The sequence below is a fragment of the Thioalkalivibrio sp. AKL19 genome (genome assembly GCF_000420165.1).
Taxonomy (GTDB): domain Bacteria; phylum Pseudomonadota; class Gammaproteobacteria; order Ectothiorhodospirales; family Ectothiorhodospiraceae; genus Thioalkalivibrio.
Window position 1 is genome coordinate 224,794 of record NZ_ATUK01000011.1, and the last position, 56,361, is coordinate 281,154.

51 protein-coding genes and 2 pseudogenes (2 of these 53 cut by a window edge) are annotated in these 56,361 nt (G+C 67.5%); 11 read left to right on the forward strand and 42 right to left on the reverse strand.

The window, feature by feature from the left end; translation table 11 throughout:
* From F817_RS0106045 to F817_RS0106075, 7 genes are all read left to right on the forward strand, one after another.
* Positions 1–1,649, forward strand: partial view of a VanZ family protein gene (locus F817_RS0106045; protein ID WP_024326804.1) — the 3' portion only. The gene continues 1,681 nt to the left of window position 1, outside the view; only the last 1,649 of its 3,330 coding nucleotides appear in the window; its start codon lies beyond the left edge, outside the window; its stop codon occupies positions 1,647–1,649.
* A 132-nt stretch (positions 1,650–1,781) separates the two neighbouring features.
* Entirely contained in the window at positions 1,782–2,504 is a 723-nt protein-coding gene (locus tag F817_RS0106050) for a GAF domain-containing protein (RefSeq protein ID WP_024326805.1), read from the forward strand.
* A gap of 40 nt (positions 2,505–2,544) precedes the next feature.
* On the forward strand, positions 2,545–3,279 hold the full coding sequence (locus F817_RS0106055; RefSeq protein ID WP_024326806.1) for a class I SAM-dependent methyltransferase: 735 nt from the start codon (positions 2,545–2,547) through the stop codon (positions 3,277–3,279).
* A 256-nt stretch (positions 3,280–3,535) separates the two neighbouring features.
* A complete protein-coding gene (locus F817_RS0106060) occupies positions 3,536–4,306 on the forward strand; it encodes a hypothetical protein (protein ID WP_024326807.1) in 771 nt (256 codons plus the stop codon).
* Between the two features lie 56 nt (positions 4,307–4,362).
* A complete protein-coding gene (locus F817_RS0106065; RefSeq protein ID WP_024326808.1) occupies positions 4,363–4,665 on the forward strand; it encodes an HPr-rel-A system PqqD family peptide chaperone in 303 nt (100 codons plus the stop codon).
* Positions 4,662–5,567, forward strand: coding sequence for an HprK-related kinase A (locus tag F817_RS0106070; protein ID WP_024326809.1), 906 nt, complete (start codon positions 4,662–4,664; stop codon positions 5,565–5,567). The genes F817_RS0106065 and F817_RS0106070 overlap by 4 nt, the downstream gene beginning before the upstream one ends.
* Positions 5,564–6,670 (forward strand): nucleotidyltransferase family protein, encoded by a 1,107-nt coding sequence (locus F817_RS0106075; RefSeq protein WP_024326810.1) that lies wholly within the window; start codon positions 5,564–5,566, stop codon positions 6,668–6,670. Before F817_RS0106070 ends, F817_RS0106075 begins: the two co-directional genes overlap by 4 nt.
* Positions 6,671–6,747: 77 nt before the next feature.
* On the opposite strand, the gene F817_RS0106080 is transcribed toward F817_RS0106075, so the two are convergent.
* The 25 genes and pseudogenes from F817_RS0106080 to F817_RS0106195 all read right to left on the reverse strand — a co-directional run bounded on the left by F817_RS0106080 (position 6,748) and on the right by F817_RS0106195 (position 33,567).
* Positions 6,748–7,695, reverse strand: coding sequence for a hypothetical protein (locus tag F817_RS0106080; protein WP_024326811.1), 948 nt, complete (start codon positions 7,693–7,695; stop codon positions 6,748–6,750).
* A gap of 55 nt (positions 7,696–7,750) precedes the next feature.
* The gene (locus F817_RS0106085; protein ID WP_024326812.1) at positions 7,751–8,605 is read right to left on the reverse strand and encodes a S1C family serine protease; all 855 of its coding nucleotides are present in this window, start codon (positions 8,603–8,605) and stop codon (positions 7,751–7,753) included.
* 118 nt (positions 8,606–8,723) lie between these two features.
* Positions 8,724–9,578 carry a formyltetrahydrofolate deformylase gene (purU, locus tag F817_RS0106090; protein WP_024326813.1) on the reverse strand — a complete coding sequence of 285 codons (855 nt, stop codon included), beginning with the start codon at positions 9,576–9,578 and terminating at the stop codon, positions 8,724–8,726.
* A gap of 180 nt (positions 9,579–9,758) precedes the next feature.
* The gene (ispH, locus tag F817_RS0106095; protein ID WP_024326814.1) at positions 9,759–10,709 is read right to left on the reverse strand and encodes a 4-hydroxy-3-methylbut-2-enyl diphosphate reductase; all 951 of its coding nucleotides are present in this window, start codon (positions 10,707–10,709) and stop codon (positions 9,759–9,761) included.
* Positions 10,710–10,735: 26 nt separating this feature from the next.
* Positions 10,736–11,170, reverse strand: a complete 435-nt coding sequence (locus tag F817_RS0106100) for a peptidylprolyl isomerase (RefSeq protein WP_024326815.1) — start codon at positions 11,168–11,170, stop codon at positions 10,736–10,738.
* Positions 11,171–11,184: 14 nt separating this feature from the next.
* Positions 11,185–11,688 carry a signal peptidase II gene (gene lspA / locus F817_RS0106105; protein WP_024326816.1) on the reverse strand — a complete coding sequence of 168 codons (504 nt, stop codon included), beginning with the start codon at positions 11,686–11,688 and terminating at the stop codon, positions 11,185–11,187.
* Complete coding sequence (gene ileS, locus F817_RS0106110) at positions 11,688–14,534, reverse strand: isoleucine--tRNA ligase (protein ID WP_024326817.1); 2,847 nt, start codon at positions 14,532–14,534, stop codon at positions 11,688–11,690. Before ileS ends, lspA begins: the two co-directional genes overlap by 1 nt.
* A 33-nt stretch (positions 14,535–14,567) precedes the next feature.
* Positions 14,568–15,530 (reverse strand): bifunctional riboflavin kinase/FAD synthetase, encoded by a 963-nt coding sequence (ribF, locus tag F817_RS0106115; RefSeq protein WP_024326818.1) that lies wholly within the window; start codon positions 15,528–15,530, stop codon positions 14,568–14,570.
* Between the two features lie 54 nt (positions 15,531–15,584).
* Entirely contained in the window at positions 15,585–17,165 is a 1,581-nt protein-coding gene (murJ, locus tag F817_RS0106120) for a murein biosynthesis integral membrane protein MurJ (RefSeq protein WP_017941996.1), read from the reverse strand.
* Between the two features lie 357 nt (positions 17,166–17,522).
* Complete coding sequence (locus F817_RS0106125) at positions 17,523–17,726, reverse strand: cold-shock protein (protein ID WP_018873518.1); 204 nt, start codon at positions 17,724–17,726, stop codon at positions 17,523–17,525.
* 426 nt (positions 17,727–18,152) lie between these two features.
* Entirely contained in the window at positions 18,153–18,872 is a 720-nt protein-coding gene (locus tag F817_RS0106130) for an SDR family NAD(P)-dependent oxidoreductase (RefSeq protein ID WP_024326819.1), read from the reverse strand.
* Positions 18,873–19,145: 273 nt separating this feature from the next.
* Entirely contained in the window at positions 19,146–21,305 is a 2,160-nt protein-coding gene (locus F817_RS0106135) for a bifunctional diguanylate cyclase/phosphodiesterase (protein WP_024326820.1), read from the reverse strand.
* Complete coding sequence (locus F817_RS0106140) at positions 21,302–23,086, reverse strand: SpoIIE family protein phosphatase (RefSeq protein ID WP_024326821.1); 1,785 nt, start codon at positions 23,084–23,086, stop codon at positions 21,302–21,304. Before F817_RS0106140 ends, F817_RS0106135 begins: the two co-directional genes overlap by 4 nt.
* A 9-nt stretch (positions 23,087–23,095) precedes the next feature.
* Positions 23,096–23,401 (reverse strand): STAS domain-containing protein, encoded by a 306-nt coding sequence (locus tag F817_RS0106145; protein ID WP_024326822.1) that lies wholly within the window; start codon positions 23,399–23,401, stop codon positions 23,096–23,098.
* Positions 23,402–23,498: 97 nt separating this feature from the next.
* Complete coding sequence (locus F817_RS0106150; protein WP_024326823.1) at positions 23,499–24,698, reverse strand: methyl-accepting chemotaxis protein; 1,200 nt, start codon at positions 24,696–24,698, stop codon at positions 23,499–23,501.
* An 11-nt stretch (positions 24,699–24,709) separates the two neighbouring features.
* The gene (locus tag F817_RS0106155) at positions 24,710–25,786 is read right to left on the reverse strand and encodes a chemotaxis response regulator protein-glutamate methylesterase (RefSeq protein ID WP_024326824.1); all 1,077 of its coding nucleotides are present in this window, start codon (positions 25,784–25,786) and stop codon (positions 24,710–24,712) included.
* Entirely contained in the window at positions 25,787–26,410 is a 624-nt protein-coding gene (gene cheD, locus F817_RS0106160) for a chemoreceptor glutamine deamidase CheD (protein ID WP_024326825.1), read from the reverse strand.
* Positions 26,410–27,231, reverse strand: a complete 822-nt coding sequence (locus F817_RS0106165) for a protein-glutamate O-methyltransferase CheR (RefSeq protein WP_024326826.1) — start codon at positions 27,229–27,231, stop codon at positions 26,410–26,412. Before F817_RS0106165 ends, cheD begins: the two co-directional genes overlap by 1 nt.
* Positions 27,232–27,251: 20 nt before the next feature.
* A complete protein-coding gene (locus F817_RS0106170) occupies positions 27,252–29,489 on the reverse strand; it encodes a methyl-accepting chemotaxis protein (RefSeq protein ID WP_024326827.1) in 2,238 nt (745 codons plus the stop codon).
* 24 nt (positions 29,490–29,513) lie between these two features.
* Positions 29,514–30,293 (reverse strand): ParA family protein, encoded by a 780-nt coding sequence (locus F817_RS0106175; protein WP_024326828.1) that lies wholly within the window; start codon positions 30,291–30,293, stop codon positions 29,514–29,516.
* Between the two features lie 20 nt (positions 30,294–30,313).
* Entirely contained in the window at positions 30,314–30,835 is a 522-nt protein-coding gene (locus tag F817_RS0106180; RefSeq protein ID WP_024326829.1) for a chemotaxis protein CheW, read from the reverse strand.
* Between the two features lie 26 nt (positions 30,836–30,861).
* Positions 30,862–32,448, reverse strand: a pseudogene (locus F817_RS0106185) (chemotaxis protein CheA); the annotation flags it as partial.
* Positions 32,449–32,522: 74 nt separating this feature from the next.
* A pseudogene (locus tag F817_RS14830) lies at positions 32,523–32,904 on the reverse strand (Hpt domain-containing protein); the annotation flags it as partial.
* A 2-nt stretch (positions 32,905–32,906) separates the two neighbouring features.
* Complete coding sequence (locus F817_RS0106190; protein WP_024326831.1) at positions 32,907–33,269, reverse strand: response regulator; 363 nt, start codon at positions 33,267–33,269, stop codon at positions 32,907–32,909.
* Positions 33,262–33,567 carry an STAS domain-containing protein gene (locus F817_RS0106195; protein ID WP_024326832.1) on the reverse strand — a complete coding sequence of 102 codons (306 nt, stop codon included), beginning with the start codon at positions 33,565–33,567 and terminating at the stop codon, positions 33,262–33,264. The genes F817_RS0106190 and F817_RS0106195 overlap by 8 nt, the downstream gene beginning before the upstream one ends.
* Before the next feature lie 229 nt (positions 33,568–33,796).
* Here F817_RS0106195 and F817_RS0106200 point away from each other — a divergent pair, with 229 nt between their 5' ends.
* Entirely contained in the window at positions 33,797–35,743 is a 1,947-nt protein-coding gene (locus F817_RS0106200; RefSeq protein ID WP_024326833.1) for a GNAT family N-acetyltransferase, read from the forward strand.
* A gap of 9 nt (positions 35,744–35,752) precedes the next feature.
* Here the strand turns inward: F817_RS0106200 and F817_RS0106205 are convergent, their stop codons facing one another.
* From F817_RS0106205 to F817_RS0106255, 11 genes are all read right to left on the reverse strand, one after another.
* A complete protein-coding gene (locus tag F817_RS0106205; RefSeq protein WP_024326834.1) occupies positions 35,753–37,768 on the reverse strand; it encodes a methyl-accepting chemotaxis protein in 2,016 nt (671 codons plus the stop codon).
* Positions 37,769–38,120: 352 nt separating this feature from the next.
* Entirely contained in the window at positions 38,121–40,025 is a 1,905-nt protein-coding gene (locus F817_RS0106210; protein WP_024326835.1) for an ATP-binding cassette domain-containing protein, read from the reverse strand.
* A 395-nt stretch (positions 40,026–40,420) separates the two neighbouring features.
* The gene (locus F817_RS0106215; protein WP_024326836.1) at positions 40,421–41,761 is read right to left on the reverse strand and encodes an MFS transporter; all 1,341 of its coding nucleotides are present in this window, start codon (positions 41,759–41,761) and stop codon (positions 40,421–40,423) included.
* Positions 41,762–41,919: 158 nt separating this feature from the next.
* Positions 41,920–42,990, reverse strand: a complete 1,071-nt coding sequence (locus F817_RS0106220) for a homoserine O-succinyltransferase (RefSeq protein ID WP_024326837.1) — start codon at positions 42,988–42,990, stop codon at positions 41,920–41,922.
* A complete protein-coding gene (locus F817_RS0106225; RefSeq protein ID WP_024326838.1) occupies positions 42,990–43,841 on the reverse strand; it encodes an ATPase in 852 nt (283 codons plus the stop codon). The genes F817_RS0106220 and F817_RS0106225 overlap by 1 nt, the downstream gene beginning before the upstream one ends.
* 10 nt (positions 43,842–43,851) lie before the next feature.
* Positions 43,852–43,998, reverse strand: coding sequence for a hypothetical protein (locus tag F817_RS14600; protein WP_012983821.1), 147 nt, complete (start codon positions 43,996–43,998; stop codon positions 43,852–43,854).
* 18 nt (positions 43,999–44,016) lie between these two features.
* Positions 44,017–44,592, reverse strand: coding sequence for an isochorismatase family protein (locus tag F817_RS0106235; RefSeq protein ID WP_024326839.1), 576 nt, complete (start codon positions 44,590–44,592; stop codon positions 44,017–44,019).
* On the reverse strand, positions 44,592–45,920 hold the full coding sequence (locus tag F817_RS0106240) for a TolC family outer membrane protein (RefSeq protein WP_024326840.1): 1,329 nt from the start codon (positions 45,918–45,920) through the stop codon (positions 44,592–44,594). The genes F817_RS0106235 and F817_RS0106240 overlap by 1 nt, the downstream gene beginning before the upstream one ends.
* 194 nt (positions 45,921–46,114) lie before the next feature.
* A complete protein-coding gene (locus F817_RS0106245) occupies positions 46,115–46,771 on the reverse strand; it encodes a protein-L-isoaspartate O-methyltransferase (protein ID WP_024326841.1) in 657 nt (218 codons plus the stop codon).
* 203 nt (positions 46,772–46,974) lie between these two features.
* On the reverse strand, positions 46,975–48,207 hold the full coding sequence (locus tag F817_RS0106250) for a multifunctional CCA addition/repair protein (RefSeq protein ID WP_024326842.1): 1,233 nt from the start codon (positions 48,205–48,207) through the stop codon (positions 46,975–46,977).
* Positions 48,208–48,232: 25 nt separating this feature from the next.
* Complete coding sequence (locus F817_RS0106255; protein ID WP_024326843.1) at positions 48,233–49,204, reverse strand: complex I NDUFA9 subunit family protein; 972 nt, start codon at positions 49,202–49,204, stop codon at positions 48,233–48,235.
* A 129-nt stretch (positions 49,205–49,333) separates the two neighbouring features.
* Here F817_RS0106255 and F817_RS0106260 point away from each other — a divergent pair, with 129 nt between their 5' ends.
* The 3 genes from F817_RS0106260 to F817_RS14130 all read left to right on the forward strand — a co-directional run bounded on the left by F817_RS0106260 (position 49,334) and on the right by F817_RS14130 (position 51,887).
* Positions 49,334–50,701, forward strand: coding sequence for an NAD-dependent succinate-semialdehyde dehydrogenase (locus tag F817_RS0106260; RefSeq protein ID WP_024326844.1), 1,368 nt, complete (start codon positions 49,334–49,336; stop codon positions 50,699–50,701).
* 167 nt (positions 50,702–50,868) lie between these two features.
* Entirely contained in the window at positions 50,869–51,321 is a 453-nt protein-coding gene (locus F817_RS0106265; RefSeq protein WP_024326845.1) for a helix-turn-helix domain-containing protein, read from the forward strand.
* Between the two features lie 71 nt (positions 51,322–51,392).
* Complete coding sequence (locus F817_RS14130) at positions 51,393–51,887, forward strand: PIN domain-containing protein (protein ID WP_231369395.1); 495 nt, start codon at positions 51,393–51,395, stop codon at positions 51,885–51,887.
* A 315-nt stretch (positions 51,888–52,202) separates the two neighbouring features.
* On the opposite strand, the gene F817_RS14700 is transcribed toward F817_RS14130, so the two are convergent.
* The 6 genes from F817_RS14700 to F817_RS0106305 all read right to left on the reverse strand — a co-directional run.
* A complete protein-coding gene (locus F817_RS14700; RefSeq protein ID WP_024326847.1) occupies positions 52,203–52,418 on the reverse strand; it encodes a hypothetical protein in 216 nt (71 codons plus the stop codon).
* Between the two features lie 305 nt (positions 52,419–52,723).
* Positions 52,724–53,140 carry an HIRAN domain-containing protein gene (locus F817_RS0106285; RefSeq protein WP_024326848.1) on the reverse strand — a complete coding sequence of 139 codons (417 nt, stop codon included), beginning with the start codon at positions 53,138–53,140 and terminating at the stop codon, positions 52,724–52,726.
* Positions 53,141–53,225: 85 nt separating this feature from the next.
* Positions 53,226–54,194, reverse strand: coding sequence for a YafY family protein (locus F817_RS0106290; RefSeq protein WP_024326849.1), 969 nt, complete (start codon positions 54,192–54,194; stop codon positions 53,226–53,228).
* A 93-nt stretch (positions 54,195–54,287) separates the two neighbouring features.
* Positions 54,288–55,064, reverse strand: a complete 777-nt coding sequence (locus F817_RS0106295; RefSeq protein ID WP_024326850.1) for a metal ABC transporter permease — start codon at positions 55,062–55,064, stop codon at positions 54,288–54,290.
* The gene (locus F817_RS0106300; protein ID WP_024326851.1) at positions 55,054–55,662 is read right to left on the reverse strand and encodes an ATP-binding cassette domain-containing protein; all 609 of its coding nucleotides are present in this window, start codon (positions 55,660–55,662) and stop codon (positions 55,054–55,056) included. The genes F817_RS0106295 and F817_RS0106300 overlap by 11 nt, the downstream gene beginning before the upstream one ends.
* Before the next feature lie 91 nt (positions 55,663–55,753).
* On the reverse strand, positions 55,754–56,361 hold the 3' portion of the coding sequence (locus F817_RS0106305) for a metal ABC transporter substrate-binding protein (protein ID WP_024326852.1). It continues 319 nt past the right edge of the window; the window shows 608 of its 927 coding nt (coding positions 320–927); the start codon falls outside the window, past its right edge — the gene reads right to left on this strand; the stop codon is at positions 55,754–55,756.

The following is a 56,361-nucleotide window of genomic DNA, read 5'->3' on the forward strand; positions in this document are numbered from 1 at the left end:
CCATGGCCCTCTGGCTCGGGCCGCATGCGCTGCATGCGGGGGCATCGTTGTTGCCGCGCGGCATTCGTTGGGCGCTGGGTCTCCTGGTGGCCTCGACGCTGATCAGCCTGGCGGTTGCCCTGTTCCCGCCCGGCACCTGGAACCCCGGCGAGGCGGTGCATTTTGCCCACCAGTGGAATGCCCTGCGGGTGGCCAAGGGCCTGCTGTGGGCGGTTGTCCTGCTGGCGATGCTGAGGGTTGCGCCTGTCCCGGTGCCGGAGCAGGTGACGCGCTGGTTTCTCCCCGGGGTGGCGCTGGCCCTGCTGGCGCAACTGGCGTTCGTGGTGCGCGAGCGGGTTACCTATCCCGGGCTGCTGAACTTCGATAGTGGCTATCGGCTGTCAGGGCTGTTTTCGGAGATGCAGGCGGGAGGGCCCAGCATCGAGACCTTTCTGGTGCTGGCCTTTCCCCTGGCCCTGATCTGGTGCTGGCGCCAGCGCCTCGGCCTGATGCTCGCCGGCTCGGCCCTGCTGGCGGTCGGGACGGCATACGCCGTGGCGATGACCTATTCGCGCGGCGGGTATCTGGGGTTGGCGGTGGCTGTGGTCGTGCTCGCGGTCGGGGTGCTGCTGGCGGCGTTGCATGGGCGCATGCAGGCTCGGCAGGGGGCACTGGTCGGTGTGCTGTTGCCCGTGGTGGCGATTGCCCTGGTTGCGGGCACCACGTTGGGCGGGTTTGCCGAGCAGCGGATGAGCCACATCGAACGTGACTTCGGAGTCCGCATGGATCACTGGCAGGCCGCCCTCGAACTGCCGGGCGGCGGGCCGCTTTCACCTCTGTTTGGGCGGGGTGTCGGCAGTTTTCCGGAGCACTACCGGACCGGAAACCGGGACGGGCGCCTGCCCGGCAATCTGGCCTTCACCCGCGCGGAGGGTGAGCCGCGCCTGCAAATCGGCGGTGGCGATTCGTTGTTCGTGAATCAGCGGGTGAGCCTGCCCCGCGACGGTCTCTATACCTTGACCGTGGAGGCCGCCAGTGCCCAGCCCACGGGATTTCGAGTCTTCATCTGCGAGAAGCCCATCCGCCATTCCTTCGTTTGTCGCAGCGAAGGCATGCGTCTGGAAGACGGCGGACGTCAGACCTTCCAGTGGACCTTCGATCTGGATCCGATGGAGACACGCCCCTGGCCCATTCAGCGCGGCCTGGTGTTGTCGCTGGGGGTCGATGCGCGCCAGCGGTCTGTCACCGAATTTTACAGCGTGCAGATCCGGGATGCGGCCGGTCGCGAGTACGTGGCCAACGGCGACTTCGCGCATCTGGGCCGTTACTGGTATTTCACCACGGACCATCTGTCGCCCTGGCGCGTCGAGAATCAATGGCTGGAGCTCTATTTCGATCAGGGCTGGCTGGGCGTGGTCGCCTTTGTCTGGCTGACGCTGGTCGCGCTCATCGTCCTGTTGCGGCAGGGGCTGAGGGGTGACGTGGTGGCGCTGGCCTCGGCGGCCGCTTTGGCCGGGGCATTGTCGATCGGCCTGTTCAGCACGTTGTTTTTCTCGCCGCGGAGCGCCCTGTTGTTCTATCTCGTCCTGTTGCTGGGCGCGGCGGCGACCACGGCGCCAACGAGCCGTGTCGCCCGACGAACCGACGGCCCCGGAAGTCTTTCCTCGTGATTGGCGCCGGCCGGGCGGTCGGCGGCGTTAGGGGCCGTTCGGGCCGGCCGGGCGCATGGCTAACGCTGCTCCCATCCCGGCGCGGGCCGGGCTGCTAATCTCGCGGGAAGAAACCGCCGTGGGGCCGGGGAGATGGGCGAGGCCTTTGATGCATTCGACGAGCGGCTGATGGAGCTGGCTCATTTTGTGGAGGAGGCCGAATCCCTGGAAAAGGGTTTGCTCGGGCTGGCCACGCTGGTGAGTTACGCCATGGAGTGCGAGCGCTGTTCGATCATGCTGCTGAAGCCGGACCCGGATGGGGGTGAGGCGCGCCTGCGTGTCCAGGCGCATTACGGGTATCTGCCCGATCAGGCCTATGACGTGAGCCAACCCCTCGGTGCGGGGATTTCGGGGCGGGTGGCGAGTGCGCGCAAGGGGCTTCTGATTCGCGACCTGCATGCCTCCGATCTTGCTGCCGAGGCCCGGCGCGCCGCCGGCGCGGACCCGGTCGACGTGATTGCGGTGCCGGTCATTCTGGAGGGCGACTTGCTGGGCGTGATCAACATCGACAGCCCCCGGGGACGCGACCGGCTCACAGGGGAAGACCTGCGCCGCGCGTTGATCCTGGCCCTGGTAGTGGCCAAGTCGGTCCTCATCCATCGCCTAAAGGGACTGTTGCGCACCAGCTTCATGCAGCTGGCGCTGGCGCGTCAGCCGGGGGCGGCCACGGGCCCCATTACCCACGCCCCGGAGCGCGTGGCGCGGTTGCTGGCGCGCACGCTCTACGACGAGATGAGCCGTGCCGGGTTTTCTCGCGATCATGTATTAATTGCCGCGACCGAGCTCATTGGTCAGGTGAGCGAGGACCGGGAATGACGGCGCGCGCGCGCGGGACGCTGACGTTTGGGGTGGCGCCATGAAAGATGCCGGCTTCGAGCGCCGCTGGCGCCAGCGCTTCCTCCAGCGCGGTGCAAGCCTGGAGGACGATGCCGACATCGCGGGGTGGACGCGTAGCGGCCTGAGCAGCCGTGTGCGGCAGTTCGACGACCTTTGGCGACGTGCCGGAATGGCGCCCGGGCGCTGGCTGGATATCGGCTGTGGCGCGGGTACCTACACGCGGATGCTGCAGGCACAGGGTCACACGGTCTGGGGGCTCGACTATTCAACCCCTTCCCTGCAGAAGGCGCGGGATCGAAGTGACCCGGCGATTCCCTGGCTGGCGGCGGATATCAATTACCTCCCGCTGGCGGACGCCGCGTTCGACGGGGTGCTCTGCTTCGGCGTCATGCAGGCCTTGTCGGACCCCAAGCCGGCACTGGCCGAGATTCGGCGCGTACTGCGCCCCGGGGGCGAGGCCTGGATCGATGCGCTGAATCTGCGTTGCCTCCCCACGGCGGTTCGCGAATGGCGCCGGTGCCGGCGAGGGCGCCCGCTGCATCTGCGCTACGACGACCCTCAAGGTTTTCGCGCGGCAGCGGAGGCCGTCGGTCTGCGGCCCGAGGCGTTGTACTGGCTCCCTTTGGCCCCCGGCCGCCTGGCGCGCCTGCAGCCGCTCCTGGAGAACCGGGGCACCCGGGGGGTCCTGCAGGCGGTGCCGGTCGCCGGGGCGTGGCTGAGTCATTCGTTCATTCTGCGGGCGCGGCGGGTGTGAAAGGCGGGCCGAGCGGGGCTGTCGGAAAACTTTCCACTCGGCCCCCCGGGGTGCGCTGCGGGCTTTGTTCCGTCGCGCGAGGAAGTCTTGATATCAGTGAGTTACCCGTTATTCAGAAGGATGGCACTTCGCTTGCTACGTACCAAGAGAAAGCGTCTGATTGCAGTGTACCCCCCGGATCGAAGCCCATTGCGGCGTGGCCGGGTGCCCTTGCCCGGACGGCGAAATGGCGAGGATTGACCTGGAGCAGGCACGAATGAGTGATGAACACGAGCACAACGGAAATCATGGCGCCGAAGACGTAGGCGACGGCAAGCCCGGCACCCCCGTCGACCGCGGCTTGGGTTCTTCCGCCCCCCGCAGCCGGAGCCGGCGCCGCCTGACCGCGGCCGGCCTGGGTGGGGTGATGCTGGTGTCGCTCCCGGCCAAGTCGGTCTGGGGCGCTCAGGGGCAGTGCTCGCTGTCGGGCAATATCTTCTCCGCCAACGTCTCCAATATTGACCACGAGTGCACCGCGGGCGATGGCTGTACCTCGGCGTTCTGGAAGGACAACTGGGGTGCCTGGGACTGCACCGGGTATTCCCCGGGTTCCTGCATTCAGACCAGCGGGACCGACACCAATTGCCAGCGTTTTGACGCCACGGTGAGTACAGGCGGCGCGACCTCCTTCGAGGAGGTATTCGGTTACAGGCCGGAATGCCTGACCGGCACACCCTCGCTGATGGAGGTGCTCCAGGCCTGGGGCGTATGCAGGGGGTCGCTCGACTGGCATGCAGTGGGCGCCGTTCTGAACGCAGCGTGTACCTCGATCGACTTCGGCGCCTCGGTCGACGACGTGATCAAGGCCTATTCGATGGCCCGCGAGGATGTAAGCAAGCACTCGGCGGTGTCGAACGTCTTCGCCTATATGAACGAGCGCTTCTGCCCGGTCAACGGCCTCGGTGACTGTGGCGACGGTTATACGCGCAACGAGGCGGGCGAGTGCGTGGAGGTGCGGACCAACTCGACCGGCACTCTCAATCGTTGATATCCCGGGGCGCTGCCCACCAGCGCTCCCGGACCGGTCGGTACACGAGGCCCCCCTTGTCCGTTTCTGAAGAATCCTTTGCGCTGATCCCGCTGCCCGCCGCTCACGTGCGGGCATGGGACGAATCCGTGGTTGTCTATGACCAGCGCTGTGGCGAGACGCACGTGCTGCAGCCGCCTCTGATCGACATCTTCCAGGCCCTGCAAGCGGGACCGATGACGCCGGCCACCCTGTTCGAGTACCTTGAACAGCGATATGACGCCACGGAAGGGGACCTGGAGGATGCGATGCAGGCCGGCTTGAGCCAGTTGCGGCAGCATGATCTGATCCGTGTCTCCCCGGAGTCGCGGGACGCGTGATTGCCCATGAAGACCTGAAGGCGAGGTTGCGGGACGCCGGCCTTGCCATCCAGGTGGGTCCCTTTGTGGTGCGGTTGCGGTCGCAGCTGGACCGAATCGAACGTTCCGTGGCCCTGTTCTACGACCGGCAGCTGCTGCCGGTCGATGGCGCCCCGTTCGCTGATTTTCACGTCACCCTTGCGCGTTCGTCCGGCCTGCGCACGGTCTGGCGGCCGCAGGCGCGTTTCTTTCTCGATGGCCGCTCGCCCTTTCGTCCCCTGCCACTGGCTCATGCCTATCCGCTGTTCGAGTGGGGCCTGAACTGGTGCATCGCCCAGCATGCCCATGACTACCTGATGGTCCACGCGGCGGTGCTGGAACGCGACGGCCGCGCGCTGGTGATGCCGGGCGAGCCCGGATCGGGCAAGAGCACCCTCACCGCGGCCCTGGCTCTGTCGGGCTGGCGGTTGTTGTCGGACGAATTCGCCCTGCTTTCGCTGGAGACCGGCAAGCTGGTGGCGCTGCCGCGTCCGGTCAGTCTGAAGAATGCCGCCATCGACCTGATCCGCGAGCGCCATCCGCGGGCGATCATCGGGCCCGCCTCCCACGACACCAGCAAGGGGACCGTGGCACATCTGAAGCCACCGGATTCGAGCATCGACCGGATGCACCAGCAGGCCGGGCCGGCCTGGCTGGTCTTCCCGCGTTTTTCTGCTGGAGGGAGCGACCGGCTGCAGCCGCTGGACCGGGCCGAGGCATTGCTGAAGCTGGTTGGCTCGTCCTTTAATTACAGCGTGGTGGGCGGTGCCGGTTTCGAGGCAGCGGCCAACCTGATCGAGCAAAGCGAATGCCTGACCCTGGAGTACGCGGACCTGGATGCCTCCCTGGGGTTGTTGAACGCGGTGGCCGGGGGCCCCGCATGACGCGCCCCGCGCTTGCGCAGCTGGTCGCGGTCCTGGTCCGGCCGGCAGCCGCTCGCGAGCTTTCGCTGGCGGACTGGGACTTGCTGGTCCGGGTCGCGCGGGTCGCCTCCCTGGAGGGCCGCTTGCAGGCCACGATCGAGGATGCCGGGATGTTGCCGGATGTGCCTCCGGCTCCCCGGCGACACCTGCACGCCGCGCGGGTCCTGGCGGATCGCCAGCACGCCATGGTGCGCTGGGAGGTGGCACGGATTCACGAGGCCCTGGCGCCGGAAGCGATCCCGGTGATGCTCCTGAAGGGTGCAGCCTACGTGATGGCCGGGCTGCCCAGTGCGCCGGGCCGGCAGTTCTCCGACGTGGACATCCTGGTCCCGCAGGCACGGATCCAGGAGGCGGAACAGCACCTGTTCGTTCAGGGGTGGGTCTGCGAGGGCTACGATGCCTATGATCAAAGGTATTACCGCCAGTGGATGCACGAGCTGCCGCCGCTGACGCACATGCGGCGCAAAAGCGTGCTGGATGTGCACCACACGATCCTGCCGCCAACGGCGCGGCTGCACCCCGATCCGGCTCTCCTGTGGAAGGCGGCCGTGCCGCTGGACGGCTTTCCCGGAATGTACGTTCCGGGGCCGGCCGACATGGTCCTGCACAGTGCGACCCACCTGTTTCACGACGGCGAACTGGAGAACGGCTTGCGGGACCTCGCCGACCTGGATGCCTTGCTGCGCCATTTTGCGGCGGACGATCCACATTTCTGGGAACACCTGACCGCGCGTTCCTTCGAGATGGATCTGGCGCGCCCGCTCTACTACGCGTTGCGCTATGGCAACGAACTCCTGCAGATCCCCGTCCCCGACTCGGCATTCCGCGCATTGGCCGTGGCGCGTCCGGCGTCGCCTCTGCGCGGACTGATGGATGGCCTTTTCCGGCGCGGGCTGAAACCGCATCACTGGAGTTGCGATGGCCGCCTGTCCGGCGCCGCTCGCTGGCTGCTGTATGTGCGTTCACACTACCTGCGCATGCCCCTGCACCTGCTGGCTCCTCACTTGATGCGCAAGGCTATCAAGGACCATCGCAAAGCCAAACGGGAAAAGTCGGAGCCCTGACCGGACCGCCCGGGAATGTCCGCCGCGTTGCCCGTGTCGGCGTTCACCAGCCGGCGCGCCTGCGCGTGCCCTTCGGCCTATCGAGTGCCGTTGCCGGGGCCGGCAAGGGGTGCGAGAACCAGTTCCGCCCGGAACAGGATCCGCGCGCCCGTAATCAGTCCGATGCAGCGATAGCGCAGCTGTTCCGTGCCGGATCCAGACAGGCCGCGAACCGCGGTCGGCACAGGCTCCGCGGGGCTTACCAGGATATGCAGGGTGTCGGCGCTGCGCAGGGCGCGTGCCAGCCGCTGGTCCACGCTGATGTGGTGCGCGGCGTAGACCATGGGGTCGTGGTAGAAATCGTGACCGTCCGTACCGGCCTTTTCGAGCAGGGCGCAGGAGATCAGCGCGGCGGGAAACATGTCTGGAAAGTTGATCCGGTCCTCCAGCTCGTCGAAGTAGTCCGCCTGGCGTACGAGTGACCCCGACAGCAGGTTCTTGGCATTGCTGTTGGACATGAACTTGCGTTTGTGGAACCACCCGTTGTCCGCGAGCACGCAGCGATCCTCGAGCTGTTCGAGCTTCACATCCGCGGGCAGCGGCAATGGCTCGTCGGGCAACGCCTGGGGCGTCAGGGAGTCGCGCACATGGCCGAGCAGCACCAGCCCGCTGTCTTTGCGCATCGCGATGCGATTGGACATCTGCGCCTGTCCGGCCGTGTCCGTACCCCGTATGGTGGGCTTCACCACGGCGGTGAAGGCCTCGTCCGCGCCGAGGGCGCCGGCAAACGTGAACTGGTAGTTGCGGAACGGGAGTTGCGAGATGTTTCCGGCATCGCCCTCGGCGATGCGCATCCGGGTTACCAGGGCCTCGGCGAGGCACTCCTGTTGAAAGCCCAGCACGATCGGCCCGCCAAACGGGTTGCCGCGGATGCGCATCCATTTGTCGCCGTCGTGGAACGGGTTGAAGTCGTCCGTGGCGTTGCGGGCCACGTCGATGTGGATCTGGCGGTAGACGCAGGTGCCATCGGACGCGACCGCTGCCATGGCGCTGCCTTCTTCCGGACGGGGCGGGTAGCGGGGGTTGGGCGTGCGGATCGGCCTACTCCCGGTAGCTTGCGAGTAGCGGACGGATCCGATCCGCCGGCACGGCGTAACTGATCCCGCTGGGGTGGCCGACCGCCGCCTCGCGGCCGCCCTGGACGAAGACCTGGTTGATCACGCCGACGACTTCGCCGCTTTCGATGCGATAGACGGGGCTTCCGCTGTTCCCGGGGTACGCGGTGGCATCCAGCTGAAACACCATCGGCGCACCCGCGCGCAATTGCCGGATACGGGCCTCACTCAGTTCGCTCGCGCGGCGCGCGGTAATGGCCATGGGCGTGTGCGCGGCCACTGTGGCCCGGTGGGTTGCCGGGTAGGTGCCCAGGACCATGCCGATCGGGTAGCCGGTAAAGGCCAGCTGCTCGCCCTCGCGCACGGTGTCCGACGAACCCAGTCGCAAGGCGGGTAGTGCGGGGCCGGCGATGCGCAAAAGCGCAAGATCGTCATTCTCCGAATGGGCCACAAGCTCCGCGCTGTGGATGGACGTGTCGCGCCCTTCACCGCTGACCACCACAAGTTGCTCGCGGTTCGCGTGATCCAGTGACGCCGGGATCACATGGTGATTGGTCACGACCAACCGCCCGTCGCCGACCACGAAGCCGGTCGCCAGGTACTTGGCCCGCGGGCTGCGCGATGGCTGATGGGTCGCGATGCTCACCACCGAGGGCTTGATGCGTTCAATGGTGTCAGGGAGGCCGTCGGCAGTGGCCGGCGGGCTGGAGACCAGCAGGGCTAGCAGGGTCAGCAGGCTCGCGGCAGCCAGTGCCTTGAGCGTCTTGCGTGCGCGGTCATGTGCGCCTGCCGACAGCCCGCGCAAGAAGGGGCTGGGTCGCTTGCTCGTGGTGCTGTCCATGGGTCATCCCCGCCAGTCGATGATTCGAGTCTAGGTCAGGAGATAACAGCCGTGGTGTTGCAGCGTTAGGCGAAGGAGGGGGTGGCCGGCGACCGCGTTAACGCAGTGGGGCGCCCCGTCAGTTGAAGACGATGGTCTTGTTGCCGTGAGTGAGGACGCGGCCCTCGAGGTGGTAGCGCAGGCCGCGGGCGAGGACCCAGCGTTCGACGTCGCGGCCCTTGCGGATCAGGTCCTGCACGCCGTCGTCGTGACGGATGCGGGTCACGTCCTGCTCGATGATCGGGCCGGCGTCGAGATCCTCGGTGACGTAGTGGCAGGTGGCACCGATCAGCTTTACACCGCGCGCGAAGGCCTGGTGGTAGGGGCGGGCGCCGACGAACGATGGCAGGAAGCTGTGGTGGATGTTCAGGATGCGCTCGGGGTATTCGTCGCAGAGCGTGGGCGGCAGGATCTGCATGTAGCGCGCCAGCACGATGGCGTCGGGCGCGAGTTCGGCCAGGCGATCCTGCAGGGTGGCGAACGCCGCCTCGCGCTCCTCGCGCGGCACCGGGATGTGTTCGAACGGGATGCCGTAGCACTTGGCCAGCGGTTCCAGATCGCGGTGGTTGGAGAGGATTGCCGGGATTTCCATCGGCAGTTCGCGGCTGCTCCAGCGCGCCAGCAGGTCGCTGAGACAGTGCGGTTCGCGCGAGACCATCAGCACCACGCGCGGCCGTGTGTCGGCCCCCGCCAGCCACCAGTCCATGCCGAGATCGAGGGCCAGTTCGTCCAGGCGTTCACGCAGGGCGGGCTCGGCATCCACGGGCAGCGAGAAGACCCAGCGCATGAAGAACCAGCCGGCCTCGGCATCGGTGTGCTGGGCCGCTTCGGTGATCCAGCCATCGGTATTCGCGATTGCGTTGGCAATGCGCGCGACAATCCCGTGCTGATCAGGGCAGCGAATGCTCAGCCGAAACCGGGGTCGATCATCCATCGGGTCTGGTGTCCTGGGTCAGGTCAAGGGCGGTTAACAGGAAGATCGGAAGACAGGGAGGTTTTTGGGGTGAGGGCCCTGGTTTGGGGCTTGGGGTATGCCCCGAACCCTTGTCATGTCCTGGGCGCCATCACCCAATCCCTTCTTCCGATCTTCGCGTCTTCCTGTAGACCGTCCTTTTCAGGCGGATTCGCGGCGCAGGCCGGTGGGGATGGAGAAGGTAATGGTCTCCTCGCGGCCGGCGAGTTCGGAGATGGCGTCGACGCCGTGCTCGCGCAGGAAATCGAGTACCTCGTTGACCAGGATCTCCGGGGCCGAGGCGCCGGCGGTGACGCCGATGCGGCTCTTGCCCTCAAGCCACGCCGGGTCGATGTCGGCGGCGCCGTCCACCAGATAGGACTCCACGCCCATGCGGGCACCGATCTCGCTGAGGCGATTGGAGTTCGAGCTGTTCTTCGAGCCGACCACCAACAGCAGGTCGCATTGCTTCGCCAGGTCCTTCACCGCGTCCTGGCGGTTCTGCGTGGCGTAGCAGATGTCCATCTTGCGCGGGCCTTCGATCTTCGGGAAGCGCGTGGTGAGGGCGTCGATGATCCCGGCGGTGTCGTCCATCGACAGCGTGGTCTGGGAGACGAAGGCCAGACGGTCGGGATTCGCCACCTCCAGGTTCTCGACGTCGGCGATGGTCTCCACCAGCATCATGCAACCACCCTGCGAGTCATCGAACTGTCCCATGGTGCCCTCGACCTCCGGGTGCCCGGCGTGGCCGATCAGCACCACCTCGCGGCCCTCGCGGGCATAGCGTCCCACCTCCAGGTGCACCTTGGTGACCAGCGGGCAGGTCGCGTCGAATACCGTCAGGCCACGCTGCTCGGCCTCCTGCTGGACGCGCTTCGGCACGCCGTGCGCGGAGAAGATCACCACTTGCCCGTCGGGGACCTCGTCGAGCTCCTCGACGAACTTCACGCCGGCCTCTTCCAGTCGGCCGACCACGTGGCGGTTGTGCACCACCTCGTGGCGGACATACAGCGGCGCGCCGTAGATCTCCAGGGCGCGCTCCACGATCTCGATGGCGCGTTCCACCCCGGCGCAGAAACCGCGTGGATTGGCGAGCTGGGCCTGCATGCTCATGGTGTTCTCCTGCCGTCTGTCGCGGCCTACTGTGGTTCCCGTACGGATACCACATCCACCTCGAAGGTGAAGTGCTGCCCCGCCAGGGGGTGGTTGAAGTCCACCGTTACAGTGTCGTCCTCCATCGCCTCGATGCGTCCTGGAACGGCATCTCCCGCGGGGCTGTTGAACTCGTAGATGTAGTCCACTTCCAGCGGCAGGTCGTCCGGGAACTGCGAACGCGGCATCTGCTGCACGGCCGCCTGATCCCGGAACGGGAACATGACGCCGGCCTCGATCGCAAATTCCCGGTGGTCACCGGCCTCCAGCCCGACCAGAAGGTCTTCCAGTCCGGGCAGGATCTCGCCGGAGCCGATCTCCAGGGTGATGGGTTCCTCGCCCGTCCCGTCCACGACAAAGCCGTTGTCCAGGATCAGGCGGTAGTGCATCTCGATGTGCGCGCCCTTGGTGGCCGTGGTCATGCGTGCTCCCGTGTTCAGTGTTTGTCTTCGGTGTGGCTGCGATCACCCTCGATGAAGGTTGCCACGATCAGCGTGACCGCCCCCACCACGATGGCCATGTCCGCCACGTTGAAGGCCGGCCAGTGATAGCCCGCCCAGTGAAAGTCGAGAAAATCCACCACCGCGCCGTAGCGCACGCGGTCGATCAGGTTGCCGATGGCCCCACCCAGCACCAGGCCGAGGGCGGTGACCGACCACCAGGCCTGGCGCGGCAGGCGGGCCAGCCAGAAGGCGATCAGCAGCCCGATGACCACGGCGATGCCGGTCAGCAGCCAGCGGCCCCAGTCCCCGGCCCCGGCCAGAAAGCTGAAGGCCGCGCCGGGGTTGTACACCAGCGACAGGTTGAAAAAGCCCGTCACCTCGACTGGCGCGAACTGCGTCAGGGCATGTTCCGCCCAGACCTTGGTGACCTGGTCCGCGGCCACGATCAGGGTCGCGATCAGCAGCCCGGGGCCCAGGCCGGAACCCCGCAAGCCCATCAGGCGAGACGCCGGGTTTCGCCCGGGCCGTCCACGTTGCTGACACAGCGGCCGCACAGCTCTGGGTGCTGCGCGTGCTCGCCGACATCCGGGCGCCGGTGCCAGCAGCGCACGCACTTGGGCTGTTCGCTCTTGTGCACCACCACGCCCAGCGCCGTGCCGTCGTTCAACTCGGCGCCATGCGCGCCCTCCGGGGTGGCGCCCGAGGCCAGGCGCGCCTCGGAGGTGATCAGCACGAATCGCAGTTCATCCCCGAGGCGCTCGAGCAGGGAGCGGATGGACGAGTCGGGCGGCAGGTGCAGGTCGATCTCGGCATTCAGCGAGGCGCCGATGCCCTGCTCGTTGCGCGCCAGCTCCAGCGCGCGGGCGACATGGGTGCGCACCTCCAGGATGCGGTCCCAGTCGCCGTCGGAGAACGTCGCGTCCTCCGGAAGCGGGGCCAGCCCCTCGTACCAGGTGGCGAACAGCACGCTGTCCGGGCGCTCGCCCGGCAGCAGCTCCCAGATCTCCTCGGCGGTGAAGGTCAGGATCGGGGCGACCCAGCGCGTCAGGGCCTCCGCCACGTGGTACAGCGCGGTCTGTGCCGAGCGCCGGGCGTGCGAATCCGCCTGCGTGGTGTACTGGCGGTCCTTGATCACGTCCAGGTAGAAGCTCCCCAGTTCCACCGAACAGAAGTTGTGCACGCGCTGGTAGATCTGGTGGAACAGGTAGTCGTCGTAGGCCTTCGTCACCTGGCCCTGCACCTGCAGCGCGCGGGCGACGATCCAGCGATCCAGCGGCAGCAGCTCGTCCAGGGGCAGGGCGTGCTCGGCCGGCTCGAAGCCGTTCAGGTTGCCCAGCAGAAAGCGCGTGGTGTTGCGGATGCGGCGGTAGGCGTCGGCGGTGCGGTCGAGGATGTCCTTCGAGATCGCCATCTCGCCGGAGAAGTCGGTCGCCGCGACCCACAGGCGCAGGATGTCCGCGCCCAGGGTGGAGACGACCTCCTGCGGCGCGACCACGTTGCCGCGCGACTTGGACATCTTCTCGCCCTTCTCGTCCACGGTGAAGCCGTGGGTCAGCACCGCCCGGTAGGGTGCCTCGCCGCGCATGGCTACGCTGGTCAGCAGGCTGGACTGGAACCAGCCGCGGTGCTGGTCGGAGCCCTCCAGGAACAGGTCTACCGGCAGCTCGCCCAGCTCCGGGCGCTTCTCCACGACCGTGGAGTGCAGCACGCCGGAGTCGAACCAGACGTCGAGGGTGTCGTTCAGCTTCACGTAGTCATCGGCCTTGTCGCCCAGCAACTCCTTCGGATCCAGCTGAAACCAGGCCTCGATCCCGTCGCGCTCGATGCGCTGGGCGATGGTCTCGATCAGCTCCGCGGTATGCGGATGCAGGCGGTTGGTCTCCTTGTGCACGAAGAAGGGGATCGGCACGCCCCAGTTGCGCTGGCGCGAGATGCACCAGTCCGGGCGGTTGACCACCATGCCGTGGATACGCGCCTGGCCCCAGCTCGGCATCCATTGGGTATCGGCGATCGCCTTCAGCGCATCGGCGCGCAGCTCCGCGCGATCCATGCTGATGAACCACTGCGGGGTGGCGCGGAAGATGATCGGGGTCTTGTGGCGCCAGCAATGCGGGTAGCTGTGCTCGAACTTCACCGCCACGATCAGCGCGCCGTGTTCCTTCAGCACGTCGATCACGTGGCCGTTGGCCTGGTGCACGTTCTCGCCGGCGAAGTGCGGGGTGTCCGGCAGGAAGTGGCCATCCGGGCCCACTGGGTTTTCCACTGGCAGGCTGTACTGCAATCCAACCGCGTAGTCCTCCTGGCCGTGGCCGGGGGCGGTGTGCACCGCCCCGGTCCCGGTCTCGGTGGTCACGTGATCGCCCAGGATCAGCGGAACGTCGCGCTCCAGGAACGGGTGGCGCAGCATCAGGCCTTCCAGCGCCTGGCCCTTGGCCCGGGCGACGATCTTGCCTTCGCCCAGGGAGTAGCGTGCGAGGCAGTCCTCTACCAGGTCCTCCGCCAGCAGGATGCGCTCGTGTTCCAACTCCACCAGCGCGTAGTCCAGTTCCGGGTGCAGGGCCACCGCCTGGTTGGCCGGCAGGGTCCACGGCGTGGTGGTCCAGATCACCACGCTGATCGGGCCGCGCGAGCCGTCGATGCCGTCGAAGCGGCGCAGGAAGTCGATGTCGTCGACCACGCGGAAGCGCACGTCGATCGCCTGCGAGATCTTGTCCTCGTACTCCACCTCCGCCTCGGCCAGGGCCGAGCCGCAGTCCACGCACCAGTGCACCGGCTTCTCGCCCATCTGCACGTGGCCGCGCTTGAAGATGGTCCCCAGCGCGCGGACGGTGTCTGCCTCCACCTGATAGTTCATGGTCAGGTAGGGGTTGTCCCAGTCGCCCAGCACCCCCAGGCGCTGGAAGTCCGCGCTCTGGCCGTCCACCTGCTCCTGGGCGTATTCGCGGCAGGCCTTGCGGAAGGTCGCGGCGTCCACGTCGCGCCCGGCTTTGCCCAGCTTCTGCTCGACCTTCAGCTCGATCGGCAGGCCGTGGCAGTCCCAGCCCGGCACGTAGGGCGCGTCGAAGCCCGCCAGCGTGCGGCTTTTCACGATCACGTCCTTGAGGATCTTGTTGACCGCGTGGCCGACGTGGATCGAGCCGTTGGCATACGGTGGACCGTCGGCCAGCACGAAGCGCGGCCGCCCGGCGCAGTGCTCGCGCAGGCGCTGGTAGCGATCCTCGGCCTTCCAGGCCTCCAGCCACTCCGGCTCCCGGGTTGCCAGGCCGGCGCGCATCGGGAGCGCCGTCTCGGGCAGGTTGAGGGTGTCCTTGTAGGGATTCGGCGGTGCCGGTTTGCGTGCCATGAGCGAGTTCCGGATTGGCCCTGCGGGCCGGTTTCAGTCGATTTCGGAGAGTTGCATGCGGGCCGTGCCGACGTCGCGCGCGATCTGTGCGCGCAGCGCTTCCAGGCCCTCGAAGCGTTGTTCGCCGCGCACCTGCGCGACCGGCTCGAAACAGATGGCCTCGCCGTACAGGTCGGGCTGGCCCTCGAGTACGTGGGCCTCCAGGCGCTGCTCGGTGCCGTCCACGGTGGGACGCCAGCCGATGTTGGCGACCGCCGGCAGGGTCTCGCCGGAGGCGCGGCGCAGCCAGCCCGAATACACCCCCCGCAGTGCCAGCGGCCAGGGCCCCAGACGCAGGTTCGCGGTCGGGAAGCCGATGGTCCGCCCGCGCTTGTCGCCATGCGCCACCCGGCCGTGCAGGCGGTAGGGCCGGCCGAGCAGTTCCGTCACCCGGGCGAAGTCCCCCGCGACGGCGGCGGCGCGCACCCGCGTGCTGCTGATGCGACCTTCGGCATCGCGCACCGTCGGGGTGGATTCCACGGTGAAGCCCAGGCGCCGGCCGGCCGTTTGCAGGGCGGCCTGATCGCCCTCGCGCCCGCGGCCGAAGCGGAAGTCGTCGCCGACCAGCACATGCCGGGCACCCAGCCGCCGGTAGAGGACCTCTTCCATGAAGGTATCGGCCGAAAGCCCGGCCAGATGGGCGTCGAAGCGCAGGATCCAGGCGGCGTCCAGGGCGCTGTCGCTCAGGGCCACCAGACGGTCGCGCAGACGCTGGAGGCGCCCGGGGGCCGCCGGGGCCTGCGTGTGCGCGCCGAAATACTCGCGCGGCAGCGGCTCGAAGGTCATCAGGAGCGCCGGCGCCTGGTGATCCTGCGCCGCCTCGAGCAGGCGCCCCAGAACAGCCTGATGGCCACGATGCAGACCATCAAAGTTGCCAATGGTCACCACCGCGCCGTGCAGGCCGGCCGCCTCGAACGCCTTGCTGTCGGCCGGCCCCAGGCCGCGTATCAGCCGCATTGCCCCGATCCCGCGCAAAACCGCGAGTATAACCCGCCGTGGCCATCCCGGACATCATTGATCCGCGTGATCCGCGGACTCGCGCAGCAGCAGGTGGTGCGGCCGCAGCCCGGCCAGCCAAAGCGTCGCGGCCAGCGTCGCGGTTCCGGCGAGGATCAACCCCGCGAGCGCCTGCAGGCGCGTATCGATGGACCACTCGGTCCACTGCCCGAACTCCGGCGAGAGCCAGACCAGCACGCCGATCATCGCGGCCAGGCCCAGCGGCAGCCCCAGGCGCAGTCGCCGCAGGCCCGGCCCGGGCTGGTAGATGCCCTCGCGGATCAGCCCGCGGTAGAGCAGCCCGGCGTTGATATAGGCGGAGGCCGCGGTGGCGAGGGCCAGCCCGGCGTGCGCCCCCGGGGTGCCGGAGAGATACCACGGCAGCACGAAGGCGCCGTTCAGCACCATGTTCCAGAGCATGGCGATGATCGCGATCTTGACCGGGGTCTTCGTGTCCTGGCGGGCGAAGAAGCCGGGCGCCAGCACCTTGATCAGGATGAACCCGGGCAGGCCCAGGGCGTAGGCCGCCAGTGCCATCGCGGTCATGTAGGTGTCGAACTGGGTGAAGGCCTGGTACTGGATCAGGGTGGCGAGGATCGGGACCGCCAGCACGACCAGCCCGACCATCGACGGCAGCGCGACCAGCATCGCCAGGCGCAGGGCCCAGTCCAGGGTACGGTTGAAGGCCGCCGGGTCCGCCAGGTTGTACTGCCGCGCCAGGCGCGGAAGGATCACTGTGCCGATGGCGATACCGAACAGGGCCAGTGGGAGCTCCACGAAGCGGTCGCCGAAGTACAGCCAGGAGATCGAGCCGGCGACAAGGAACGACGCGATCAGGGTGTCCACCAGCAGGTTGATCTGGACCACCGAGGTCCCGAGGATCGCTGGCAGCATCAGTTTCACGATCCGGCGCACGCCCTCGTGCGCCCGCCGAAAGCGGGGGCGGGGCAGCAGTCCCGCGCGCAACAGGAACGGGATCTGGAAGGCGAGCTGCAACGCCCCGGCGATGAATACGCCCCAGGCCAGAGCCATGATCGGTTCCTCGAACATCGGCGCCAGCCACAGCGCGGCCCCGATCAGGGCCAGGTTCAGGAACACCGGGGTAAACGCCGGCACCGCGAAGCGCCCGATGCTGTTGAGGATGCCGGCCGCCATTGCGGTCAGCGAGATGAACAGCAGGTAGGGGAAGGTGATCCGCAGCATGGTGGCGGCCAGGTCCTCGCGGCCGGCCTCCTGGGTGCCCAGACCCGGGGCGAATACCCAGATCAGCGCCGGCGCGGCCAGGACCCCGATCAGCGTCACCACAGTGACCACGGTCATCAGGGTGCCGGCGGTGTGATCCAGCAGATCCCGCAGGGCCTCGCGCCCGCGCTTCTCGCGAAACTCCGCGAACACCGGCACGAAGGCCTGGTTGAATGCCCCCTCGGCGAACAGCCGGCGCAGGAAATTGGGGATGCGAAAGGCGACGAAAAAGGCGTCGGTCGCCGGCCCGGCGCCGAAGGTGACCGCCAGCACCATGTCGCGCAGATAGCCCATGATCCGGGAGATCATGGTCATACCACTGACGACGGCGGTGGAGCGAAACAGGCGGTTCATCGCGTGCGTGGGCAGCCTACGGGAAAGCCCCGCAGTGTACTTGAATCATTCCCGTTGAACCCCTGCTCCACCACGAACAAGGGCCAGGTCAAAATCGATTCACAGGAAGACGCGAAGATGGGAAGACAGGAAGGGTTATTGGGTGCGGGCACTGGCTGAGAGCCCGTGGCATGCCCGGACCGTCAGCCCTACCCTGTACGCCCCACCCCAATCCCTCTTCCAACCTTCGCGTCTTCCTGTAAATCGCTTTTGACCTTCTTCGTAGTGGATGCAGAACGCCGGACACGAAAAAGGCCGCCCGGAGGCGGCCTTTTCGGACGGTCCAACGAAGGAGCCGTCAGCCTTGGGAGTGGCGCCTTAGATGGCGGTCACTTCCCCGGCGGCCAGGCCCTTGGCGGTTTCCTGGATTTCAAAGGAGACCTTCTGACCTTCGGCCAGGGTCTTGAAACCCGAACCGTTGATCGCGGAGAAATGGACGAACACGTCCTTGCCGCCATCATCGGGGGTGATGAAACCGAAACCCTTGCTCTCGTTGAACCACTTCACAACACCAGTATTCACAACTTGTAACCTCTTCATGTAACTAACAAATGTGTTCGCGGCATGCTGCCAACAGATCAACGGGAGCACTGGTTCAGAAACTAGAAACTTCCTAGTGTTGTCGCTCAACCACGAATCACGCTTTCGACTATACGCCCCATCCCGGGCAAAATCCAACGCCCCTCCGTGAAGTTTTTTTGGTGCTGCGCCGCGGATTTTCCGCACGCCGGGGGCACCACGAACCGCACGCAGAAGGGGCAGGGCGGTTCACAGGAAGTCGGGAAGGCCGGAAGGTCGGTTGTTTATGGGTGCGGGCAGAGGTCTGGGTGTCGGGACATGCATTGCCCGTCAGCCCCACCCCCTGTGTTCCAGCCCGATCCCCCTTCGAATCTTCCCGTCTTCCTGTTGCCCGCCCTTGAACTGTTGGGTGGCCGGGACGGCTCTGCGTCAGAGCTGGCGGATGTCGACGAAGCTGCCGCGGGTGGTGTGGTGTAGGCGCGGCAGGACGTCGAGGATGGCGCGGGCGGCGCTTTCCGGGTCGGGCATGTCCTGGGTGCCCCGGGCGGCCTTCAGGCGCTGGAGGACCGGGAAGCTCTCGCGGTCGGCCTCTTCGCACAGGTAGTCCTGCATCGCGGTGTCGACCAGGCCCGGAGCGAAGGCGTTGATCGCGGTCTCCTCGGGGAATTCGTGCGCGTAGAGCTGCATCATCATGTTCAGCGCCGCCTTGGACAGTGAGTAGCCGCTCCAGCCGGCGTGCCCGGAGACCGAGGCGCCGGAGGAGATCGCGATAATCTGGCCGACGCGCACCTCGTGCTTCAGCAACGCGTCGAGGATCACCTTGTTGGCAAAGGTGTTCACGTCCATCAGCAGGCGCAACTCGTCCATCGGCGCGTCCTGCATGCGCTGCATGTGGCCCAGCAGCCCGGCGTTGAGTACCACCAGGTCCAGCGACTCCACGCCTTGCAGCAGGCGTTCCATCGCGTCCTCGGCGGCACCGAAATCGCTCAGGTCGACCTGTTCGTCGCCGCTCACCCCGGCCTCGGGGCAGCCGCGCCGGCTGATGCCGTAGACGCGGGCGCCCTGTTCCAGCAACACCCGGGTCATCCCCAGACCCAGACCACTGGAATTGCCGGTGACGAGTGCTGAACCAAAACGGCCGTTCTGCATAGCGCTCTCCTTATGAGATTCTGAATGTCCGGATTGTCTACCACGAAGCCCACGAAGACACGAAGAAGGGCAAGGGCGGTTCACAGGAAGACGGGAAGTCTGGAGGGATTTTGGTGGGTACTGGATGGGCGTCCGAGGCATACCCGAGAAGTCCGGCATAGCACTCGCGCTTCATCCCATATCCCTCTTCCGGTCTTCGTATCTTCCTGTGCAAATGCTCTTGATCTGGCCCTGCTTCGTGCCTTCGTGTGCTTCGTGGTGGAATAAAGCGATCTACCCCGGCGTACGGGCGCGTTCGCGCCAATCGCGTTCGAGGTCGGCGGCCGGCATCGGGCGGCCGAGCAGGAAGCCCTGGACTTCGTCGCAGCCCATCTCGCGCAGGAAGCTGTGCTGCTGCTCGGTCTCCACGCCCTCGGCCAGCACCCGCAGCTTCAGGGTCCTGGCCAGGCCGATGATGGCGCGGGTGATGGCCTCGTCGTCCGGGTCGTTGCCGATGCCCCAGGTAAATTCGCGGTCGATCTTCAGCGTGGTCAGGGGCAGGCGGCGCAGGTAACGCAGGGAGGACTGTCCGGTGCCGAAGTCGTCGATGGCCACGGATACCCCCAGGTGCACCAGTCGCTGGAGCATTTCGGCCGCCGCGTCGATGTCCTCCACCAGGACGCTCTCGGTGATCTCCACCTCCAGGCGTTCGGGCGCGAGCCCGGCCGCCTGGAGGGTCTCCAGAATGCGTTCGGGCAGGTTCGGGTCGGCGAACTGCCGGGCGGAGAGGTTGACCGCCAGGCGCAGTGGCGGCAGGCCCTGATGGTCCCACTGTGCCAGCTGCCGGGTGGCGGTGCGCAGGACCCAGTCGCCGATGGGCACGATCAGCCCGGTTCTCTCCGCCAGCGGGATGAATTCGCCCGGCGAAACCATGCCGCGCTCCGGGTGGCGCCAGCGGATCAGGGCCTCGACGCCGACCATGTCGCCACGAATCAGCCCGGTCTGCGGTTGATAGTGCAGTTCGAACTCGTTCTGGCGCAGCGCCGCGCGCAGGCCCTGCTCCAGTTCCAGCTGGGCGCGCGCCTGGGCGTTCAGCTCCCGGGTGTAGAAGCGCAGGGTGTTCCCCCCGGCATTCTTGGCCTCGTGCAGGGCGCTGGTGGCATGGCGCAACAGGTCGTCCTTGCCGCGCGCATCCTGCGGAAACAGGCTGACGCCGACACTGCTGGTCGCGACATGCTGGCCGCCGTCCAGGGCAAAGGGCTCTGCACAATGCTGGAGGATGGTCTGGGCACGTTCGCGGGCCTGGGGCAGACCCTTGATCCCGGTCAGGATCACCGCGAATTCGTCGGCCGCCAGGCGGGCGAGGGCGTCGCGGGGCTGCAGGAGGTTCTGCAGGCGTCCCGCCAGGGCGTTCAGCAGGGCGTCCCCGGTGTCATGGCCCAGGGTGCTGTTGAGCGAGGTGAAGCGGTCGATGTCCAGCAGCAGGACCGCCAGGGATTCCCCATGACGCTCGGCCTCGTCCAGGGTTGTCCGCAAACGGGTGCGCAGCCCCGTCCGGTTGGGCAGGCCCGTCAGGGCATCAAAGTTCACCAGCCTGAACAGGGCCTGCTCGGTCTTCTCGCGCTCGGTCAGGTCCTGGTGGATGCCGAGGATGCGCGCGGGGGCGTCGTCCGCGCGTTCACCCTCGGCCAGCATGTAGCGTTCTTCGCCGCCCGGCAGCAGCAGGCGATGGCGGATGGAGAAGCGTTGGGTCTCGCCATTGGCCAGGCGGAGCAGGGCAAATGCCAGCGCGGCGCGATCATCCGGATGGGTTAATTCCACGAGGGCCTCGCGGGTTATGCTCCGGGGGCGTTCGTCCTGTCCGAACAGCGCGCTTGCCTCCGGCGAGAGCAGGAGGGCGCCGGTCTCGAGATCCAGGTCCCAGTGGCCGATGCGGGCCACGCGCTGCGCGGCCAGCAGACGCTGGTGGCTGTCCCGCAGGGCCTGCTCGGCGCGCATGCGCTCCTGTACCTGGCGAGTCAGCAGGTCGATCGCCTCGCGCAGGTGCTCGGCCTGTTCCGGGGTTTCGTCGCGGTGATCCGGACGCCGTTCGCGCAGGACCACGAACTGCAGCGGATCCCGGGCGTGCTGGCAGGTGCCGATATCCAGCAGCGCGGGCCGGGTCTGGCCGTCCTCGCAGAGCAGGTCAACCGGCTCCCGACGCGGGATCCAGCCCTCTGCCCGGTTGGCCTCGCGCAACCGGTTGTGCAGGTCGAAGGCCGGATCCCGGGACGCGATCAGGCGAGTGAGGTCGCGCCCGTCCAGGCTGTGGGCGGTCGTGCCGAACAGGCGTTCCGCCGCCGGATTGGCGTAGCGCACGGCGCCATCGGCCGCGACGAACACGACCGCCTCGCTGAGGGCATTCACCAGGTCGAGCGGGACGGGTACTGGGTGGGACTCCAGGGCGTAGGTCATGGCGCCTTGCCGCCTCTGCGGTTGGCATCGTGGACGGTGTTCCAGCGGTAGTCCGCTTCCACCAGGTTGCCGCTGCCGAGATAGCGCACCTGCGCGCAGAGCTGGCGCACCAGCGTCAGTCCACGCCCCCACAGACGCCGGTCACCGCGACCCTCCAGGGCGTCCTGGACCTGGTGGTGGTCGAAGCCCGGTCCGCTGTCGCGCACCCGGATGCGGATGCAGTTCTGGCCATCCAGTGGACGGTAACGCAGGGAGATCCCGATCCGGCCGCGGATGTCGCGCAGGGCCTCGCTGCGCTGACGGTAATACTGCTCGAAGCCCTCCACCGTGGCCTTCATGCCGGAATCCAGGCGCAGCACGCCATGCTCGAAGGCGTTGTTGCACAGCTCCGCGATGACGGTCTGCAGGGCCTCGGCATGACCGCCTCCCATGTCTGGCAGCCATTCCAGCAGCTGGGTGCGGGCGGCACCGACCAGGTCGACCTCGGCCAGGCGCTGGTCGCTGGCCTCCAGCGACCAGCGCAGGGTGCCCCGTCGCTCGCGGCTCTGTGGACGCCCGCTCTCGGTCACCACGGCGGGGCTGCAGTCGATGGTGACCAGGGTCATGTCGTCGGCGGGTGTCTGGTCCCCGCAATGCACATCCAGCGCTTCGCGGATGCTGTCGAAGACGGTCCCGGCCGACTCGCTGGCCTGGCAATGGCGAAAGACGGTGGCCTCGCCGAAGGCCGTCCCGGCAATATCGGTGGCCTCCAGCACGCCGTCGCTCACCAGCGTCAGCCAGTCGCCGTCGTCGAGTTCGTAACAACGCGCGCCCGTATCCGGGTCCAGGCGGTCGAGGATGCCCAGCGGCATGGCCCGGGACTGGACGCGCCGGACCCGGTCCTGACCCGTGTTGCAAAGCCATGCGTCCGGCATGCCGCCGTTCCACAGGCGAACCCGCCGCCCGTCTGCGGAGAAGGTGGCGAGCAGGGCGCCCATGAACATCGACGCGGGCAGGAAGTCGTGGAGCACGTGGTTCAGTTCGTGCAGCAGTTCCTGATCGTCCACGCCCTGCTGGGTCAGGGTGTGGAAGGTCTCGCTGACCGGGTAGGTCCCGATGGCCGCGCTCAGGCCGTGGCCGGTGAAGTCGCCCACCAGCACGCGCAGGGCGCCATCGGGCGTGTAACCGGAGAGCACCACGTCACCACTGAACGTGGCGGCGGCGCGACGATACAGCTGCAGCCGGTCCAGGCCGCGATTGCGACGGGTGATGGCGCGCGAGAACAGGCCTTCGGCGGTTTCTTCCTCCCAGTCCTGGCGCGCGCGGGCGCGCAGCAGGGCCTCGTTGCGGTTTCGCAGCCCCGCGTGCAGGTTGCGCAGGCGTTCCATCGCATGGATCTTGGCTTTCAGGATCGCGAGGTTCAGGGGCTTGCTGAGAAAGTCGTCGCCGCCCGATTCGATCGCGCGCAACAGGGCGTCTTCGTCGTCCAGTGCGGTCAGGAAGATCACGGGGATGAAGTGATCGCCCATCTCGGCCTTGATCCGGCGGGTGGCCTGGTAGCCGTCCATCTCCGGCATCATTACGTCCATCAGGATCAGGCCCGGTACCTCTTCCCGGCAGGCCTCCAGTGCGGCCCGGCCATCCGCGGCCTCGCGCACGTCGTAGCCGGCACCCAGCAGCATCATTCGCAGCAGGCGCCGGTTGTGCGGATCGTCGTCGGCGACCAGCACCACGCCCTTGCCGGAGATCAGTTCACCGGGCGAGGTCGGCCTGGATTTCGGGGCGATGGCGGGTTCCTCCACAGGAATGCCTTACTGGATGCGGAAGAGGCGGCCGAAATTGGCGATATCGAGCACCTTGCGTACCCCTTCGGAGGTGCCGCTGATGGTGACGTCCGAGAATTCGCCACCGGCATGCTCGCGCAGCAGGAGCAGCATGCCGAGTGCGGAGCTGTCCATGTACTCGGTCTGCGAGAGGTCCACGGTATAGCGCACGCCGGCCCCGGCGGTGTCGCGGTAGGCGGCACGAAAGTCCTGGTGCTGCTCGAAGTCGAACCGGCCCTTGACCCGGATGCGGACTTCCTTGCCGTCGTCGGAGGTGTGCTGCTCGATACTCATGTGCGGTTCCTGGCGCTGTGACGGGCCTCATGCCCGGTTGAATTTGGATGCGTGCCCCTGTCGAAGAAGGGGGTAGCGTGGTTTCGACGGAAAAGCCTCAAAACAATTCCACGTCGCCCGTGCCCATGTTCTGCTGATCTACTGCGCGGTGGTAGTTCTCCTGGCGGCGGTCGCGCCACTCGCGCACACGGGCGGCCATGGCGTGGGCGTCCTCGGTGGCGCGGGCCTCGTGCAGGATCCCCTGCAGCTCCTGCAGGTGCGCCACGGCCTCCTCGGCGGTGCCGAGTGATTGCCGGGCGATGTCCTCGAACTGCAGGGAGCGGACGGCGGTGGCAACCGCGCTGTTCATGCGTTCGCTCAGCTCGGCTTCCTCGCAAATGCGTGCGTCCAGCTCGTCCGTGGCGCGCTTCGCGTAGTCGAACAGCCGGCCGATGCGCTCTTTCTCGCCCATGCTTTGGTTCATGTCGCGCGACGCCATGTCGTGCACCGTGCCGTGCACCTTGCCAATCGACTCGCGGGCCTGGTCAATCTGCTTGCGGATGTCGTCGTGGAAGGTCGCGGAGCGCTGCGACAGCGAGCGCACCTCGTCGGCCACTACCGAGAACCCGCGGCCGGCCTCGCCGGCCCGCGCTGCCTCGATGCTGGCGTTGAGCGCCAGCAGGTTGGTCTGCCCGGCGATCGCGCCGGCGCTGTCCAGCAGCTTGAACACCCCGTCCATGTGCTGGCTCATGTCCTCCATATGGTGGGCGCTCTCCACGCTCTGGCGGCTGATCTGCACAAGTGTGTCGATGAACATCTGCAGGGTCTCGTCGGACTTGCGGGTCAGTTCGGTGATGACCTCGGCATGCGTCATGTCCTCGCCATCCTCGCCGTCGGCGGCGGTTCTGCGGGTCATCAGCTCCATCTGGCGTCCCGCGATCTCGTGCATCTCGTTGAAGCTGGAACCCAGCTCCTGCACGGCGTCGGCGATCAGCCCGCGCTGGCGGCCGATCTCGCCCTCCAGCTGTTCCAGTTCGAAGCGCATGGCCTGGTCCAGTTCGTCGGAAAGCTCGCCGCCGCCGGTGGGCTGGTCCGCCCCATCGGTCTCGCCCGGCGCATTCTCCCGAGTGTCCCCACGCTGATGGATGCCCTGGGTCAGCAGCGCCGCCAGCCCGGCCAGGATCGCCGCGCCCAGCGCGAGCCACCCGGCACCGTTCAGACCGGCGAGGATCGCCGCGACCAGCAGCAGAGTGGTGAGTGCCAGCGCCATCCCCTTGTGGGTGGTGTCACGCGTCAGCCAGTGCATGCGGTTGTCCATTCCGGTGGCTCCTATTCGCCGGCGGCGGCGTTGCGATGGTCGCGGATCAGCGCGGCGGCAATGCCGCCCAGCGGCAGGACCTGGGCGGCGGCGTCGAGCTTGACGGCCTCGCCGGGCATGCCCCAGACCAGGCTGGTGTTCTCGTCCTGCGCAATGGTGTGGGCCCCGACCTCGCGCAGGGCCTTCAGGCCGCGCGCCCCGTCGTCGCCCATGCCGGTCAGCAGGGCGGCCACAACATTGGCGCCGGCCTGTTCCGCGGCCGAGTGGAACAGCACATCCACGCTGGGTCGATGGCGGTTCACCGGACCGCTGCGGTCCAGGCGGCAGACGTAGCGGGCGCCGTCGCGCGCCAGGCGCAGGTGATAGTCGGTGCCGGGGGCCACATAGGCGTGTCCCGGCATCACGATATCGCCGTCCTCGGCTTCTTTCACGCCGAGAGCGGTGCTGCGGTCCATGCGTTCAGCGAAGGCGCGGCTGAAGCCGGAGGGGATGTGCTGGGTGATCAGGATACCCGGGGCATCCGGCGGCAGGGCCGTGAGCACCTCGCGCAGGGCCTCGGTGCCGCCCGTCGAGGCCCCCAGGGCGATCACCCGGTCGGTGGTACGGAAGCGCCCCGTGTTCGCGGATGCGAGACGTTGGGGAGCCGGGCCCGGGGTTGCGCTGCGGGCCTGCAGGCGGATGCCGGCGGCGGTGCGGACCTTGTCGATCAGGACGTCGGCGTATTCCTGCAGGGCATGGGAGACGTCTACCTTGGGTTTGGTGACAAAGTCCACCGCGCCCACTTCCAGCGCCTCCAGGGTCACATCGGCGCCTTCTTCGGTCAGCGAGGAGACCATGACCACCGGCATCGGGCGCAGGCGCATCAGATTGCGCAGGAAGGTGATGCCGTCCATCCTGGGCATCTCCACGTCCAGGGTCAGTACGTCGGGTTCGTGCTGCTTGATCTTGGTGCGCGCGTCATAGGGATCGGAGGCGGCAGCCACGACCTCGATGTCCGGCGCCTGGGACAGGATCTCCGTGAGCAGCTTGCGGATCAGGGCCGAGTCGTCGACGACCAGAACGCGAATGGGCTTGGCAGTGGCAGACATCTAGAAGAGTTCCACGTCGCCCTGCAGGGGATCGTCCTGCAGACGGCGACGGTAGTCCTGCTCGCGCTCGAGCAGGGTGTTGTTGTGCAGGGACACGAGCTTCTTCACTCGTACTCGCCCGCTGGCGGGGAAGAACACGACCTTGCGCGGCCACGGCCCGCCGATGTCCTCCGCGACCAGTTCCAGGTTCTCCTCCCGCACGAAGCGGCGCAGGAAGGCGATGTTGCCGGCACCCACGTCGGTCATCCCGGCCATCACCCGGCCGCCTCCGAACATCTTCACGCGCAGGTCGTCGCGTTCGGCCCCAAGCTTGAGCAGTTCGTTGATCAGGAACTCCATCGCGTGGGTGCCGTAGCGCGTGGCATTGGACACGGCCGGTCCCCAGCCGCTGTCGCGGGCGCCGTCCGGCAGCATGAAATGATTCATGCCGCCGATCCCGGCCGCAGGGGACCAGACGCAGGCGGAGACGCAGGAGCCCAGTACCGTGGTGATCAGCTCCGAACGCGATACCGAAACGTAGCATTCTCCAGGTAGCAGTTTCGCCGCCGGGCAGGCATGTACCCGATCCCAGTAGCGGTTGATATGCGCGAACGCGTTGTCGTGCAGGTCCGGCAATGCGGCCATCAGGCGGACCTCCGGTACAGGGTCTGCTCCAGCAGGCGGAAGTCCTCGGTCACCCGGAACAGCGATTCCGAGTGGCCAATGAACAGGTAGCCCCCCGGGCGCAGTAGCTGGGCGAAACGTTCCACCAGCTGCTTCTGGGTGGGCTTGTCGAAATAAATTAGCGTGTTTCGGCAAAATATGACGTCAAGCGGCCCCTGGATTGGCCACGCGTCGAACAGATTCAGGCGCCGGAAATGCACCATCGACCGCAATTCGTCGCGAATCTTCACCTTGCCCTCGTTGGCACCGCGGCCACGCAGCAGCCAGCGCTGCTGGCGCCCCCCGGGAATTCCGGTAACCCGGGCGGCGTCATACACCCCCGCATCGGCATGTGCGACCACCCGCGAGTCGATATCCGTGGCCAGGATGCGGGCGCCTTCCGGCGCCCCGAGGGCCTCGGCCAGCGTCATCGCGATGGAATAGGGCTCCTCACCGGTGGAGCACCCGGCCGACCAGATCTTCAGCGGCCCGGCGGGATTGCGCTTGCGCATCTCGTCCAGCACCGGCCCCCCCAGCATTTCGAAGTGGTGCGGCTCGCGAAAGAAAGCGGTCAGATTGGTCGTCAGCGCATTCACGAACTCCTCGAGCTCGTCCTCGTCGCCACCTTCCACCCGATCCAGATAGGTGTCGAAGGCCTCCAGGCCAAGCGCGCGCAACCGCCGCGAAAGCCGGCTGTACACCAGATCCTTCTTGCTGTCGTTGAGCATGATCCCGGTGCGTTCCTGCGTCAGACGCACAACGCGCCGGAAGTCGCGCTCGCTCAGCCGATCGGAGGTGGCCATTCGGCATCAGCCCCCCGTTCTCAGAACTCTTCCCATTCTTCGGAGGCCTCCTGGCGCGAGGTCGCCGGGGCCGGGCGACCGGTGGGGCTGCCACCGCTGGCAGACGCCGGGCGCTTCAACCCGGTCGTGCCACCCGCCGCCCTGCCGGCGGTCGCGGAGGGCCGAGCAGTCGGCTGCGGCGCCGCCTGGCCGGCTGCCGACGCCTGGACACCTTTGAAGAAGCTCATCATTTCGAGGAGCTCGCGCGACTGGTCGTCCAGCGACTCGCTGGCGGCCGCGGCCTCCTCGACCAGCGCGGCGTTCTGCTGGGTCACTTCGTCGAGCTGGGTCACGGCCTTGTTGATCTCGTCCAGGCCGGTGGACTGCTCCTCGCTGGCCGCGGCGATCTCGGCAATGATGTCGGAGACCTTCTTCACCGAATCGACAATGTCCTCCAACGCCTTGCCGGAGTTGTCGACCAGCTTGCTGCCCTCGCCGATGCGCTCCACCGAGTCGTTGATCAGGGTCTTGATCTCCTTGGCGGCCTGGGCGCTGCGCTGAGCCAGGTTGCGCACCTCGGTGGCGACGACCGCGAAGCCGCGGCCCTGTTCGCCCGCACGGGCGGCCTCGACCGCCGCGTTGAGCGCCAGCAGGTTGGTCTGGAACGCGATCTCGTCGATCACGCCGATGATGTCGGCGATCTTCTTCGACGACTGGTTGATCTCGCCCATCGCCGAGACCGTCTTCTGGACGACCTCGCCGCCTTCCTGCGCCTTGTCGCGTGCGGCGGCGGCCAGCTGATTGGCCTGCCGGGCGTTGTCGGCGTTGGACTTGACGGTGGAGGTCATCTCCTCCATCGACGAGGCGGTCTCCTCCAGCGAAGAGGCCTGTTCCTCGGTGCGCTGGGACAGGTCGGTGTTGCCCTGGGCGATCTCGGCGGAGGCTGAACGCACGTTGCCAGCCCCTTCGAGGATCTGCCCGACCAGATTGTCGAGGTTCTCCAGCGTGGTGTGGATGGCGTCGCGAAACTCGGCGAACTCGCCCTTGAAGTCGCCCTCCAGGCGCCCGCTCAGGTCGCCCTCGGCCATCGCCTGCATTACCCGCGAGCCCTCGCGCAGCGGGCTGACGACTGCGTCCAGCAACTCGTTCACGCCTTCCGCGATGTTGCGCGCAAAGCCCTGGTACTCCTCGGGTGCCAGGCGTTCGCCGAGGTTGCCGGCCGCGGCATCCTTGATCAGCGCGTCAATGGCGTCCTCGGCCCGGCGCATCTCGGTGATGTCGCGCCACTCGACCATGTTGCCGGCATAGTTTCCGTCGGCATCAATGATGGCGGTAGCGTTCAGATTGAAGTGCAGGTCCGCGACCTGAATGTTGGCCTCGTACGGCAGGCGGGCGGGGTTCTGCAGGATCGCCCGCTGGTGCGTCGGGTCCTTGTGGAACTGGTCGATCGACTGGCCGATCAAGTTGTCCGGATCGAAGCTCGGGAACTCGCGGCGCAGCACGTCGCTGCGGCTGCGCAACAGGCGGATCACGGAGGGGTTGGCATAGACGATGTTCATGTCCGGGTCGCACATCATCAGCGCGGTCTGCGAACTCTCCACCGCTGCGCGCATGCGCGCACGCTCCTGCTCCACACGTTCCTGTTCGGTGGTGTCCTGCCACTCGACCATGTTGCCCAGGTAGTTGCCGGCATCATCCAGTACTGCCGTCGCGTTCAGCCGGAACTTGAGGTCGGCCACCTGGATGCGGGCCTCGTAGGGCAGATTTGCGGGGTTCTGCAGGATCGCCCGCTGGTGTGTCGGGTCCTTGTGGAACTGGTCGATCGATTGCCCGATCAGGTTGTCCGGGTCGAAGCCCGGGAATTCCCGGCGCAGGGTGTCGCGGCGCTTGCGCAGGAGCTCGACCACCGCCGGGTTGGCGTAGACGATGTTCATGTCGCTGTCGCACATCATCAGCGCGGTCCGGGCACCTTGCACGGCGGCACGCATGAAAAGGTTGTTTTGGTCGCTGCCGGTGTCGGTTTGTGGATTGGCTGCCATGGGGGTGTCCTCGCTTTGCTTGTTCGTCTGACGCGGGGCCGGCGTGCGGCGCCGCGTGGATTTGTTCGTTTTAGGTGCCGAGGCCGTTTCCGGACCGGGCGGGGGCTTGGGTACAGCTGTGTCGGCCGGAGGGTGGTCGTCGGTCGAGGTATCGCTGCTGCTTGGCTCGCCCCGCTCACTGGATGCATCTATCCACCCCAGGGGGTCGTTGCCCAGTTTGTTGCGCTTGCGTGTCGTCATGGCCCGTTCTCCCTGGCGCGAGGCTCAGGCGTGTGCCGCCGTCGGGCGGGTGTCAATTTGTGGCCCGGCCGCGACCAGGTCGGCGGCCAGTTGCTGGAAGTCGGTGGCCGCGCGGTGGCGCGGCTGGTATTCGAAAATCGTCTGCCCGAAGCTCGGGCTTTCCGCCAGCACCACCGTTTCGCGGATGGTGGTGGGCAGCAGGGCATCGGCGAAGTGCTCGCGGATGCGATCGCGCACCTCGCGGGCGTGCCGGCGCTGCTCGACGAAACGCGACAGCACGATCCACTTACGACGGGCCGTGCCCAGACGCGCCTCGATGCCCTGAAGGATGCGCATCAGACGCGACAGGCCATTCAGGGCGAGGAAGTCGCCGGCCACCGGGATCAGCATCTCGTCGGCCGCGATGATCGCGTTCATGCCCAGCAGTCCAGCCGAGGGCGGGCAGTCGATCAGCACGAAATCGAATGGCTGTTCCACCGCCTCGAGGGCCTTCTTCAGTCGCCAGCCACGCTCGGCTCCGCCTTCGTTCAGGTTCTCGACGTCCTGAAGCTGTTCCCCGGCGGCGACGATCTGCAGGCCGTTGCCGGCCTCGCTGAAGGCATCCTCCAGGCGTGCGCCGCGCTGCAGGACCTGGTCCAGTCCGGCGGGATCTTCCAGGCCGAAGGCCATGGACAGGTGGCCCTGCGGGTCGGCGTCGATCGCCAGCACGCGATGCCCGGCCAGGGCCAGGGCATGCGACAGGTTCAGGGTCACGGTCGTCTTGCCGACGCCCCCTTTCTGATTGATCACCGCGATCGTCCGCATGATTCCGTCGAGGGACCGGGCTACGCCGGTGCGCCTTCCGCGATGGCATCCTCGCTGGCGATCAGGCCCGGGCCCAGCAGGGTGTCGATGTCCAGCATCAGGATCATTTTTTCGTCGATGGTCGCCAGGCCGCGCACAAAGTCGATGCCGATGCGCGAGTTGAAGTCCGGGGCCGGCTGCAGGTCGTCGGCGCCGATGCTGTAGACCTCGGATACCGCATCCACGACCACACCCATCACCCGCTCGCGGTCCTCGTTGATCACCCGCAGCATGATCACCACGGTGGTCGGACCGTATTCCATCGGCTCCATGCGGAAGCGCAGGCGCATGTCGATGATCGGTACGATCATGCCGCGCACATTGATCACGCCGCGGATGTAGTCCGGGGTATTGGGCAGCGGAGTGGGCCGCTCCCAGCCCTTGATCTCCTGCACCCGCAGGATGTCCACGCCGTATTCTTCCTCGGCCAGGATGAAGGTTAGGTACTGGTCCTCGCCGGCGGTGGCCGGGTCGTGGATGGACTGGGTTGCGTCGTTCGCCATGGTGCTTGGCTCCTTGGAGTTCAGGCTCAGGCCGCGCGGGTGTCGCGCCCGGCGGCCATCCGCGCGATCCCCGCGACATCCAGGATCAGGGCCACCTGGCCGTCCCCGAGGATGGTCGCGCCGGCGGTGCCGGGGACCTTGCGGAAATTGGTTTCCAGCGTCTTGATGACGACCTGTTGCTGGCCGAGCAGGTCATCCACCCGCAGGGCTACCCGCTGGTCGTCCGCCTCGGCGACCACCAGCAAGGCGCGCTCCGGAAGCGGGCTGGGCTCGGCGCGACCGAACAACGCCGCGAGGTCGATGATCGGGATGTACTCGTCGCGCAGGCGATACAACGGCAGCTTGCCAAAGGCCTGTTTCACGCTTTCCGGAAGGGTCTGGAGGGACTCCACGATCGCGATCAGCGGGATCACGAAGGTCTCGTCGCCGACCTTCAGGAGCTGGCCGTCCATGATCGACAGCGTCAGCGGCAGGCGGATGGTCAGGCGCGAGCCCTTGCCGGGCTCGGACTCCAGCTCGACGTTGCCGCCCAGGCCGCGGATGTTCTTCTTCACCACGTCCATGCCGACGCCGCGGCCGGAGAGATCGCTGACCTGGTCCGCGGTGGAAAGCCCCGGTTCGAAGACCAGTTGCAGGATCTCGTGGCGGTCCAGCTGCTGGTTCGGACCCACCAGCCCGGTGTCACGGGCCTTGGCCAGGATACGGTCGGCATCCATGCCCTTGCCGTCGTCGCGGATCTCGATGATGACGTTGCCGCCACGGTGATAGGCCTCCAGGGTGACCTGGCCGGTCTCCGGCTTGCCGGCCGCCGCGCGCGCCTCGGGCCGTTCGATGCCGTGATCCACGGCATTGCGCACCAGGTGCACCAGGGGGTCGCCCAGGTGCTCCATCACGGTCTTGTCGATCTCGGTGTATTCGCCCTTCAGGGTCAGCTCGATCTGCTTGCCGAGTTGCCCGGAGATGTCGTGTACCAGCCGCGGGAAACGGTTGAAGACCTGCGCGATCGGCACCATGCGGATGCCCATCACGCTCTCCTGCAGCTCGCGGGTGTTGCGTTCCAGTTCGGCCAGGCCGGTGCGCAGGCGCTCGATCTGCGCCTCCATCTGCGACGGATCTTCCTCGAGCTGCTCGCTGATGTCGGTCAGCATCGACTGGGTGATGACCAGCTCGCCGACCATGTCGATCAGCGCATCGATCTTGCCGGTGTTCACCCGCATGGAGCTGGATTCGGCCCCGCGAGCGCTGCCCCCGCTGCCCTTCGCTGCGGTCTCCGGCCGGGCGGGCGTATCCGCGGCGGCTCCGGGCTCGGGCGCGGACGACTCGTCGGGAGCGACCGGTGCGGCCTCGAGGGGTTCGATGACGAGATCGCATTCGTCCTCGACCCACTCGAAGACCTCCTCGATCTGGTCGCCGGTGGCGTCGCCTTCCAGTTCCAGGGTCCAGGCGAGATAGCAGTCCTCCGGATCGAATGCCTCCGCGCTGTCGGGCAGGCGATCGGTCTCGCAATGCACGGTCAGCCGGCCGAGTTCTGCCAGGACCTCGAACATGCGCAGGGGGTCGTTGCCGGTGCGCATCAGGTCCGCATAGGGGCGGAAGTGAATCCGCCAGCCGCGCGGACCATCGTCGTTGCCGTCGCCGGGGCCTTCTTCCGATCCATCACTCGGCGCAGGATCCCGGGGCGGGGCGGCGTCACCCAGGTGGGCTTCGATCAGGGTGCGGACCTCCGCAACCTCGGCGGCGTCCGCCTCCCCGCCGTCGCGTGCGGCGTGCAGCTGGGCGCGCAGAATGTCCACTGCCCGCAGGAGAAGGTTCACCGTTTCCGGTGCCGCATCCTGTTCGCCATTGCGCATCCGGTCGAGCAGGGTCTCCACACCGTGGGTGAACTCGGAGATCGCGCCGAATCCGAACGTGCCGGCCCCACCCTTGATCGAATGGGCGCAGCGAAAGATGGTATTCAGCGTCTCCGGATCGCCGCCATCCAGCGCCAGGAGCTCGGTCTCCATGCGCTCCAGCCCCTCGAAGCTCTCTTCGAGAAAGGCGTCGACGAACTGGGCCATGTCGATGGACATGACTAGCGCAGCACCCGGTTCACGGTGTTCATCAGCTGATCCGGGTCGAACGGCTTGACCAGCCAGCCGGTGGCGCCGGCCGCCTTGCCTTCCTGCTTCTTCTCCGGCCCGGCCTCGGTGGTGAGCACCAGGATGGGGGTGAACTTGTAGTCGCCCAGTTTGCGCAGTTCCCGCGTCAGCTGCAGGCCGTCCATAGTGGGCATGTTCACGTCGGTGATTACGAGATCCGCCTTCGCGCCCTGGGCCTTGCTCAGGCCGTCCTTGCCGTCGCGCCCCTCCACGACCTCGTGTCCGGCCTGCTTGAGGGTGAATGCGACCATCTGGCGCATCGAGGCGGAATCGTCCACCACCAGAACCTTAGCCATTGATCTCTCCTGAATCCGTGTTGTGTTGTCCGGCACTCGCGGCGGCCCAGTCCGCGCCGAGCGCCTGGAAGGCCTGCGCGAGGACGGCGCTGGCGCCGTCGATTAAGAAGGCCTGCGTCTTGCGTGTCGCCGTGTGGCGGGCCATCAGCAGCACCTGCACACCGGCGGCGTCGATATCGGCCACGGACGCTGCGTCTACCCGAAGGTTCTCGCCGGCATCCAGTGCCGCGCGCAGCTCCTGCCAGCAGTCGGCTGCGGTGTCGATGCGCAGGCGTTCCGGGAGCGCAATGGTGGTCATCGGCGTTACCTTTCCGTGAATTAGTGCTCACTGTACAGGATATGTACAGGTATTCGCCAGCCATTCGTAAAAAACTTGTACGGCTGCCGGAGGGAAAACTTGAGGACGGATTCAGAGGTAGATGCCGGCCGAGGCCTGGACTTTTGCCGCACCGGTGTGACCAGATGCCGTTTCTGTCCCCGCGAGGCCGCATTTTCCATGAGCCATTCGACCCCGGTGAGGTGCTGAGATGGAGGCGCGTTCGCTCTACCGCCTGTCGACTGACCCGGACGCTCGCCGTGCGGTCGAGGCCTGGTTGCGGGCCGCTGCGGTCCGGGATTCGGTCCTCTGGGTGGGGGGGCATGCTCCCGAGGGGCTGCCGCACGTGGCCCCCGCGCAGGCCGGGCACTGGCTCGGGCACGAGGTGCAGGCCCTGGTGTTCGAGGCCGGCGAGCCGCTTGCTGTGGATGCGCTGGTCACGGCCGCGGGGTTGCTGCGCGGCCGTGGCACCCTGGTGATCCTCGACGGAGTCACCGGTGATGGCGTGTTTGCCCGGCGCTGGCGGGCGGCACTGGCCGAACCGTGGATACAGACGATCGGTTCACCATCGATGGACCGGTTGCCCCCCGTGCCGGCAGCAACGCCGGCCCCGTTCGCCTGGACACCGGATCAGCGGGTTGCGCTGGACCGCCTGGCGCGGCTGGAGACGGGGGAGTGCCTGGCGCTTACAGCACCCCGCGGGCGCGGCAAGTCGACCTTGCTGGGGGAATTCCTGGGCATGGCGCTGGCGAGGGGTGAAGCCGGTATCACGCTGACCGCCCCGGGTTCACGGGCCGTGGACGCCCTGCTGGCACGTGCCCGGCAGTGGGAGAATGCCGCGGATCGATGCTACCGGGCCCCCGATCGCCTGCTGGACGACTCCGTGCGGCTGGATACCCTGATTGTCGACGAGGCGGCGAACCTGCCGGTGGAGCGCTTGCTGCGGCTGGCCCGCCGGGCGCGACGCCTGGTGCTGGCGACCACGACCGGCGGATTTGAGGGGAGCGGGCAGGGCTTCCGGTTGCGTGCCCTGCCGGCGCTGGAGGCCGCGGGGTTTCGGGTGCGGACGCAGGCGCTGGATACCCCGGTGCGCTGGGGCCCTGGGGATCCGCTGGAGGACTGGCTCAATCGGTTGTTCCTGCTGGAGGCCGAGAGCTTGACGCCGTCCGTCCAGGCCGTCTGCCTGCGCTGGCGCATGGGCGCGGCCTTGGCGAACTTGCCGCAGACCCTGGAGGCGGTCACGGGCTTGCTGGCGGATGCGCACTACCGCACCCGGCCCTCGGATCTTGCCCGCTGGCTGGACGACCCCGGGGTTCGGGTGTTGTGCATGGAGGGAGCGGGCGACGGGGCGCTGTTTGGCGTGGCCCTGATCCAGGAGGAGGCTGGCCTGGAGCCGGCCCTGGCCGAAGCGGTCTGGGCGGGCGAACGGCGCCCGCAGGGACATTTCCTGCCTTGCACCCTCGCCGCGCGGGGCGATTTTGACCTGGCGTCGGCAGCTGCCTGGCGCATCCAGCGTATTGCGGTACACCCCCGCTGGCAGGGGCGGGGGCTGGGCGGCCGATTGCTGCGTGCGGTCGCGGACCGGGCCCAATTCGAAGGCATGGGGCTGCTCGGCGCCAGCTTCGGTCTGCAGCCCGCACTGCTGCGTCTCTGGCGGCGGGCGGGCTACGGCCTCGTGCGCGTCGGCACCCAGCCGGATGCGGCCAGCGGCCAGGTCAGCGGCGTGGTCCTGCGTGCGGTGGCGCCCGCATTGCAGCCCCGGCTGGAGGCGACATGGGAGGATTTTCGGCGCGACTGGCCCGTCTGGCATCGGCGATTCCTGCCCGCTGCAACCGCTGCCATGGTCGATGCGGTGCTGGCGTCACCCGCGGGTGATTCGGCTCGCGTGGACGCGCCGGTCGACCCGGCCGCGGACCGGGCGGAGGTGCGGGCCTTTGCCGAGCGCGCGCGGCCGCTGGAGTGGGTGCTGCCCGCGTTGCTGCGGCAGCTGGCGGCGTCCCCTCCGGTGGAGCCGGAAGGCCGGTTGCTCGCCGCGAGCCTGACCGCGCCGATCGACTGGCCCCGGCTGGCGCGCGAACTGGGGGTGTCCGGGCGGCGCGGGGTCACCCGCAGGCTGCGTCGCGCCGCCCGGACCTGGCTGGAACCGCAGGGTCGCTGACGCCCAGGCCTACAGGCGGAACTGGGCCAGCGCCTGCTGGATCTCCTTCTCCACCTGCTTGAGTTCGTCGGAGGCGGCGCTGACGCGGTCGGCGGTGTTGGCCGACTGATCCGCCTCGTCGGAGATCTGCACGATGTTGCGGTTGATGTCCTCGACCACGGTGCTCTGCTGGCGCGAGGCGACCGCGATCTGCTCGGTCATCTCCACGATGGTGGTGACCGACTGGCGGATCTGCTGCAGGGCCCCGTTGACCTCGGAGGTGTGCTCCATGGTGTTCTCGGCCTCCTCCTGCCCGTTCTGCATGGCCTTCACCGCACTGTCGGTGGCGGACTGAAGGCGGGCGATCATGGTCTCGATCTCGTCGGTGGATTCCTGGGTGCGGGTGGCCAGCTTGCGCACCTCGTCGGCGACCACGGCGAAGCCGCGGCCGTGCTCGCCGGCCCGGGCGGCCTCGATGGCCGCGTTCAGGGCCAGCAGGTTGGTCTGTTCGGCGACGCCGCGGATCACTTCGAGGATGGTCCCGATCTGCTTGGAGTCCTCGCCCAGCTTGGCCACGGTACCGGCCGCCTGTTCGACGGTTCCGAGCAGGGAGGCCATGGACTCGATGTTCTTGCTCATCACCTCGGAGCCGTTGTTCACCGCATCCCCGGCCTCCTGGCCGGCCTGGGAGGTCGCGTCGGTGTTGCGCGCGATCTCCTCGGCGCTGCTTTGCAGTTCGTTGATCGCGGTGGCGACGCGTTCCGTCTCGTCGCGCTGGCGCGAGACCGCTTCGCGGGCCTCGTAGGCCTCCTGGTTCAGATTCTCGGTGGCCCGGTTCAGCGTCTCGGTGCTGCCCCGGGCGTTGCCGATGGCCTGAGCGATCTTGTCGGTGAAGCGGTTGAAAGCGCGACCGAGCTGCGCGGTCTCGATCAGCCCGTTCTCGTCCAGCCGGCGGCTCAGATCTCCATCGCCGTCGGCGATCTCCTCGAGCGCCGCCGTGGAGTGGGCCAGGGCGCGCCGCACCACCAGGATGATGAACACGGCACCGGCCAGGCCCAGGATTACCCCGATCAGGGCCAGCACGCCCTGGGTGGTCTGGGTGGCGCGCATGTCGGCGGTCAGGGCGGCGGCGCTGCGCTCGGCGCGGGTGGTGATGCGATCGCTGAGCCCCTGCAGGTGGTCACGGGCCTCGACCAGTAGCGGACCAATCTCGGTGCGGATCAGGTACGCGTCCTGCAGGGCCTGTTCGCTGCCGTGGATCTCGATCAGGTCGTCCAGGGCGGCGTTCTGGATCTCGAGGGCACCCTGGAAATCCTCCAGCGCGATCTGCTGCTCGAAGTCCAGGTCATCGAACTGTTCCATCAACTGTGCGCTGATGTCGTTGGTGCGGGTGGAGAACAGGCGCACGTTCTCGCGAAACGCATCGTCGCGGAAGGCGATGAAACCGCGCAGGTTCGACGTGACCTGAACCACCGACATGCGCAGGTCGTGCAGGGTGTCAAGACGGTCCCAGGAGCGCTGGAAGCGCGGCAGGGCCATCTCGGCATCGATCATCATGTTGGTCTGCTGGGTCATCTCGCGACTGGCGGGGTTGGCCCGGGCATTGGCAATCCCCAGCGCCGGCATGTTCTCGGCGGCGTTCTCGGCGACCTCGACCAGGCGCTCATCGAAGCTGGCGAACTGGTCCACCAGGCGGCGCACCTCGGTCGCGCTGGCGGCGAGTTCCTCGTCCGCCGCGATCACCGGGTCCTCGTTCAGCGCGCGGGTGGCAGCATCAAGCTCGCGCATCGCGTTCTGCCAGGCATCGCGGTGCGACTGCTCCTCGCTCATCAGATAGAAGCCGAGGAATGCCGCGCTTTCCTGCAGCAGCTGCTCGACATCATTGACGCGGGCCACGGCCGGGTAGTCCGCCTGGGTGAGCTGTTCGACCCCCTGGCTACCCGTACTCATCGCGCGCAGGGCCAGCAGGGAATTGATGATCAGGATGGCGACTACCAGGCCGAAGCCGGCGATCAGCAGCCCCCGGATGGAGAGTTTGTCCAGCATGCGATGACTCCTTCAACGCGCCTTGTGTCCGGCGCTTCGCGAACCGGTCGCGGTCACAAGCACCGCGAGCCCGAAAGGTGGCTATTCAACCCCTGTTACGGCAGGCCCCGGGCAGAGTTGAGCGTCGATGGAACACGGATCCATTTATGCGCTTACGCCCGAGTCCCTGCCTTGCATCGTTTTGAGGTGGGTATGCCGGGTTCCCCGGTTCCACGTTGCGTTCCGGTAATCCAGCACGGGCGGGCAGCAGTACGGCTGCCCGAGGTCTCGGAATACGCGGGGTCCCAACGTGAATCCGTACATTATCTCCCTGTTGCCCGGAAACCCGATCGGATTGTAGACGTGACGGGGCTCAGCCGGATTCCAGCTGTTCCCAGCGCTGGTAGCACCGAGCCAGTTCCGACTCGACCGTCTCGAGGCGAGTCTGAAGCTCGCGCATGCGTTCACCGTCGCGCAGGGCCTCCGGCTCGGTCATGGCGGTGGTCAGGGCCTGTTGTTCCTGTTCCAGGGATTCGATTTGCGCCGGCAGGGCCTCCAGTTCGCGGGCATCCTTGTAGGAGAGCTTGCGCGGCGCGGCGGGCGCAGGCTCGGGTTCGGCGGTGGGCGCGGCAGCCTTTGCCGCGGGCGCGCGTTCGGCAGGTGCGGGGGATTCGCCCTCCAGCAGCCGGCGGGTGACGCGCTCTGGCAGGTCGGACCACCCGCCCACGAACTCCTCGACCGATCCATCGCCCGGCAAGACCAGGGTGGAGGTGGCGACATTGTCCAGGAACGAGCGGTCGTGGCTGACCACGATGACGGTCCCGGTGTACTCGATCAGGAGCTGTTCCAGCAGCTCCAGGGTCTCCACGTCGAGGTCGTTGGTGGGCTCGTCGAGCACCAGCAGGTTCGCCGGGCGCAGGAACAGCTTCGCCAGCAGCAGCCGGTTGCGCTCGCCCCCGGACAGTGCCGAGACCGGCTGGCGCGAACGCGAGGGCGGGAACAGGAAGTCTTCCAGGTAGGACAGGATGTGGCGGCTCTCGCCGTTGACCATGACCCGGTCGCGGCCCTCGCCGACCGCATCCTGCACCGTGGTGTCCTCGTCCAGGTGCGCGCGCGCCTGGTCGAAGTAGGCGATCTCCAGCTGGGTCCCCAGTTTCACGCTGCCGGCCAGCGGTTCCATCTGCCCGAGCAGACCGCGCAGCAGGGTGGTCTTCCCGGCCCCGTTGGGTCCGACGATGCCCAGGGCATCGCCGCGTTGCAGCAGCAGGTTCACGTCGCTCACGATCGGGGTGTCGTAGCCGAAGTCCGCGTGCTCCGCCTCGATCACCAGGCGCCCGGAGCGCTGTTCCGGGCTCAGCTTCATCTTCACCTGCCCGCTGCGTTCACGGCGTTCGGCGCGCTTCTTGCGCAGGGCCTGCAACGCGCGTACGCGCCCCTCGTTGCGGGTTCGCCGGGCCTTGATGCCCTGGCGTACCCAGGTCTCTTCCTGGGCCAGCTTGCGGTCGAACTCCGCGCGCTGGGTGGCCTCGGTCTCCAGGCGTTCGGCCTGGCGCTCGCGAAACGCCTCGATCGATGGCGGGTGTTCGTACAGCTGCCCGCGGTCCAGTTCCAGGATGCGCGTGGCGACGCTTTCCATGAACTGCCGATCATGGCTGATAAACACTACGGTCAGGCCGCTCTCGATCAGGAACTGTTCCAGCCAGCGGATCGCGGCCACGTCCAGATGGTTGGTGGGCTCGTCCAGCAACAGCAGTTGCGGGCGCTGCACCAGCTCGCGTGCCAGCCAGACCCGGCGCTTGAGCCCACCCGACAGCGCGGCGAACTGGGACTCCGGATCCAGGCTCAGGCGCGAGATGGTGGTCTCTACCCGGTTCTGCAGGCTCCAGCCGTCGATTGCGTCCAGCTGCGACTGCACCGGTCCCATCTTGTCCAGCGCCTCCATGTCCCCGCCCGCGGCGGCCTGGCTGAGATGGTGGAAGCGCTCCAGAAGGCGGCCGGCCTCGCCCAGGCCCTCGGCGACTACGTCAAACACCGTGCCCTCGATCCCCGGGGGCAGTTCCTGGGTCAGGTAGGCGGTGGTCAGGCCGTCCTGGCGGGTGATCTCGCCCGAATCGGCCTGGGCGTCGCCATTGATGACCTTGAGAAGCGTGGACTTGCCCTCGCCGTTGCGCCCGGCGATGGCGACGCGTTCGCCGGGCTCCAGGCTCATGTCGACGCCGTCGAGCAGGGCGGCCATGCCGAAGGCCAGGTGGATATTGCGCAGGGTGAGCAGTGCCATTCGAGTTCCGGTCGCGAGCGAGTGTTGTAGCGGGCGCCAAGACTATCACCTTGGCGTGCCGTAGCGCGCACCGTGAGGCCTTTCAGGCTCGCCATCCCGGAGCGCGAATTGCGTTCTTTCTACTGCCTGCCGGGAGAGGCCGGCCCAGCGCGTCCGGAGCGAGGTTCCCGGGCGGAATCCGGGTGCCCTTCTTTGGGTACTTTCTTGGGCAAGCAAGAAAGGACCTCGCGGCGCGCTCGCGAGAGAGCGCGCGGCAGGCGGCCGGACGAAGGCACCGTAAACACCGGAGGACGAACCCGGACCAGCCACAACAGGGCAGGCGGCTGGGCGAAGGCATGTAAACACCGACGACGAGCCGTGGCCAGCCGGCGGAGTCGGCGGGGACGAGGCGGGCGTCAGGCTTCGCCCATGAGCCAGGCGCTGACGGCGCCGGCGAGGCTCATCAGGGCGAGTACGAAGATGGCGACTTCGGTGCCGGCCAGTTGGGCCAGCAGCCCAAACAGGCCGCCGATCAGCAGCAGGCCACCGATGACCGTGTTGCTGACGGCGGTGAACGCGGCGCGCGTTTCCTGGGTTGCCATGTCGACCAGGTACGTCTTGCGGCCCAGACGGACGCCGGCATGGCTGACCCCAAGCAGGAAGAACAGGGTCGCGTAGACCCAGCCGCCGGGGACCAGCGCATGGTCGGTGCCGACGGGCGCGAGCCAGACGCTCAGGGCGACCGCGATGCCGAGCCCGGCCGCGAGCAGGCCCGAAAGGATCAGGACCCAGCGCGCGGAGCGATCGGACAGCCGCCCCCAGACCGGGGCGCTGACGGCCGAGGCCAGGCCGCTGGCGAGGATCAGCAGGCCCAGGGTTCCCAGGTCGCCGGCGCTCGCGTCCTCCGCGAGCAGGACGTAGAAGGGGAGTGCCAGGGCCGTGCTCATCAACAGGGCGCGGGTCAGCACGAAGTGACCGAAGGCGCGGTCGGTCCACAGCAGGCGCATCGACTTGATGGCCTCGCTGACGGCGTTGCCGCCCCCTTCGGTGGCACCCGGATCCTCGCGCAACCCGGTAAAGGTTGCGGCGGCGACCCACCAAGCCCCGGCCGAGGCGGCCAGCAGGGCGACGAACACACCGATGCCGGCTTCGTCCAGGGTCGCGAGGGAGAGGTAGATGCCCAGCCCCAGGGTAGAGAACCCGGCCAGCGAGGCGGCATAGCCCATCACCGTCCCGCGCCGATGCTTCGCGATGGTCTTGCCCAGTACATCCTTCGCCGCAACCGAATTGATCCCGCGCGAAAGGGCAAAGACCACCAGCAGCCCGAGGATCGCCCAGCCGGCGGCCGCGCCCTCCAGGGTCAGCGCGACGATGGCCATGCCGGCCACCGCCAGGCCGGAAAGCGCGCTGCCGAGGACCCAGAAGCCCTTGCGGATGGCCCGGCGGCGAATGGATGCGGCGACGAACAGTTGCGGGAGCAGCGATCCGGACTCGCGGATCGGCACCAGGAAGCCGGCGAAGGCGGCCGGGGCGCCCAGGGCGCCCAGCAGCCAGGCCAGCACCAGGCGCGCCGAGGCCAGCTCGTCGCCGATCTTGCTCAGGGTGTTGGAGACCAGGTGGACAAAGAAATTGACCGGCTGGGCGCGGCAGGCGTGTTCCGGGATGTCCTTGCAGACGCGGGCGTCCTCGTCGCCGGCAATCGTCTCGTACAGGGAGACGATCGGGCGCGGCAGCTTGTCCGGGGCATTCTCGGCCATGAAGTCCTTCCGTTGCGTTGCCCCCGTCATTGCGAGGAGCGCAGCGACGCGGCAACCTCGCACTGGAGTCACCCGGCCTGGCGCGTTGCCAACTTTGTGAGGTTGCCACGTCGCCTTTGGCTTCTCGCAATGACGGGGCTTCGGCCCCATGCGGGGTCTTATCGGCGTCCGGCCAGCGGGTCGCTCGGGTCGACGCTGTCGCGGAACGGCTTGCGCCGGTCGAGGTTGGTCAGCTGGTAGACGTTGCCCAGCCAGTTGTTGATCACCGCCAGGGCCGTGTCATGCCAGGTGTTGTCCAGCCGATCCAGCAACAGGGCCTCGGGCAGCGCCGGGATCTCGGTGCAGTGTTCCAGTGCGGCCTCCACGTGCTCGCGGTGCTCGTCGAGGATCGCGGCCGCCTGCGGCATCAGGTAGTTCTCCGGCAACGGCGGGTAGGCGTCGCGTTCGCCCTGTATGTAGCGCACGACCTCGCGCTTGTACTCCTTGAGCAGGCTAATGGAGTCGTACTCCGGGTGGCCCTGGAAGAAGACCATGCGAAAGCCGTCCGGCGACGCGCCGAGGTGGATGCCAGACTGGTCGCTCTCCACCAGCACCCGAAGCCCGTGGCGTTCGAACTGTTCGCGCGACACATCGTTGTAGCGCGAGTGCGGCACATCGAAGCGGGTGTTCACGCCGGTGACCAGCGGATGGCCGCGGTCCACCACGCGGTGCGGGAACACGCCCCACAGCTTTTCGCCCATGTGCCGGCGGTGTTCGCCGTAGCGGGCCTGCAACACGGCATGGGTGGCGAGACAGGAGCACAGCGTCGAGGTCACGTTCTCCCAGGCCCAGTCCACCACCTCGGCCAGCGGCTCCCAGAAGGGTTCCAGCGCCAGGTCCGGCTGGGTCACGTTGGCGCCGGTGATGATGAGCGCGTCGAGGCCTTCCTTCTTCAGGTCCTCGAAGTCCTCGTAGTACTGCTTGACGTGATCGCGTCCCTTCGGCCCGCGCTTGAGCTGCGGCAGGGTGAACGGGTGGATATAGAACTGCGCGATCTGGTTGCTCTCGCCAATCAGGCGGAAGAACTGGCGCTCGGTGGCCGCGAGGGCCGCGTCGGGCATCATGTTCAGCAGCCCGATGTGCAGCGCGCGGATCTCCTGCTGCTGCGCGAAGTCGCTGGGCAGGACGGTCTCGCCCTCGCTCCGCAGGCGGGCAAAGGTGGGCAGGTCGGAGTAGGCGACAAGTGGCATTACAGGCGCGCCTCCCGTTCCAGGGCCATGCAGACCAGGTCATCGAAGTCGGCCGCATTGTGCACGCGCGCCAGTTCGGTGGTGCTGATGGTGTAGCCGTGGGTCTCGGCGATCGCCTCGTAGCGCGGCAGGCGCGCGCGGAACAGGCGCGAGAAGACCCAGCGAACGAAGGCGTCCGGATCGATCTGGGCGACGTAGTCCAGCCCCTCGTCGCGCATATATTCGGCCAGCTGCTGGTCGAGGAATGCCTCGCGGTAGTACAGCGGCTTGGGGTCGCGCTCGGCGCGCTCGATCAGCTGGCGCTCGTCCTCGTCAGTCGCCTTGATGTACAGGATCAGGGTGTGCTCGGCGAGGGTCTCCAGCACGCCGGGGCTGTCCAGTTCGCAGACCGAACCGCCGGCATCGTTGACGAAGTGCGGATAGCCGAACAGCGTTTGTGCCTTGTGGATGAAGTCCGGCACGTCGAGCATCGCTCGCACCTCGGCCTCGTGGTGCAGGGTCTGGCGGCGCTTGAACTCGGTCAGCGGCAGGCCGCCTCGTTCCGGGTTGCCGAGCTTGCCGAGGAAGCTCGCCACCGGGTGCAGGTTGTCCACGGTGATGTTGTTGATGATCTGGATCGAGTCCGAGCGCAACAGGTCGCGCAGGAACGGCACCGCCATCGCCTGGGCCTTGATGTTGTCCAGGATCGGCTCGCTCAGGTAGCGCGTGCCGATGCGGTAGTCCCCCGAATAGTGGAACCAGTCCTCGCGCCGGAGCATGTTGGACAGGCGCGTCTTGCCGACACCGGACATCCCCAGCAGGGTGATGCGGCGGTGCTCCTGGTTGCGGTATTCGTCGGGTGTCAGGCGCATGGGGACTCGATTAGCGTCGCAGGATGAACAGGATACCGGCGATCACCGCCAGGCCGCTGATGACGTAATGGTCGTACTGGAACTGCAGCCCCAGCAGGCCGCGCAGGCCGAAAAGGATCAGCCAGGCGCCCAATAGAATGTTGCCGAGTATGCGCATCCCTGCGGAATCCTCCGGTTAGCGGATCAGTTGGCTCAGTTCGCGGAACTGTGGATCGGCCGCGTCGCGCAGCCATTCGAACAGCACCGACTCGTGGTTGGTGATGATGGCCCCGGCCGCCCGCAGCCGTTCCAGCCCGTTGCGCTTGCGCCCGGCGTCGCGCGAGCAGACGCCGTCCTCGACCACGAAGACGGTCACGCCCGCCTCCAGCAGCTCCAGTGCCGTCTGGGTCACGCAGATGTGGGTCTCGGCGCCGGTCAGGATGATCTGGTCTCCCCCGGTCAGGCGCGCGTGAAGGTCGTCCTCCGCGCAGCAGGAGAAGGCCGTCTTGTCCGTGACCGCTCCGGCTCCTTCCAGCGCCTGTTGCAGGGGAGCGGAGACCTCGCCCAGTCCCTTCGGATACTGGCGCGAGACCTCGATCGGGATGCCCAGCTGGCGCGCGGCCTCGATCAGGCGCGCGGTGTTGCGCTCGACTTCGGCGCGGTCGGCCTCCGACATGGCGGCCAGCAGGCGTTCCTGCAGGTCGATCAGGACCAGGCGCGAGCGCTCGCGTTCGCAGCGGGCCTGCGGATTGTGCGCGGCGGGCCCGACCATTACTCCAGCAGGTCGTCGATGGCCTCGAGATCGGCCACGCTCAGGCGGCCGGCGGCGCGCTGCAGGCGCAGCGATTCGCCGAGGAAGCCGTAGCGGGCCTCGGCGTAGTCGCGCTCGGCGCGGAAGACCTCGCGCAGGGCCAGCAGGACGTCCACCTGGGTACGGGTACCGACCTCGAAGCCGGCCTCGGCCGCCTCGAATGCGGACTGGGTGGAGGCCAGGGCCTGCTCCAGGGCGCGCACGCGCGAGCTGTTCGACATCACCGACAGGTAGGCGCTGCGGGTGTCCTGGGTGGTGCGGCGCTCGACCAGGGACTGGCCTTCCTGAGCGGCCTGGAAGTCCTCGCGTGCCTGACGGGTCAGGGCGCTGACGCGACCGCCGGTGTAGAACGGGATCTCCAGTTGCACGCCGACCTGGGCGTCGGTGCCTTCGAAGAACGCGCCCCCGGAGCCTGGCGGGATGTCCAGACCGTGGTAGCGGTTCTCGCGGACCGACGCATTCAGGTTGACCCGCGGCAGGCCCTCGGCGCGCTGGCGCTGGATCTGTTCGCGGGCGGTCTCGGTGCTCAGGCGCTGGGCGGCCAGCTCGAGGTTGTTGGCGAGCGCGATGTCGACCCAGGCCTGCGGGTCGGCCGGGTCCGGCGGGGTCAGCTCGGCCTCGTCGTGCAGCATGTCCAGCTCGTCCCAATAGGTGTTGGTGATCACCGCGAGCTGCTCGCGGGTCAGGTCCAGCTGGTTCTCGGCGGCGATGCGTTCGGCCTCTGCAAGGTCGCGCTGGGCCTGGGCTTCGGTGACATCGGTGCGGGCGACCAGGCCGACGTCGAAGCGGCGCTCGGTCTGTTCCAGCTGGCGCTCGATCGCGTCCACCTCGGCCTCGCGGAAGGCGAGGGTCTCTTGCGCGATCAGCACGTCGAAGTAGGCCTGGGCGACGCGCAGGATCAGGTCCTGGCGGGCGCCGTCCAGTTCCGCCTCGGCGCGGGCGATCTCGAGATCCACCTGCGCCAGATCGATGTAGTTGCGGCGGTCGTAGACGCTCTGCGACAGATTGACGCCGAAGCTGGTCTGGCGGCCGTCGAGACTGCCCGGCTGGTTGCGGTCGTCGCGGTAGAACGCGCCGGCCTCGGCCTGCCCGGAGATCTGCGGCAGCAGGGCGGAGCGCGCGATCGGACGGTTTTCCAGCACGCTGCGGTATTCCGCCTCGGCGGTACGCAGTTCGGCGTCTTCCGCGGCCGCCCGCTCGTAGACCTCCATCAGGCTGGAGGCAGCGGCGGGCGTCGAGATCACAAGGGCCAGCCCGGCGGCGGCAAGAAGCGACGGCAGACGGTTCATGGACGCGACTCCGGAGGATATTAGGAAAAGCCTATCCTATCAGAGCCGCAACGCCGTGCGCGCCCATTTTCGTCAACAGCGGGCAGTCGTGCCCCTCCGGGGTGGATGCCCCGGATTCCCCGATCTTGCGGTGCCCATGCGAGCGCATACATGGATCGGCGTTTCCCCGGGCGAGTGGGCTGCCCGGGCAGCGCTCAGAATTCGAAGGCGGGTTTCGGCTCGAAGCCGGCCAGCGGCTTCACGCGGGTCTCGAACAGGCCCTCGTGGAGGCAGTCATCCTCGGTGGTGCGGGTAATCAGCTGCGCCTCCATGATCGGGCCGTCGCCGGTGATCACGAACAGCCGGCCGCCGAGCGTCAGGTACGGCTCGAGGAAATCTTCGTACTCGGTCATGGCGCCGGTCAGGATGATCGCGTCGTAGCGCGGGCGCGGTGGCGTCCAGTCGCGGGTCACCGTGGCGGTACGCAGGTTGGCGTTGTCGAGGCCCAGGTCCGTCAGCCGGTTGCGCGCGGCCAGACGCAGCTCGTCGATGCGCTCGATGCTGTCGACCTGGGCGGCCAGGTGGGCCAGGCAGGCGGTGACGTAGCCGGAACCGGTGCCGATCTCCAGCACGGTCTCGGTGGGCTGCGGCGACACGGCCTGCAGCAGGCGGCCGACCACGACCGGCGGCAGGGTGTTCTCGCCGTGCCCCAGCGGGATCTCGGAATCGGCGTACGCCAGGGCCTGGTAGGGCTCGGGCATGAAGCGCTCGCGCGGCAGCGTTTCCATCACGTCCAGAACACGAGTATCCAGCACGTCCCAGGGGCGGACCTGCTGTTCGACCATGTTGATCCGGGCCTTGGCGTAATCCATCGCGGTTTCCTCAGTACGCTCGACAGCCGCGAAAGAGTACGTTCACGGGCCGAAACAGGCAAGTAGGAGCTCAGCCCTCTGCGCGATTGGATGTTGGACAGGCCCCATTGCCCAGGGGGGCTCCTGCGCTCCGGCCCCGTGCAGGAGCCGAGCCTCCCGGCGATTGGGTGTTGGACAGGACCCATCGCCCAGAGGCTGGGCTCCTACGGTTCGGGGTTATCCGGGAGGGCGTCGGCAATGGCGCGAATGCGCTCGCGCTGCAACGCCTCGCCCAGTGCCTTGCCCTTGTAGCCCTCGGCCATCAGCGCCTGCGGCTGCACGCCTTGCGCGGCTGCCACCGCGCGGCGCACCGCGTCGGCCTGCGGATAGGGCTTGTCTTCCCAGCCGGTGCGACCGCGGAAGTCCGCCTCCACCGCCAGCAGGAAGGGTTCTACGTTCTCCGGGCGGCGCAGGACGTCCAGGCCGTCGACCAGCTTCATCACGGTCTTCGGACGCAGCTCGAACACGCGATGCACCAGCCCGTGGTAGCGCGCCACGCGCACCGCCAGGTCGCGGTAGCGGTTGGGTATGCGCAGGCGTTCGGTCAGGGCGCGGATCAGATCCACCCCGCGTTCCTCGTGCCCGTGATGGCTGGGCAGGATCTCCGGGTCGGTGGTGCCCTTGCCGAGGTCATGCACCAGCGCGGCGAAACGGACCTCCGGCGCATCGGAAAGCCGGGTCGCCTGGTCCAGCACCATCAGGGTATGCACGCCGGTGTCGACCTCCGGGTGGTAGCGTTCCGGCTGGGGCACGCCGAACAGCCGCTCGATCTCGGGGAACAGGATGGCGAGCGCCCCGGCCTCGCGCAGCACCTCCAGAAAGCGCCGCGGGGCCGGGCTCTTCAGGGCCTTCTCGCATTCTGCCCAGACGCGCTCGGGTACCAGGGCGTCGACCTCGCCGGAGGTGACGAGCTCGCGCATCAGCGTCAGCGTGTCGGGTGCGACTTCGAAACCCCACGGCGCAAGCTGTGCGGCAAATCGGGCCACGCGCAGCAGGCGTACCGGGTCCTCGGCGAAGGCGGGAGCGACATGCCGCAGCCGGCGCGCTTCCAGGTCGGCCTGGCCGTTGTAGGGGTCGATCAGCGTGCCGTCGGCATCCTCGGCCATCGCGTTGATGGTGAGATCACGGCGTTCGAGATCGTCCTCCAGGGTGACCTCGGGCGAGGCGTTGAACTGGAAGCCGTGATAGCCGCGCGCGGTCTTGCGCTCGGTGCGTGCCAGCGCGTATTCCTCGTGGGTTTCGGGATGCAGGAAGACGGGGAAGTCGCGCCCGACCGGTCGAAAGCCCGCAGCCTCCATCGCCTCCGGCGTGCTGCCGACGACGACGTAGTCGCGCTCCGTGAACGGGCGACCCAGCAGGCGGTCGCGAACCGCACCGCCGACGAGGTAGGTCTGCATGGCGGCCCCGGGTTCGCGATCCGGGTCAGCCGCGGCCCGATCCGCGGTTGAGGGTCCGCAGTACCTGCATGCGGGCCTCGCGTCCGGCACCGCCGCCACCCAGGTAGCTGGGAGCGATGGATTCCAGGCGGGTCGGGCAGGGCAGCTGCTGCTCGCCGTCGCAGACCGAGTCGATGGTCAGCGAGGCGAAGTTGTCGCGCGACAACGGCTTGCCGGGCACGAACTCGAGCACGCTGGCCTGCAACTTGCCGGCCCAGTCGGGCAGGCCGATTACCGGGCGCCGGTGGCCGGAGACCCGGCCCACATACCGCACCAGGTCGCCCAGGGTGTAGGTCTTCGGGCCGCACAGTTCGAAGCCCTGACCCACGGTGTCATGGTCTTCCAGGGCCTCGACGAAGTGCTCCGCCACATCGCCCACGAACACCGGGGCGAAGCGGGCCCGGGCGCGGGCCAGCGGCATCACGGGGGAGAATTTCAGCAGTGTGGCGAAGCGGTTCAGGAACGAGTCTTCCGGTCCGAAGATCACCGACGGCCGGAACACCGTGACCGCCAGGCCCTCGCTGGCGAATACGGCCTGTTCGGCCGCACCCTTGCTGCGCAGGTAGTGGCTGGGGGCGTCGTCCATGTCCGCCTTCAGTGCGCTCATCTGCAGGAAGCGGCGCACGCCCTGCGACTCGGCGGCGGCCAGGGCCTTTTCGGTCAGCTCGGTATGGGCGGCACGGAAGCCGGCGCCACTGTGGCCACGCTCGTTCAGGATGCCGACCAGGTTGATCACCGCGTCCTGTCCCGCGAACACGCGTTCCAGGGTGGCGGGGTCATGGGCGCTGCCCTCGACCAGGTCCACCTCGGGGTTGACCAGGAGATCGCGATGGCGATGCGGGCGCCGGGACAGCACGCGGACCTTCAGGCCGCGGTCAATCAGTCGGCGGATAATGTGGTGGCCGACAAAGCCCGTGCCGCCGAGCAGGCAGACATTGCGAATCGAATCGATCGACATGGGGCAAGGTCCTTCCGAAAGCGAGTGCGGGACGTCTTATACTCGGGTGACCGGCATTGTTCAAACTAGCAAATAGTTGACCTGTGTTTCCCATGGCCTGTTTCCGGGTCACCAATCCGAGGCGCCGACATGACCGAACTGACCGCGATCAACCCTGCGACCGGCGAGACGCTCGCGCGCTACCCCCGCATGGATCGGGACGGGCTGGAGGCTGCGCTGGCACGCGCGGCCAGTGCCGCTCCGGACTGGGCGGCACGCCCGATGGCGGAGCGTGCCGCCCGCCTGCGCGACCTGGCCGGGGTGCTGCGCGACGAGCGCGAGACCCTGGCGACCACGGCCACCCGCGAGATGGGCAAGCGGCTGGTCGAGGCGCGCGCCGAGGTCGACAAGTGCGCGAATGCCTGCGAGTACTACGCCGAGCATGGTCCGGACTTCCTGCAGGACACGATGATCGCCTCGGATGCGAGCCGTTCCTTCATCGCCTGGCAGCCACTGGGGACCGTGCTGCTGGTGATGCCCTGGAACTTTCCCTACTGGCAGGCCTTTCGCCAGGCGATCCCGGCCACGCTGGCCGGCAACACCGTGCTGCTGAAGCACGCCTCCAACGTCCCCGGATGTGCCGAACATCTGGAACGGGTGTTTACGGCGGCCGGTTTCCCCGAGGGGGTGTTCCGCAATCTGCCGGTGGGCTCCGACGCGGTGGAAGGCATCATCACGGACGCTCGCGTGCAGGGCGTCAGCCTGACGGGTTCCGAAGGCGCCGGGCGTGCGGTGGGCGCCGCCGCCGGCAAGGCCCTGAAGTCCTCGGTGCTGGAACTGGGCGGCTCGGATGCCTTCGTCGTGCTGGCGGATGCCGATCTCGACCACACCGTGGAGCAGGCGGTACGCGGGCGCTTCCAGAACAACGGCGAGACCTGCATCGCCGCCAAGCGCTTTATCGTCGAGGAGATGATCGCCAAGGACTTTGTCGAGCGCTTCAAGGCGGCCATCGAGGCGCTGGTGATCGGTGATCCGATGGCCGAGGGAACGAACATCGGGCCGCTGGCGCGCGATGACCTGCGAAGCGAGTTGCACGACCAGGTGACCCGCAGCGTGGCGGCCGGCGCTCGCCTGGTGTCGGGCGGCGAGCCGCGCGACGGGGCGGGTTACTTCTATCCGCCCACGCTGCTGGATGCCGTGGAACCCGGCATGGCGGCCTTCGATGAGGAGACCTTCGGCCCGGTCGCGGCGGTCACCCGGGCGCGCGACGCGGACCACGCCATCGAACTCGCCAACGGCTCGCGCTTCGGCCTGGGCGGCAGCGTCTGGACCGCCGATCCGGCTCGCGGCGAGGCCCTGGCCCGGCGCCTGGAATGCGGCTGCGCCTTCGTCAACGGCATCGTCAAGAGCGACCCGCGCCTGCCTTTCGGCGGCGTGAAGGACTCCGGCTACGGCCGCGAACTCTCGGAGCTCGGCATCCGCGAATTCGTCAACGCTAAGACCATCTGGGTGGCTTGATCAGGCGTCCTTGTTCATCGTTCCGTCAACGTGGGGGCGGGTAACGCCCTCGGCGTGCCGGGCTGCATGACGGATTTCGGGGTTGCCGTTCCCCCTCTTGTTGTTTCGTTTATTGCGTTTGCTGTGTAAGTGCTCCTATATTCGTCAGTAAACGCACAGGAACCGACATGAACGCCCCTGGACAGCACAATGCATTGCCCGACGCCGAAGCGGCCGCGCTGGCGCGCGAAAGCGCGAGCGCGTTGGCCCGGCTACTCGCGGAGAAGCCCGAGGCGGAACGGGCACAGATTCGGCTGGATGGAGCCGATCTGATCGTGCCGCGGCAGGCGGTCTCCCTATTGCGTGACATTCTCGCCCAGATGGCCCAGGGCAATGCGGTGACGATCGTCCCGACGCACGCAGAACTGAGTACCCAGGAGGCGGCTACTATCCTGAACGTGTCCCGACCGTTTGTGGTCAAGCTGTTGGAACAGGGTGAAATCCCGTTTCGGAAAGCCGGTACACATCGCCGCATTCGGTACGAGGACCTGATGAAGTACAAGGCGCGCATGGACTGCGATAGCCGAGAAGCAATGGATGCCCTGGCCGCGCAAGCGCAGGAGCTGGATATGGGCTACTGATACATGCGCTTCATCGTCATCTACGATGCCTGCGTCTTGTATCCGGCCCCTTTGCGTGACTTCCTGATCGCTTGGCCCGTACCGGTCTTTTCTCCGCGAAGTGGACGGACGATATCCATGAGGAGTGGATTCGCAACCTGTCGGCGCGCCGTCCGGAAATTTCCCACAGCCTCCAGCGGACCCGCCAGTTGATGGACCAGGCGGTGCCGGACTGCCTCGTGCAAGGCTATGAACCGCTTGTGGAGGGTCTCGATCTGCCCGATTACGACGACCGTCATGTTCTGGCGGCGGCAATCCGGGCCGGTGCCCAAGCCATTATTACTTTCAACCTCAAAGACTTTCCCGAACGCAGACTTTCGCCATTCGATCTGGAAGCGATGCATCCCGACGTCTTCGCCGAACATCAGCTTGATCTGGGCGAAGCAGCTGTCCTTCAGGCAGCCAAAGAGGCGCGGACCGCCCTGCGCAACCCGGAGGTCAGTCCCGATGCCTACATCGAAACTCTCGAGCAACAGGGTTTGGTCGTAACCGCTCAGCGCTTGCGCGAGTTCTCGCATTTGATTTAATCCCCGTCGGCATCGCCTGGTTTCTTCACGGCGTCCGGTCGCCCCAGCGCGCATCGTTAGGCAACAGATCAACCGGCGGGGCGTCGTTTCGTCCTTAAATTGCTGGAGCTTGTAGAGCCAAGCGAGGGTGACGGCTGGGGTGGTCCAGTAGCTGGGCGGCCAGGGTGTTGCGGTCGCGGGGCAGGTAGCCCAGGTGGTGATCCACCCAATGTTGATGGGTGTGGCATCGAACTCTCCCTGGTGGAACCCCGCCGTCGAGACCCAGGCCTCCGACCGCGCCCACCGCATCAACCAGAACAAGCCCGTGTTCGTCTACTAGCTGGTCACCGAAGCACGGTGTAAGAAAAGATCCTCGCCCTGCAGGCGCAGAAACAGCAACTCGCCGACCACGTATATGGCAAGGACGACCCCGCCGACCCGAACGATGCCCCCATCGATGCCGAACCCCTTCGGCGCCTGCTGACACAGGATTAGTCCCGCCTCTAGCCAGGCGAAGCCGGGTCCATGGTCATTCTCCCACTGGTACAGCATGGGCGTTGATCGCAGATTTCTATTCCTGGGTAGCCCGGGTCCTGCGGACCTCCGGGGCCTCTCCCTTCACGGATTCGCCCACTACCCGCTTTGATGAGGCCGGAGCGCGAAGTTCAAGATGGCATAACGCTTTCTGAGCAGGATCGGCTTGGAAGAGACGCTTCCACTTATTTGAGTACGGTTCATCCCCGCGGGTGCGGGGAACACTGTCTCTCGCACAATTCCATGCCGATAGAAAGGTGATGGTGGGACTCCACAAATGCGTGCAAGTGAATTTTGACTGCCACTGCAGTCTCGACTTGCAATCATTCGCTTTGGGCACGGCTGGCCGGTAGCTTGGGGCGGTAGAGGCCGAGTTCGAGACGGTGGTGGCGGTCGGCGTGGTCGCGCTTTTCCAGGATGCGGGCGATCAGGGGCTGGTCCTGGTCCAGTAGCCGGGCGGCCAGGCCGTTGCGGTCGCGGGGCAGGTAGCCCAGGTGATGATCCATCCAGCGCACGGCGACGGCCTGGCCGTCGTGGGTGTTGGTGCGTTCGCGTTCCACGGTCAGGGCCTGGCCGCGCTTGAGGATGTCCCACAGTCTGGGCGCCTCGTGGTGGCGGAAGCCGGCCAGGGGGATGCGGTCCAGCAGTTCTTCGGTGGTGGCGGTGTGGTTGTAGGTACCGCGCTTGGCGTAGTAGCCGGCGAGCGGCGGGACGGGACGTGCCTGACGGTTGTGCGACATGTTCGGACTCCTCGGTGTGGCCTGGGTGTCCGTTGTAGCACCGGGGGTGGCTCACAGAATGAGCCACCCCGGAAATCCGGCGCCCTCAGCCGGGCGAGTGGTACTGACCGGCGGCCCGCGTGAGGTCGTCGGCCACGCGCCGGCGCAGCGCGGCGGGCGCCAGCACCTCGACGCCCGGGCCGTGGCGAAGGATCTCCTGGACCAGCTCGGTCGGGTCGGAGTAGGGGATGCGAAGGCGATACGCGTCGCCCTCGTATTCGCCGATCTGCTCCGGGTGCCAGGTCTCGTCGCCGACCCAGCGGGCGTGTTCCGGGGTGAATCGCAGCACGGCCCATTCCTGTGCGGGACCGGTGAAGATGCCAAAGGCGTCTCCGGTGTGGGCATCCAGGGTCGCCTCGTCGATGCTGCGGTAGGCGGACTCCGCCGGCTGCACCGAGCGGATGCGTTCCAGGGCGAAGGTGCGCAGGTCCCGAGCCCGCTCGCACCAGGCGATCAGGTACCAGTTGTCGCGGTAGTAGAGCAGGCGCTGCGGGTGCACGACACGACAGCTCGCGGCGTCCCGCGCACGGCCGTGATACTCGATCTCGACGGGGTGTTCGTCCAGGGTTGCGGAGGCGACCGCCTGAAAGCTTTCGCCGCGGCTGCCGCGCTGAGCCAGTGGCTGGATGCGGATGCGGCGGCGCACGGTGTCTGGCTGGTGCCCGCCGCTGGCGAGCAGCTCGCGGATGCGGCCCTTCAGCGGCCCCAGCGTGGGTGCCAGCAGCCCGGGCTGCACGTCCTCCAGCAACTGCTCCATGGTCAGCAGCGCCAGCAGCTCGGATTCGTTGAACCACAGCCCCGGCAGCTCGAACGCCGGGGCATCCTGCGCGTAGCGGTAGCCATTGGCCTGGGCATCGTATTCGATGGGCGCCTGCATGAAGTCGCGCATGTACTCGAGGTCGCGCTTGATGGTGGCACGCGAGACCTCGAGGCGTTCCATCAGATCCGCCAGCGAGGGCGGACGCCTCCCCTGCAACAACCGATGCAGGTGAAAGATGCGCTCGGCGCGGTTCACGCGTAGGAAGGAGACGTGGGCATGTCCGGGACGCTACCGACGGGGCTGGTATCCCGCAAGCATTTCCTTGCGGCGACTCACTCAGTGTCGCCCTCAGGGCGTTCGGCGGGTGGCCAGCAGTCGTGCCACCACCGCGAGCGCGATATTCACCAGGACGAGAACCGGCGCAAAGGGCTGATCCAGCGGCAGGCTGAGGCTCCAGGCGATCAGGAAGCCCGTCAGGGCAATGGCTTGGGTCCACAGGAACAGCCCGCGCAGATTGCGCGCGAGATAGGCCGCGCCCCAGGCGGGCAGCAGCAGGGTGGCGAGGGCGGCGGGCAGCCCCAGCACCATGCTGCCCAGCACGACAGCGGCTACCAGCCAGCCGATCTCGGTGAGTCGCAGCCACGCGAGCGGGGCCGGTGTGGCGGGGACGTCGGGGGCGAGCTGCGCGTGCCGCCATACGCGATACAGCCCGGGCGCGAGCGCGAGGCTGGCCAACCCGAGCGCGACCACCGCCCATAGTTCGCGGGGGCCGGCGAAGTACAGCTGGCCCTCGGCCCAGGCGGCCGCGGCGAGGCTGGCCTGAGCGAAATTGGCGGCCAGCAATGTCACGGCTGCCAGTCCCGCAAGAAAGACTGCAAGAGGCAAGCGCTCGCGGTCGGGGCTACGCTGCAGCAGGGCCATGACTCCGGCACCGAGTGCCAGTGCCACGGGCAGTACCGGCCAGTGAAAAACAGAAGCCAGGACGCCGCCAGTTGCGGCCCATTGCCCGAGCGCCAGGGCTTGCCAAACCGAACCGCGCAGGAATAGGCCGGCCCCGGCCAGGGCCAGCACGACCGTGATCAGCAGCCCGGCGACAAAGGGCAGGAACAGTAGGTCACCGAGCATTGAGGTAGTCCGTCAGCGGGTGGTTCTCGGCCCCGACGGCCCGCAGGAAGTCGTCGTCGTGGCTGGTCATCACCAGGGTGGCATCGGTCGGGAGGGTGGCAATCAGTTCCACCGCGTCGCCGCGTACCTCGGCGTCGAGGTGGTTGGCGGGTTCATCCAGCAGGATCAGGCGTTCCTGCGGTCGCTGGTGGATGCCACTGTGCAGGGCCGCCGCCAGGCGCAGGAGTTGCCACTGGCCGCCACTCAGGCGGTCGAGCCGGCGATTGAGCAAGGCTTGCACACGGGGCTGACCCGGTGCCGCTGCCCCCATCGCCCGGAACCAGTCGTGTCCGCACAAGGGCCAGGGATCCCGCCGGGAGTGGTCCTGCGCCAGCAGGCTGACGCGGGTCGAGGGTCCGAGCTCCAGCGTGCCTCCGTGTATCCGTGCCTGGCCGGTCACGGCCTTCAGCAGCAGGGACTTGCCGATGCCGTTCGGACCGGTCAGGGCCCATCGGGCCCCCGTGGGTACTTCAAGGGACAGCGGGCCCAGCACCGGGCGATGAAAGCCGAGGTGTACGGCCTGTGCGCGCAGGATGGCGAGGGCGGGCTGAGGCGTCATGCGAGCTCGCAAGGGTTGGGAGGGAGTCAATCATATCGGGCCCGGAAGGCTTTTTCCGGGCCCGATCGTCATGAAGGCTTTTTGCCCTGGGTCAGCGCTGAGGCAGCGTTTCAGCCCAGGTGGCCATCAGTTCCAGGTAGCCCTCCAGGGACGAATCCGCGGGCGGATCCAGCGGCACCGGATGACTGGCCCACCCGAGGTTGCGTTCCAGGAACTCCGCGCCGCGCGCTGGCTGGAAGGCCGCATGGAGGACCGTGCCCTCGGTGCCTTCCAGGTCGCTCACCAGGCTGCGCAGGTGGCGCGCGGTGGGCGGGATGCCCGGAGCCGGTTCCAGATAGCCCACGATCTCGACCGGGAGCCACTCCTCGAGGTAGTCGAGGTCCTCGTGGTAGACCACGATGCGTTGGTTCGGCTGGACCTGTTCGGCCAGTGTCTCGGCGTGGTCGCGCAGGCGTTCGGCGGCGCGCTCGGCGCGTTCCGTAAACGTGGTGGCATGGTCCGGGCGCAGGTCGCCCATGCGCTCGGCCAGCGCCAGGGCGATGTCTGCCAGGCGCAGCGGATCGGCGTTGAAGTGCGGGTTCCCCTCTTCGTGGACGTGGCCCATGTTCGGGCCGTCCATGGTGATGGAACGGCGCAGCTCGATCATGTCCGCTGCCCGGAAGTGGCCCGGCTGGCCGGAGTTGATCGCGCGGTTGCGGG

Excerpts from the sequence above, each read along its gene's own strand:
- F817_RS0106190 (WP_024326831.1), bottom strand. The coding sequence starts at position 33,269 with ATGGCTAAGGTTCTGGTGGTGGACGATTCCGCCTCGATGCGCCAGATG.
- F817_RS0106180 (WP_024326829.1), bottom strand. The coding sequence starts at position 30,835 with ATGGCGAACGACGCAACCCAGTCCATCCACGACCCGGCCACCGCCGGC.
- F817_RS0106175 (WP_024326828.1), bottom strand. The coding sequence starts at position 30,293 with ATGCGGACGATCGCGGTGATCAATCAGAAAGGGGGCGTCGGCAAGACG.
- F817_RS0106200 (WP_024326833.1), top strand. The coding sequence starts at position 33,797 with ATGGAGGCGCGTTCGCTCTACCGCCTGTCGACTGACCCGGACGCTCGC.
- lspA (WP_024326816.1), bottom strand. The coding sequence starts at position 11,688 with ATGGGCTTGCGGGGTTCCGGCCTGGGCCCCGGGCTGCTGATCGCGACC.
- F817_RS0106225 (WP_024326838.1), bottom strand. The coding sequence starts at position 43,841 with ATGCGCCTGACACCCGACGAATACCGCAACCAGGAGCACCGCCGCATC.
- F817_RS0106195 (WP_024326832.1), bottom strand. The coding sequence starts at position 33,567 with ATGACCACCATTGCGCTCCCGGAACGCCTGCGCATCGACACCGCAGCC.
- cheD (WP_024326825.1), bottom strand. The coding sequence starts at position 26,410 with ATGGCCGCATTGCCGGACCTGCACGACAACGCGTTCGCGCATATCAAC.
- F817_RS0106080 (WP_024326811.1), bottom strand. The coding sequence starts at position 7,695 with ATGGCAGCGGTCGCGTCCGATGGCACCTGCGTCTACCGCCAGATCCAC.
- F817_RS0106130 (WP_024326819.1), bottom strand. The coding sequence starts at position 18,872 with ATGCAGAACGGCCGTTTTGGTTCAGCACTCGTCACCGGCAATTCCAGT.
- F817_RS0106205 (WP_024326834.1), bottom strand. The coding sequence starts at position 37,768 with ATGCTGGACAAACTCTCCATCCGGGGGCTGCTGATCGCCGGCTTCGGC.
- ribF (WP_024326818.1), bottom strand. The coding sequence starts at position 15,530 with ATGCGGCTGATACGCGGCCTGGGGCCGGCCGACAGCAAGGCGTTCGAG.
- F817_RS0106055 (WP_024326806.1), top strand. The coding sequence starts at position 2,545 with ATGAAAGATGCCGGCTTCGAGCGCCGCTGGCGCCAGCGCTTCCTCCAG.
- F817_RS0106165 (WP_024326826.1), bottom strand. The coding sequence starts at position 27,231 with ATGGCCACCTCCGATCGGCTGAGCGAGCGCGACTTCCGGCGCGTTGTG.
- F817_RS0106250 (WP_024326842.1), bottom strand. The coding sequence starts at position 48,207 with ATGCAGACCTACCTCGTCGGCGGTGCGGTTCGCGACCGCCTGCTGGGT.
- F817_RS0106285 (WP_024326848.1), bottom strand. The coding sequence starts at position 53,140 with ATGTCGCACAACCGTCAGGCACGTCCCGTCCCGCCGCTCGCCGGCTAC.
- purU (WP_024326813.1), bottom strand. The coding sequence starts at position 9,578 with ATGGATGATCGACCCCGGTTTCGGCTGAGCATTCGCTGCCCTGATCAG.
- F817_RS0106265 (WP_024326845.1), top strand. The coding sequence starts at position 50,869 with ATGAACGCCCCTGGACAGCACAATGCATTGCCCGACGCCGAAGCGGCC.
- F817_RS0106145 (WP_024326822.1), bottom strand. The coding sequence starts at position 23,401 with ATGAGTATCGAGCAGCACACCTCCGACGACGGCAAGGAAGTCCGCATC.
- murJ (WP_017941996.1), bottom strand. The coding sequence starts at position 17,165 with ATGAACCGCCTGTTTCGCTCCACCGCCGTCGTCAGTGGTATGACCATG.
- F817_RS0106050 (WP_024326805.1), top strand. The coding sequence starts at position 1,782 with ATGGGCGAGGCCTTTGATGCATTCGACGAGCGGCTGATGGAGCTGGCT.
- ileS (WP_024326817.1), bottom strand. The coding sequence starts at position 14,534 with ATGGCACGCAAACCGGCACCGCCGAATCCCTACAAGGACACCCTCAAC.
- F817_RS0106085 (WP_024326812.1), bottom strand. The coding sequence starts at position 8,605 with ATGGACAGCACCACGAGCAAGCGACCCAGCCCCTTCTTGCGCGGGCTG.
- F817_RS0106155 (WP_024326824.1), bottom strand. The coding sequence starts at position 25,786 with ATGTCTGCCACTGCCAAGCCCATTCGCGTTCTGGTCGTCGACGACTCG.
- F817_RS0106295 (WP_024326850.1), bottom strand. The coding sequence starts at position 55,064 with ATGCTCGGTGACCTACTGTTCCTGCCCTTTGTCGCCGGGCTGCTGATC.
- ispH (WP_024326814.1), bottom strand. The coding sequence starts at position 10,709 with ATGAGCATGCAGGCCCAGCTCGCCAATCCACGCGGTTTCTGCGCCGGG.
- F817_RS0106060 (WP_024326807.1), top strand. The coding sequence starts at position 3,536 with ATGAGTGATGAACACGAGCACAACGGAAATCATGGCGCCGAAGACGTA.
- F817_RS0106240 (WP_024326840.1), bottom strand. The coding sequence starts at position 45,920 with ATGAACCGTCTGCCGTCGCTTCTTGCCGCCGCCGGGCTGGCCCTTGTG.
- F817_RS0106100 (WP_024326815.1), bottom strand. The coding sequence starts at position 11,170 with ATGACCACGGCCACCAAGGGCGCGCACATCGAGATGCACTACCGCCTG.
- F817_RS0106255 (WP_024326843.1), bottom strand. The coding sequence starts at position 49,204 with ATGTCGATCGATTCGATTCGCAATGTCTGCCTGCTCGGCGGCACGGGC.
- F817_RS14600 (WP_012983821.1), bottom strand. The coding sequence starts at position 43,998 with ATGCGCATACTCGGCAACATTCTATTGGGCGCCTGGCTGATCCTTTTC.
- F817_RS0106260 (WP_024326844.1), top strand. The coding sequence starts at position 49,334 with ATGACCGAACTGACCGCGATCAACCCTGCGACCGGCGAGACGCTCGCG.
- F817_RS0106075 (WP_024326810.1), top strand. The coding sequence starts at position 5,564 with ATGACGCGCCCCGCGCTTGCGCAGCTGGTCGCGGTCCTGGTCCGGCCG.
- F817_RS0106245 (WP_024326841.1), bottom strand. The coding sequence starts at position 46,771 with ATGGATTACGCCAAGGCCCGGATCAACATGGTCGAACAGCAGGTCCGC.
- F817_RS0106220 (WP_024326837.1), bottom strand. The coding sequence starts at position 42,990 with ATGCCACTTGTCGCCTACTCCGACCTGCCCACCTTTGCCCGCCTGCGG.
- F817_RS14700 (WP_024326847.1), bottom strand. The coding sequence starts at position 52,418 with ATGCTGTACCAGTGGGAGAATGACCATGGACCCGGCTTCGCCTGGCTA.
- F817_RS0106170 (WP_024326827.1), bottom strand. The coding sequence starts at position 29,489 with ATGACGACACGCAAGCGCAACAAACTGGGCAACGACCCCCTGGGGTGG.
- F817_RS0106135 (WP_024326820.1), bottom strand. The coding sequence starts at position 21,305 with ATGACCTACGCCCTGGAGTCCCACCCAGTACCCGTCCCGCTCGACCTG.
- F817_RS0106215 (WP_024326836.1), bottom strand. The coding sequence starts at position 41,761 with ATGGCCGAGAATGCCCCGGACAAGCTGCCGCGCCCGATCGTCTCCCTG.
- F817_RS0106300 (WP_024326851.1), bottom strand. The coding sequence starts at position 55,662 with ATGACGCCTCAGCCCGCCCTCGCCATCCTGCGCGCACAGGCCGTACAC.
- F817_RS0106210 (WP_024326835.1), bottom strand. The coding sequence starts at position 40,025 with ATGGCACTGCTCACCCTGCGCAATATCCACCTGGCCTTCGGCATGGCC.
- F817_RS0106150 (WP_024326823.1), bottom strand. The coding sequence starts at position 24,698 with ATGGACAACCGCATGCACTGGCTGACGCGTGACACCACCCACAAGGGG.
- F817_RS0106235 (WP_024326839.1), bottom strand. The coding sequence starts at position 44,592 with ATGGTCGGGCCCGCCGCGCACAATCCGCAGGCCCGCTGCGAACGCGAG.